We start from the raw sequence: 56,703 nt of genomic DNA, 5'->3' as shown, positions 1-56,703 counted from the left end.
GGAATGTGGCAGATAACCTGCCAGCCGTGCGGCTCCGGCCACAATATAAGGCCCGGAAACGCTTCCCTGCATCAGGTAAGAGGTCCATGAGCCAAAAAAAGACCCTGCCAGCAGATAAAGTGCAATCAGCATCACATATCCGCGCAGAATGCCGAAAATAGCGCCCAGTATGCGGTCTACGCCTCCAAAAAGAGTGCCCCTCACCGCAGCACCTACCCGACCTGCCACTGTCGTCAGCAGGAGAAGAATGACGATAAACAGAACAGCCGCGCTTACGCTTTCGGCCAGCCAGCTTTCATGCAGGTAGGGGGAAATCCACGGTACCAGAGCAGCATGGAAACGATAGGTCAGAACAACAGCAGACGCCCATGCCACCAGCCCTGAGAGTTCCGTGGTGAAACCACGCGTTAGCCCCCAGAGAGCCGACAGGCCGATGATAACCAGAACACCGATGTCCAGCCGGCTCAGATCATCTGGAGAAACATGAGACAGGTCTGGAAACGCAGGCATCACTCAGAACAGTTTATCAGGGCAGTTTGGTAGAACGGTACTGGCCGCCTTTGCGCGGACGGATGCCTTTAGCACGAAGTTCATCTGCAAGGCGGATTCTTTCTCCGATTTCTGCCCAGACCTGCTCGCTGTTCAGGCCGCGCGCCTTCCAGATCTTTTCCAATACGAGAAGAAAGGATGCGCTTTCACGAACAAAACCGTGACGATCATTGATCATGACATGCATGACGCAGTTGGCCGTTGAAGTTCCGAGCCGGTTTGCAAGTTTCGTGACCTTGCGGGTCTTTCGGAACGGGACGAGGTCTTCCTTGAACGGCATCACAGCATGATGAGGGTGATGGCCCACAGACGCAAGGCCATCCCCCAAATCATTTCGGTTATCGGGTTATTCCGAGACCGTTTCTACTTCCTTTTCAGGAACATAAAGCTTGGCGCCATGCTCCTGAAAGACTTCGCTCATCTGTGCCATGCCATCCTGACGTTCCGCTTCGCGACGAATGTCATGGCTGATCTTCATGGAGCAGAATTTCGGGCCGCACATGGAACAGAAATGTGCGGTCTTATGCGCTTCCTTGGGCAAGGTTTCATCATGGAAACTCCGTGCCGTGTCCGGATCAAGTGCCAGATTGAACTGGTCTTCCCACCGGAACTCGAACCGTGCCCGTGACAACGCATCATCCCGCAACTGTGCTGCGGGATGCCCCTTCGCCAGATCGGCAGCGTGCGCCGCAATACGGTACGTAATCACGCCCGTTTTGACATCAGAACGGTCTGGGAGACCCAGATGCTCCTTTGGTGTGACGTAACAGAGCATCGCTGTGCCGAACCAGCCGATCATCGCCGCACCAATACCGGACGTGATGTGATCGTAGCCCGGCGCAATATCGGTTGTTAGCGGACCAAGCGTATAAAACGGCGCTTCTCCACATTCCCGAAGCTGCTTGGTCATGTTGACCTTGATCTTGTGCATCGGCACATGACCCGGCCCTTCGATCATGACCTGACAGCCCTTGGCCCAGGCGATCTTTGTCAGTTCACCCAGCGTTTCCAACTCGGCAAACTGCGCTGCATCATTGGCATCAGCGATTGATCCCGGACGCAGACCATCCCCCAATGAGAAGGTGATGTCATAGCGGCGCATGATGTCGCAGATGTCTTCGAAGTGCTCGTACAGGAAGCTCTCACGATGATGGGCCAGGCACCAGGACGCCATGATGGAGCCACCACGCGAGACAATGCCCGTCGTGCGCTTTGCTGTCAGCGGAATATGCTGAAGGCGGACACCGGCATGGATCGTGAAGTAATCGACGCCCTGTTCAGCCTGCTCGATCAGCGTGTCCCGGAAGATTTCCCAAGTCAGCTTCTCGGGAACGCCATTCACCTTCTCCAGCGCCTGATAAAGCGGCACCGTCCCGATGGGGACTGGGGAGTTCCGCATGATCCAGTCACGGATGTTATGAATATTCCGCCCCGTGGACAGATCCATCACTGTGTCCGCACCCCAGCGGATGGACCAGACCAGCTTCTCGACTTCCTCCGCAGCAGAGGACGTCACGGCAGAGTTGCCGATATTGGCGTTCACCTTCACAAGAAAATTTCGGCCAATAATGACTGGTTCAAGTTCCGGGTGATTGATGTTCGCCGGAATCACGGCCCGTCCGCGTGCGACTTCTTCCCGTACAAATTCTGGCGTGATGAACGCCGGGATTTCCGCACCGAAATCCTCACCATCCGCCCGGCGATCTTCAGCACCGGCCACCATTTCGGCACGGCAGACGTTTTCGCGGTGGGCAATGTAGATCATCTCTTCTGTGACGATCCCGGCCCGTGCGTATTCATACTGTGTGACGTACTGAGCACCATCGCCGGAATAGACGTCATGAGGCGCCGGACACGCTGGAACAGCCTGTGCCTCGCTGGCAAAGCCATTATCTTCCGGCTTGACGGCACGAGCCTCGACTTTCTGGAAGCCACGCTTTGCCAGCCATGCTGCACGCGGCGTCGAAAGACCCTTCTCCACATCAATGCTAACGGACGTGTCCGTATAGGGCCCAGACGTATCATAGACACGCACAGGCTCCTCATTCGCAGACGGATGCAGCGCGATTTCGCGATATGGCACCAGAATGTCCGGACGCCCCGGCGCTTCAGACCACTTCTTACACGAGCCTTGGATCGGACCTGTCGTCACGTGGCCGACAGCCGGCCCTTTATTCAGATTATTTGGAATATCACCCATGGTCGCCCCCTTTTTCGCAGCGGGGGCAACAGCATGGCGTACCGGCAGCGCCGGCTGTGCTGTGTGTCATCACCATTCCCTCCGCCGGTTCTAACCGGATCAGGTTTCCCGAACGCAGGATGCGCCCGGCAGGGTCGTCACACCGCAGACTTCTCAGTCCTTCAGTGACCTCTCAGCTTCTTGTGGCGAAGCTCCCCCTGGTGAGGGCAACACTCATCGCATTGGTGTCATGCTGTCAATGCGTTTCCCCGTGAGGATCACTTTTCGCGATCCGCAGAAGTGTGCCGTTGTGATCTTCAGACACCAGCAGGCTGCCATCTGCCATTTCCGCAACGGAGACCGGAGCCCCTGCAGGGGAGAGTGGAGTACGCCCTTCCCAACCCCAGACCAGCGGTTCGGGCCCACCTACAGGCTCCCCACTCGGGCTGATGTTCAGCGTCATGATCCGATGACCGGTCTTCCGATACCCATGATATGGCAGCACAAGTTGCCCTTGCAGGTCTGAAAGCGCGTCGCCCTGATAAGCCAGCAACCCAAGTGGAGCGGCATGAGCCGGAAGCAGCAAGGCAGGCTTTTCCATGCCTGCACAGGCATAATGCGGGTATTCCGGGCTGGGCTGATTGTCATCAAAGCAATAGGGCCAGCCATAATTCGCCCCCGGACGGATCACGTCATAGGTGTCGTGAGGCAATTCCGTATCAGACAAGGCAGGATCGGCTTTGTTGATGGCGTCCCGTGCGTTAACAGCCGCAACCAGCGTTCCATTCGGCAGCACTGCCAGGCCCATGCTATTGCGCAGACCCGTCGCAACCAGCTTTGTGTCTTTCCAGAGGACCGGATTTGGTCCCGGACGAACGCTCATAATGCTTGCACGCGGCGGATTTTGTGCTGTTTCAGGGTAGGCTTTCCGCGCGTCAGGCGCATCGCCGTCCGGCGTTTCACAATGATCGGTTGCCGATCCGATATTGATGTAAAGCTGCCCGTCTGGTGCAAAGGCCAGCGCTGTCAGAGGATGCCTCCCCTTTTCAGGGAGGCCTGTGACGACATCCCGCATTTGGGGTCTCGCTCCGGACAGGTCCACACGAACAACCTTTCCCGCAACGCCCATATAGAGGGCACCATCCGTCCCAGAGACCAACGCGCTAGGCTCATCGAGCCCTGACAGCAGAACCTCCGGAGGGGCATGGCCGTCCTGCTTTAGTCGCAGCAACCTGCCTTGGCCTTTTCGCCAACCGCCCATATCCAGAACGAACACATCATGGCCGATAGCTGCCACCCCGCGCGCAAACCCCAGATGACTGGCCACCAGCCCCACACAAAGACCGGGCCGCGTCTTCAGAAAGACCTTCGGAAAGCCATCACAACTGTCCTGCGTCTGATAATCCCGCGCAGACGCAGTTCCCAAAGGAACGAGGATAGCAAGAAGGGCGGCAACTCTAAGCACGGACACCATGGGAAAGATCCTTTTCAAAGCTCTGACCGACTGACTTCAGCTTTACGGCACAAAGCTGATATGACGTTTTGAAACCAAGGAGACGGGCTCGTGAAACTGTATGTGTTCTATCTGGGCGGAAGCGCCCCGGGTGCGAATATCGAAGTCCATGACGTTCAGTTCGCCGTCGCTGAAAAACCGGAAGACGCATACCCATCCCTTGGTGAACGCTGGTTTGGCATCCGGAACTCCCTGCATGTCGACGCTTATGGTGAAGTGTCCTGGGCGGACGGCTATGCCGTAACACTCAGCACAACCAAGCCCACCTCAGACAAAACCCTCTATTTCATCAATATGGGCGGTTATGCGCCGGGTGAACTGAAGGAAGAACACGCCTTCACCTTTCTGGTTGCCAGTTCCGAAGCGGAAGCAAAGGCCAAAGCCAAGACCTGCCTTCTGGTTGGATACGACCATCAGCATCGGGACAATTTCATGGAAGTCGATGACTGCCTTCCTCTGGAACAGATCGATGGCCTCTACATCACCCTGACCCCACAGGCAGACGGCCAGCTCGTTACGGCCCTCTGGCAGGGCTACAAGCGCATCTGATCCCTGATGACTGGAAACTTTCTCATGACCGAAGCCGCCTCAGTCCTCCTGTTCTCTTACGGCACACTCCAGCAGGACGATGTCCAACTTTCTTCATTCGGCCGCCTGCTGGACGGAGAAGAGGACGCCATGACTGGCCATACGACTGCCATGGTGGAAATCACGGACCCTGACGTCCTGCGTGCAAGTGGAAAGCGTTTTCACCCTGTCGTCATTCCCAGCAAGAACCCATCGGATGAGGTTGCGGGGAAAGTCTTCCGCATTACGGAAGCAGAACTGCGGGCCGCGGATGCCTATGAAGTGTCAGACTACAAACGGGTCGAAGTCACATTGCGCTCCGGCCGGACAGCCTGGGTTTACGTTCAGGCCTGACCCCATGCACAAAAAAGGCAGCCCGATGTGGCTGCCTTTTTTCTTTTAGGCTGAATCGCCCGCTTACGCAGCGACAGAGCGTTTAAGCTGACGCTCACGCCACAGCGTGGAGACGGCTTCAACCAGCTCATCAATCGCTTCATTGGTATGAAGCGGCGTCGGCGTCAGACGCAGACGCTCCGTTCCGCGCGGTACGGTCGGGAAGTTGATCGGCTGGATGTAGTGACCAAACCGGTTCAGCAACTCGTCTGACAGGTCACGACAAAGTTCGGCCTCGCCCACCATAATCGGCACGATATGGCTCGGATTACCAACATGCGGGATGCCAGCCTTGTCGAGCGCCGCACGCAGATAGGCCACGGCGCGCTGCTGCCCCTCACGCTCGGCACTGCTGCGCTTGAGATACCGCACACTCGCCAGCGCACCAGCCGCAATCATTGGCGGCAGAGCCGTGGAGAAAATGAAGCCTGAGCCGAAGGAACGCACAAAATCGCAGAGTGGCGCGGAGGCAGCAATATAGCCACCCACAACGCCATACCCCTTGCCAAGCGTCCCTTCGATGACCGTCAGACGATGGGACAGGCCCAGCTTTTCAGCCACGCCCGCACCGTGATCGCCATACATGCCCACGGCATGGACCTCATCGAGATAGGTCATGGCGCCATACTTATCGGCCAGATCACAGAAGGCCTCGATCGGAGCAATGTCGCCATCCATGGAATAGACGGACTCGAACGCGATGATCTTCGGAACATCCGCCGGGAGCTCCTTCAGACGACGCTCCAGATCTTCAACATCGTTGTGACGAAAAATCTGCTTTTCAGCGCGGGAATGACGGATGCCTTCAATCATGGATGCATGGTTCAACTCGTCCGACAGAACCACACAGTTCCGCAGACGGCCTGCAATCGTTCCCAGCGTGACCCAGTTGGACAGATAGCCCGAGTTGAACAGCAGCGCGCTTTCCTTGCCGTGCAGGGACGCCAGCTCTTTTTCCAGTTCCACATGATAGTGGTTCGTACCGGAAATATTGCGTGTTCCACCTGCGCCTGCGCCCGTCTCATCAAGGGCATCATGCATCGCTTTGAGAACTTCCGGGTGCTGTCCCATGCCGAGATAATCGTTGGAACACCACACTGTGACATCACGACCGAGCCCATGATGATAGGCTTTCGGAAAATTGCCGGATCGGCGTTCAAGTTCCGCAAAGTAACGGTAGCTGCCATCAGCACGCAGACCGTCCAGGGCGGACTGGAACATCGCATCATAATTCATCGCGTTTTCTCCTGCGCGGCACTGTAATCCTGTGACATCTTTCCGCCAAGTGTCCGCTCCAGATAAGCCAAGAGAACACGCAGTCTGGCTGGCATCTGCAGGCGTGTCGCACCACACCCGACGACCATGAACCAAACCGACAGGACATTGCCCTGCCACCCGGGCAAAACTTCGACCAGTCGGCCTGTTTCAAGATCTTTTCGCAGCATGAAATCTGGCAAAAGTGCCAGTCCTGTGCCGTTTCTCAGTGCCGGAAGCAGCATGTCACCATTATTGACGGTCATCCTGCCGCGCAGTCGAACGGATGCCTGTTTCCCGTCGTGATGAGTCAGTCTCAACAGATCCGGCAGGTCGGTATTCGCGTACAGCAGACCAGATTTGCCAGAGAGATCTTCCGGAGTCTCCAGAGGGCCAAGACTCGCTTTCAAGTCGGGTGAACACACGAACCTCACCATGGATCGACACAGGAGATGCGCCCCACCGCTGGACGCGGGCGGCAATTCACCCGGCGTAATTCGAACTGCTGCTTCAAACCGTCCGCCGAGCAGATCTACGGTCCGGTCATCCAGATCAATTTCCATCGAAATATCCGGATATTTTTCCAGAAAGGCAGGCAGAACCGGCCCCAGAATATCCAGCCCGAACCCCATTGGAACTGCCAGCCGGATTGTTCCACGCGGGCTGACTGATCCCTCCCGCAGTTCGGCCTCCAGCCACTCCCCATCCGAAAGCATTCGCCTTGCCCGCTCCAGACAGGCGATACCTGCTGCCGTCAGGGAGAGATGGCGTGCGCTCCGTTGAAAGAGCGTTGTTTTCAGACGATGCTCCAGCCGGGCAATGACTTTGGAGACTGTTGGGGCCGATAGTCCCAGTGATCGTGCGGCGGACGCAAACGAACCGCTTTCCGCAACTCGCGCAAAAACAGCCCAGCCTTCGAGATCAGGCAGCATCAGAAGCCTTTTTATGACGTTTCTGGAAACTTTACATTTCCATCAGTTCCATTTTCTTTACCTTGTCCGAGCCCCATGTTGGAAGTCAGAACAAACCAACAGGAGCACATCATGCTCGACATCAGACCCTTTTCTTCGCTTGGACATGCCAACCATGGCTGGCTGGATGCCCGACACCACTTCTCATTCGCTGGCTACATGGATCGTCACCGCATGCACTGGGGGCGCCTGCGTGTGTGGAACGACGACCGGATCGAGGGTGGCACCGGCTTTGGTGCCCATCCTCACAAGGACATGGAAATCATCACCTATGTCCGCACGGGCGCTATTTCCCACGAAGACAGCCTGGGAAACAAAGGGCGCACAGAAGCTGGCGACGTTCAGGTCATGTCCGCAGGCAGCGGGATCACCCATGCGGAGTTCAACAAGGAAACCGAGGACACCACGCTGTTCCAGATCTGGATCATTCCCAATGAACCAGGAGGAACGCCAGGCTGGGGAACAAGACCCTTCCCGAAAGACGCACGTAACGGACGGTTCGTCACGCTCGCATCCGGTTTCAAGGACGACGACGCGCTACCGATCCGGGCCGAAGCCCGCGTCCTTGGTGCTACTCTGAAAGCAGGCGAAACAGTGACGTTCGAGACGCGGCGGCAGAATTTTTCTTATCTTGTGCCAGCAACCGGCAGTCTGGAGATTGACGGTCAGACTGTCGCAACACGGGATGGCGCAGCCCTGACCGATGTGGAACGCATTGTTATTACGGCCAAAGACGATGCCGAAATTGTTCTGGTCGAAAGCGGCCCTCTGAACTGACGCAAAAAGGGCGGAAACATCACGCGAAGGTGTTTCCGCCCCGTGCGACTGAACCAGACTTCATGCGTTGTCGGTGCAGGGCCAAGTCCCTCAGGATGCGGCCAGTCCCTCCCTTGTTGAGGAGTACAGGTCATGACCACCACCGTTAAAACCAAAGGCGAAAAAGAAACCTCCCTGTTCGTCCGCTTCGGCGACTGGCTCAGCAATGCCAGTATGGACAGGTCGGGCCTAACGGAAGTCACCATCCGTTTGATGCGTGATGACTGTCATCTGGCAACACGGGTCAGTGAAATCCACAACACTGAAGCCAATCCCCTCACACCGCAGGAAGTTGAAGTCCTGATGGGCGAGAAGCACCTGAAGTACATTGCTGACCAGACTGGACAGTCCCTTGAAGCAATTGAGGATGCCCTGACGGAAGTCCTTCCCATGCTGGGCAATCTCCTGCGCGTCGACCCTGAACGTCTGTTTCAGTATCAGTGCAAAATCTGACGCAAGTGCATTTCGTGTCAGCAGGGTAAGACATTCTGCTGACACTGCCCGTCATAACCCTTCTGCCGTCCGACTCATCCGACGGCGGCGGGTACGCCCTTCTGTTCCGGCAAAACGCTCTGCAATCTGCGCAGTCGTTTCTGCGGGTAGAAGAGCTAGGCCTGAGGCCTCTACACAACCGTTTTTCTGCACGAAATCCAGTTGTGCTGGTGTATCGACGCCTGTGGCGCGAACATGCAGGTCAAGGGTTCTCACTGCGTCCAAGGCAGCGCGGAAAAACGCAACAGCTCCCTCGTCCAGTTCCGGCACATCCCCCTTCACAGACCATGAGAGCGTAGACGCTGACAGAACAGACGTATCAAACTGCACCCCATCCAGAAGACCACTGATGGCCCGGTCTCGCAGGAGTGTCAGGCTGGAGGGGGCAATCCCAAAGCCATTGGTGAAGATCTGCACCCCTCGGTCCCGAAGTGACGCAAGCGTACAGCATACTTCCCGCTCGCTCTGGGCAATACCGCTTTCCTGAAAAACCAGATCCAGACGGGAAACAGGGAAACCCGTCTGGTCCAGAACGTCATTCAACCGCTTGTTGAAAGCAACATCCGGCGCCTGATCGTCTTCAAGAGAGACCATCAGTCGCATGTCGTCGGGCCATGTCGCGGCCTGGGCACAAGCGGTCTGAAGGAGTTCAAGGTCGAACTCCCGCTGCTGCTGATCCAGTGACTTTCGACGACTGCGACGCACTGTCCTTCGGGGAATAGCCAGCCACAACTGGCTCATGTCCACCTGCGCGCCAATCAGCTTTTCCATTCCCCCACGTGCACTGGCAAGTCTGGGAAGCCACCTTAACGGAGGAAGCGCACTTTTTTGACGGGCCCGGCGACTGCGCAAGGTCGTAGCAAACATTCCAGCACTTGGCGGGGGGACAGCCCCTACAGGGCTACCGCTTTGCAGTCCGTTCCTACCGGTTTCTTTTGCCCCTTCCAGAGCACGAGGCGCCGCCGTCCCGTAACTGACCTCCTGTCCCATGTCATCCAATTCGGACATCTCCTGTTCTATCCAGACAGGAAAATGACGTCAGACCCCTAATTTTCCCTTAACAGCCTGCGTTTTCTCCTCACTTTGCCGTGTGATTTCAGTGAATCCTGCTGGAACTGTAGGGGCTCATTCTTCGTTCGCGCAATCAGGACGAATCTGCTACCGATTTATCCCTGCGGATTTTCCGTGCCACTTCCATCAAGCGTGCAGGTTCAATCTGCCTGTCAGGACATTGTTGATGACGGACGCCTCTTCCCGCTCCGCCCCGAACACGTCTTCCCGCAGTTCTCTCAAGGCCCTCCTCCCCTATTGGCAAGTCACGTTCGCCTCTTTTCTGGGATGGTTTCTGGACGCCTTTGACCAGACGTCCCTGATGTTCACACTGCCAGACATCGCCCATGAATTCGGATGCACCATCAGCGCTCTGGGCATGATTCTGACGGCCCAATCCATTGGCCGCGCCATTGGCAATACAAGCTGGGGCTGGCTGGCGGATCGCTACGGGCGCCGTCTGGCGTTCATGCTGGGTGTCGTCTGGTTTGGCGTATTTTCCGCCATGACGGGCCTGTCTCATGGATTGCTAATGCTTGGCATTGTGCAATTCCTGTTTGGGATCGGCTTTGGTGGCGAATGGACAGCCTCCGCAGCCCTTCTGATGGAAAGCGTTCCAGCATGGACGCGACCCATGGCGTCCGCGCTCATGATGTCCGGCTATGAAGTCGGTTATTTTGCTGCTGCCGGAGCGCAGGCATTGATCCTGCCGCATTATGGCTGGCGGATGCTGTTTTTCATCGGATTGGCCCCGGCCCTTCTGGCGATCTTCATTCGGCTCGGCGTGAAAGAAAGTCCGGTCTGGCTTCGCAATCGCGCGGAGCGCGCGGCAGGACAGGCGCGAACGCCAACGCAGCCTGTACCAAGGGTCCGGTTTCGTCTGGATGGCGCGGCCATTCAGGCCATTGCCTTCATGGGCTTTCTGGAGTTCCAGAAAGCGGCCATTTATACATTTTATCCTACCATCCTGCGCGGGTCCCATCATCTGACACCACAGGACGTTTTCATCCCGATCACGCTTTACTGCATCGGGTCTTTCAGCGGAAAAATCCTCTGCGGATGGCTGGCAGAACGCTTCGGTGATCTGAAAGTCATGCTGGGTGCGATTGCCATTGTCGTGCTGACAATCTGGCCGTTCCTGAGTGCTCCGTCGTGGAACATGCTGCTGACGGCTGCCTTTATCATGGGTGCTGCCGCTTCCGGGATTTTTGCGCTCGTGCCGCATTATCTGGCCAAGTGCTTCCCGTCCGAAACACGCAGTTTCGGGATGGGCCTGGGTTATGCTCTTGGCTCCATCGGACAAGGCATTGCCGGATGGATCATTCCGGGCATCGGACGGACGCCAATTACCCTGCCTCTGACGGCTGAAGCATTTGTGGTGGGATCAAGTGCCGTGACAGCGGGTATCGCCCTGCTTCAACCGAAGAACCTTCCAGGCGAAACTATGGAAGGCGATGAAGAGGCAGCGTCTTAAAGAGACGCTGCCAGCCACTCCGCCGTACGGATGCCATCAATCCCGGCGGACAGAATCCCGCCAGCATAACCAGCCCCCTCGCCGGCCGGGAACAGACCACGCAGGGTTGGGCTTTGTCCGTCCCTGTCTCGCTGAAGGCGGATGGGAGACGAAGTACGGGTTTCAACACCCGTCATGACCGCGTCTTCCATTGAGAAGCCCTTCAGCTTGCGCTCGAAACGCGGCAGGGCTTCACGAATGGCCTCGCAGACGAAATCTGGCAGACACAGCGTCAGATCGGTTGGGGTCACGCCCGGCTGATAGGACGGCACCACATCGCCCAGCGTGGTGGAGGGTCGCCCCGCCAGAAAATCTCCAACCCGCTGGGCAGGAGCGCGATAATCGCTGCCACCTGCCACAAACGCTGCCTTTTCCCATTTCCGCTGAAATGCGACGCCGCCCAGAACATCATCCGGGAAGTCCTTTTCAGGCGTGACTTCCACGACAATGCCGCTGTTCGCATTCCGCTCCGCGCGGGAATACTGGCTCATGCCATTGGTCACGACCTGTCCGATTTCAGACGTTGCCGCGACAACCTGCCCACCGGGGCACATGCAGAACGAATAGACCGAGCGCCCGTTGGAGGCATGATGCACCAGCTTGTAATCCGCAGCACCAAGGATCTCATTCCCCGCATCGGAACCAAAGCGGGCGGTATCAATAACGGACTGTGGATGCTCGATCCGAACCCCAATGGAGAAGGGCTTGGCATCCATGGCGACATCGGCCTGACGCAGCATTTCGAACGTATCGCGTGCTGAGTGTCCAACTGCGAGAATGACACGCTCGGCTGGGCGAGTTTCTCCCGTTGAAAGGTGAAGCCCGCGCAGACGACGCTCCGTGCCCTCGCCTTCCATGTCAAAACCCTCGACACGGGTTTCGAAGCGGTATTCCCCGCCCAGACGCTCGATTTCTTCACGAATGAACATGACCATCGAGACGAGACGAAAAGTGCCAATATGGGGCTTGGACACGTAGAGGATCTCTTCTGGCGCTCCAGCCCGAACGAACTCCTCGATAACGCGACGTCCAAGATTCCGTGGATCGGACACACCGGAATAGAGCTTGCCGTCCGAGAACGTTCCTGCCCCACCTTCACCGAACTGCACGTTGCTCTCGGGCGTCAAAACAGATTTGCGCCAAAGGGCGAACGTATCCACCGTCCGGGAACGGACATCCTTGCCGCGTTCGATGATGATTGGCTTGAGACCAGCCTGTGCCAGGGTCAGAGCCGCCATGATTCCGCATGGGCCAGCCCCAACCACAACAGGGCGGGGCATGCCTTCTGGCAAAGTCGCCTTGGGCAGATGATAGGTTGTATCTGGCGTTGGACGGACGTGCTGGTCGCCCTCATGAGCAGCCAGAACAGCCGCTTCATCCGTAATATTACAGTCGATGCTGTATACCAGAACGATATGGCCGCGCTTGCGGGCGTCATAGCCGCGACGGGCGATTTTGAAGTCTTTAAGGGCGTCAGACGGAATGTTCAGACGCGTCAGGACTGCCTCCCGGAGTGCACCTTCCGGGTGCTCCAGCGGCAGGCGCAGTTCTGTCAGGCGGATCATGCGTCGTGCTTTTCTTTATTCTGGGCGGTTTCTGGCTGCGGGTCAGCGTGATGCGTATCCGGCGAGCCTTCCATGATGCGATCCATGACGGCCATCAGAACACCGGACACAACAAAGGCCAGATGAATCCCGACGCTCCATTCCAGAGCACGCGTGGATGTCTCATCCACACGAATGAAATCAGCCAGAACATGGATGGCAGACATGGCGACGATGGACGCCATGAGCTTGATCTTGATGTCCCCGAACGTCACATGCCCGATCCAGGACGGGTAGTCCTCATGCTGGCGGATATCGAGACGGGAGACGAAGTTTTCGTATCCTGAGAACATGACGATCAGCAGCAGATTGGCCAGCAGGACCAGATCGATCAGATCCAGCACCCCAACAAACACGTCATCAAAATCCAGCCCTGTGGCTTTCAGGACCAGCCCAATGAGTTGCTGGAAGAACTTGAACGCCACCAGAAGCAAGCCGATCGTCAGACCGAAATACAACGGTGCCGCAATCCAGCGCGTCGCGAAAAACGCACGCTCCATGACGTGTTCCGTGCGTCTGGAAGACAGAGGTTTGTTGCCGGGCTGCTGGCCCTGCGGAGAAGAAGGAGTCGTCATGCTCCCTCTCTACGATTTTGCGCCCCGGTCCGCCAATGCCTCTTTGCTGCGAGGACTCTTTTTAACAGGAAGGCCAGAAGCTTAATGCTATGGTCCAGACCTTGGCCCCGGCGCCGCTGAGGACGAAGAGATCTGCTCGCGCCGCGCTACAGACCACCACACCGTAAAGGCAGACAGCGCCAGCCCTAAAGCCGAAGACACAAGCATGCCCAATGCAGCCCCCATAGCCCCCAGATCCGGCATCAGCAATCCCAGCCCTGCCATCAACGCAAGCGTTCTGACCACCCGAACCTGAAATGCACGACCCGCATGCCCCGTCGCGATCAGCGCCGGCTCAAAGCTCACACCAATCAGATCCAGAGACGCGGCGATACCCAGCACTAGCAGCATAGGGTAGGCGTCCAGATAGCTCTGCCCGGCCACCAAACGCAGAACCGGCCTGCCCAGCGTTCCGAGCACAAGCGCAATCGCAACGCCTGCCCCCAAGGCCAGCCGCGTCGTCCGGTGCAACAGCATTCGCACATTATCCCGGTCCTGACCGGCATGCGCGCGCGCGAGTTCTGGCAGAACAGCGCGGGAAAACATCTCGGATACCCGGGCCAAGGCCTGACTGAGCTGATAGGCCAGCCGATATTGGCCCGCATCGACTGCACCCGTTGCTATGCCGACCACCAGCACAACCAGATTATTACACCCCGTACCCATGACCGAACCCAGATTCACCATCCATGTAAATCGCCAGATACCAGGGTTTTCAGCAGGTGCACGCCAGCCTTGACGCAGATCAGCAAGAGCCAGGGACCGGGGAGCAACCCGTACGACACAGATCCAGTAAGCCAGCGCCGTCACGATATCCGCCACCGCCCAGGCCAGAAGAAAGCCCGTCACCGTGGCTCCACGAGCCACCACCACCAGTGCCCCTATGAAGCGCACCACAGGTGTCACCGCATCCGCCATTGCTCCCACACCAAAACGATCATGCAGACGCAGAAGGCCAACGGCCGTAGAGCGCACAGACAACAGCAGGACGAAACAGAAGGCGAGCGCCGCATGAGATAATCCGCTTGACCAACCCAGCAGAGGGGCAAGCAGCGTCACACCGCCCCATGCGATCAGACAGCCTGCGATGGCTTCGGTAATGTCGAGGCCGATACAGAAACCCGCCAGTCTGGCCAGCGCTCCTTCATTGCCGGCGGAGACGTGATGTACGCCATAACGGATGACGATCTGCCAGGTCTGAAAACTGACAACAGCGGCGATTGTCTGCGCAGTTCCGAAGACCAGCGTGAACTGACCAAAACCTTCGGCACCGAGGGTTCGGACGGCGAGTCCCAAGTAAATAAGACTAAGCACCGCACCAAGACCCTTGCCCGCCAAAAGCCATGCGACATTCGCTAGCGCGCGCCTCAGTAATCCTTTGTTATGTAACAGAGCAGTCAAGGATGCTGTTTTTCATTACAGAAGAAAATTATAGCTGCTGACATTATGAAAATTGCATTCCTATACATTGCCGAAGCCTACCAGTGCTATCACGGGGCGACAATCGCTTTGGAACTGGCGACCCGTCATGGTATAGATATTACGAATTATTACAACGATCCGGAAACGCCTCACCACCTTGAGCGTGTGCGTCTGGCCGCGGGGGCTCCTGCAGCGCCCTGTCTCCCACTACATCGATCCAAATTCACGACCCTGATGCAGTCGATCCGGTCTTTGGGCATGTTCAAAAATCTGGTCCTGCGTGACAATGTGGCGGAACTTAATCATTATGACGCAATTGTCACGGTCGAGGATACTGTGGCGTCTGCCCGATCGCTGGGAATTACGCACCCCCGCCTGATCTACGGCCCCCATGGCTGCGGTGATCGCGCGCGCGGTTTCACAGACGAAGTGCGGGCTTTCGATTACGTTTTGCTTCCAGGCGAAAAATCCGCACGACGGATGCTGAAAAGCGGCCTGATCCAGCCAGACAATCACACAGTCATCGGGTCTGTGAAGCTCGAAACCTGCGCGATGCTACATCGTGCGGATGGCCCTCTTTTCAGCATTCCTCGACCAACAGTCCTCTACAACGCGCATAAAGCGCGTGGTCTGTCATCATGGGGGCGATTCATTGAACCAATGCTTGAACTGTTTGGAAGACAATCCACATTCAATCTGATCGTGGCGCCGCACACCAAGATGTTCCGTCGCCGCAGTCATGCGGTACGCAAGCGGTGGAATACACGCACCACGCCCGGTATTCTGATTGATACCGGCTCGGATCGCTGCGTTGATATGACTTATACTTCCGCCGCCGACATTTATGTCGGGGACGTCAGCAGTCAGGTCTATGAATTCCTTATCACGCCCCGCCCCTGCGTCTTCTTGAACGCTCACGGAATCGACTGGCGCAACAATCCCGACTTCGCCCACTGGCACCTTGGAGACGTGGTGGATGATCCGAAGGATCTGATGGCCATCATCCACGCCGCCCCCGCACGCCACGCCATCTATCGCGATCGACAGGTGGAGATGGCGAGCCGTTCTCTGGGAAATCGTTCACCAGGCGCTGCACGACGGGGCGCGGATGCGATTCTTGATTTCATCCGGTCATGAAAATCCGCCGCGAGTAACATCTCCCATTCGGGGAGAAAGCAGCCTTTCGCGGCGGACAACCTGGTCGGGTAAAAATCAGATTTCGATCTTCGTGCCCAGAACCTTCAGGAACTGGCCAATCCAAGCCGGGTGCGCTGGCCAAGCAGGGGCTGTCACCAGCTTGCCGTCCGTCACAGCACCATCAATCGCAATCGTCTGATAGTCTGCACCTGCCAGGATCATTTCAGCACGACAGGCCGGATAAGCAGAAACCTTGCGACCGGAAATGACATTGGCCGCGGCGAGAAGCTGCGGGCCGTGACAGACAGCGGCAATTGGCTTGTCAGCCGTCACGAAAGCCCGGATCAGATCCAGCACGCTCTCATCAGTGCCGAGTTGTTCAGGCGCACGACCGCCCGGAATGACCAGCGCATCGTAATCCTCCGCTCTCGTGCCCGCATAGGTGGCGTTGAGCGTAAAGTTGTGACCGCGCTTTTCGGTGTAGGTCTGATGGCCTTCGAAATCGTGGATGGCCGTCGCCACCTGCTCTCCAGCCTTCTTGCCCGGTGACACCACGTCCACCTTGTGTCCAACCATCAGCAGCATTTGAAAGGGCACCATGATTTCGTAATCTTCAACGAAATCGCCTGCGAGCATGAGAATACGTTTACTGGCCATGAGATCATCCTGGCGGTTAGGGTTCAAAAGACAGCGTCCCTCTTACCGTATGCCGAAGGACTATGGGTAATTAGGTAACGACACACAGTCCTGCCACCCACTTGCCGGAGAGGCAAAGCTGCCTCAGAACTGTTAGTGATATTGCCTGTCAGGGACCGCGTTCATCCATGAAGACTGCCGCCGTGATCGAGGTTCGGGACCTCCGCAAGACGTATCAAGTCCGCGATGGCGGAAGCTGGCGTGGAAAGACGCGTGAAATCACGGCGCTGGACGGCATTTCCTTCACGGTTCCGGCTGGCGAAATTGCGGGGTTCATCGGTCCGAACGGCGCGGGGAAATCCACGGCCATCAAGATTCTGTCCGGTATTCTGCGCCCAACATCCGGTACGGTACGCATTGGGGATTTGGTCCCTTGGGAAAACCGCATTGCCCATGTGGCGCGCATCGGCGTTGTGTTCGGCCAGCGGACACAGTTGTGGTGGGATCTGTCCGTTGCGGAAGGGCTGGCACTTCTGCGCGATATTTACAGTGTGGAGCCGGAGCGGTTCAGGCGAAACCGGGACCGTCTGGCGGAGGCACTGGACCTGAATGGAATCATGGATCAGTCCGTCCGGCAGTTGTCACTGGGGCAGCGGATGCGAGCTGAGATCGCTGCGGCTCTGATCCATGATCCGGATGTGGTCATTCTTGACGAACCGACGATTGGGCTGGATGCACCATCCAAACTGGCAGTCCGTGCTTTTGTGCGGGACTTGCGGCGGGAACGGGGCACGACGGTTCTGCTCACCACCCATGACATGCACGACATTGAAGCCTTGGCAGACCGGGTTATCGTCATTGGGCATGGCCGTATTCTGGCAGACAGCCCGTTTGAGGCGCTTCAAGCGACAACACTGTCCGAGCGTATTCTGGAAGCGGATTTCACGGGCCCTCCGCCGGAACTGTTTCTGCCAGACGGCGCAGTGGAAACCGAGCGCGGAACACGCAGCGTGACCATCACGTTTGATCCGCAACGCCTCCCCGCTCCTGCTCTTGTTGCGCACCTCTCCACATTCCCGGATCTGGGAGATCTGCGGATCGGCCGCCCGGCGATTGAGGAGATCATCACACGCTTCTACGCGGATCATGCCTCGTGACGATCCGCCCGTATGTGACGTCTTTCGTCCTGCAATGGAAAATTGGGCTGCGGTATCGCCTCGCCGTTCTGGCGGGGCTGGTTGCGCAGATGTGGTTCGGGGCGATCTCGCTGATGGCCTATGCCGCCGTGTATCACCATGCACCGGACGTGAATGCGCCGATGACGCTGCGTCAGGCCATGACCTACACCTGGATTCAGCAGTCATTTTTCACGCTGCTCCCACTTGGCTGCCTGCCCGCGATTGGCGAAGCTGCAAAGAGTGGAGCGATTGTCTATGATCTGCTGCGCCCGGTGGATCTGTGGAACTGGTGGCTCTCCTCTTCCCTTGCCCGCCTCTTGGGCAATGCGATTCCCCGCGCCGTCCTTCTGGCGGTCGTGGCGGGCCCGCTGGCCGCACTCGTTGGCCTGAACGGGTGGAGCCTCGCACCTCCTGAGTCTTTTGAAGCCGCCCTTCTGGCACTGATATCCTTTGTGCTGGGGGCCTTCATTTCAGCCAGCATCGTGATGTGGTGGAACATCATCGCCGCTCGCACCCTGTCGCCCCTTGGCACCTATGCCGTGGGAACGCCTCTGGCTGTTCTGATGTCCGGCATGTTGCTACCGCTGCCGCTCTATCCGGACTGGGCGCGCGAACTGCTGCTGCTCCAGCCCTTCGCAGGTATTTCGGATATTCCGATCCGGCTTTACATGGGGATGCCCATTCTGGGGGGCGTTGTGGCCGCTCTGGGAATCCAGTGTTTCTGGATCCTGGCACTGACGATGATCGGGCGATTCTGGATGAATCGCACCGTGTCGAGGATGGAGGTTCAGGGCGCATGAATGCCTTTACGCTCTATCGCCGGATGGCTGGTGCCTCGATCAAGGCACAGCTTCGCTATCCCGGAACCTTCGCCCTTCAGCTTGTCGGCAATTTCGTCACGACGCTGCTGAGCTTCTTCGGCATCTGGAGCCTGTTCCACCGTTTTGGCAGTATTGCGGGCTGGGATATTGGGGCGGTCGCCGTTCTTTATGGGCTGGTGAACGTCTCTTTTTCAGTGGCCGAAACGCTTGGTCGTGGCTTTGATGTGTTCGGCAGCGAATACGTCAAGACCGGCTCGTTTGACCGGCTGCTGTTGCGTCCCCGCTCAACGTTGGTTCTTCTGCTCGGGCATGAACTGCGCCTCCGGCCGATCGGTCGTTTTCTGCAAGGTGCGTTCGTTTTGAGGGCAGGTTTCTGGCTCTCGCCTCATGTGTCGTGGAATACAGTCTGGCTTCTGCCCTGGGCCGTGGCAGGCGGAGCTGTGATGTTTCTCGGTATCCTGATCGGGCAGGCCGCGCTGTGTTTCATCACAGTAGAAGGGCTGGAGGTTGTAAACGTGCTGACCTATGGCGGCGTGGAAGCCGGACAGTACCCGATTACCATGTTCGCCCGCTGGCTGCGGCGTTTCCTGACATGGGCCCTTCCGCTCTCTGCCGTTTGCTACTACCCGGCCCTCGCGATGCTGAACCATCCCGATCCGCTGGGGATGCCGCTCTGGTTCGGTCTGCTGTCCCCCGCTATGGGCTTCGTTTTTCTTGCCCTCATGATGCTGTGGTGGCGGCGGGGGGTCGCGGGATATGTGTCCAGCGGGAGTTGAGACTATTTGGCGGGATAGCCCCATTTGTTGATACGCGGATTGGTATCGAAACACATCATGATCAGCAGGGGGATTGTTCCGATGACTGTAAGGTACAGCAGCGTCCACCAGCCTGAACGATTGATGTCATGCAGCCGTCTGACCGACACGCTGAGATCCACGACAAACAGATAAAGCCACGCGAGGGAAATCGCGATCTCCAGCAGGCCGACACTAATCCCGCTGCTGTACCTCAAGTCACCGGAAATCAGAGAAAACAAGCCGGAACAGACAATTCCGAAGATCCTGAAGTACCAATATTCCTTCCTCCGGGAACGCCCCTGAAAATCCGTCACCCGACGGAAGCAGGCCTGAATGGCCTCTTTGAAAGACATATCCGCTGCGGGTGCGAACTGCCCTGCGTGAACATCCAGAAACACGTTATTGGCCATTGTGCCCCAGGGCTCGAAATCAACGCGCTGCCCCTTCTCAGGCGCCAGAGTGTCCCGCCAGTTTATCTTTGAAAATGAGTACCGAACGTCCTGATCATTCAGGATCACACCTTCACCTGTCAGATTATCGAAACCGAGGACGGTACCCTTCATGAACACTCTCCGTGCAAGTCCCCTCTGCGGACATGCAGGGTGTGACAATCCATGTGTTACGGAACGACACATTCGTGTCCAGTCATGATGATCCGAGACAGCCGCCGCCCTGCCCGACAGAAGGTCACTCAACGCCTCTCGCACCGTTGCCAGATCATTGCTTGGGTTGAAGCATGGACATGCAGTATGATCTTCGGATCAGCCACAGACCTGCCCGGACATGACCACAGAATCCCATCACGCCTGTTCGCATGACCATGCAGATCATGCCCACGATCACTCACACGGGCACGAGCACACACATGAGCATAGCCATGACGGACACGACCATGATCATGGATCCTGTGATGGACATAACCACGGCTTCGGGTTCGGGCATCAGCATGTTCATGCCCCCGCAAGCTTCGGCCGGGCATTCGCCATCGGGATCGCCCTGAACACGGTTTATGTCATTGCCGAAGCGCTATGGGGTGTCTGGGCGCATTCCCTGTCTCTGTTAGCAGACGCCGGACACAACCTGTCCGATATTCTGGGTCTGGGAGCAGCCTGGCTCGCGGAAAGTCTGGCCCGACGTGCACCGACGACCCGCTTTACCTATGGCCTCCGCCGATCAACCATTCTAGCCGCCTTGGCAAACGCAACGATCCTGCTTCTGGTGACAGGCGGGATCATCTGGGAATCTGTTGTCAGGCTTTTTGTTCACGGGCCGGTTGAAGGCATGACCGTCAGTTGGGTGGCGCTTGTAGGAATTGCGGTCAATGCCGTTACGGCGCTTCTTTTCATGAAGGGCGCCTCCAATGATCTCAATATCCGCGGGGCCTTCCTCCATATGGCTTCGGATGCCATGATGTCCTTCGCCGTGGTTATTGCGGGGCTGCTGATTGTCTGGACGGGCTTCCAGATCATTGACCCGATCGTCAGTTTGGTCGTTTCCGCGTCCATCATCATGGCAACGTGGTCTCTGCTCAAAGGCGCAGTCTCCCTGTCTCTGGATGGTGTGCCAGCAGGCATTACGCCCGAAGAGGTTCAAAATGCCCTGCTTGCTATCCCGGGTGTCTGCGGGCTGCACCATCTGCACATCTGGCCCATGAGCACCACGGAGACGGCCCTGACCGTGCATCTTCTGCGTGAAGAGGCTGCGTCCCAGACGTCTGAACAGATCATCACACAGGCAAGCGTGATTTTGCGGGAGAAGTTTGGTATCTCCCATCCCACGTTCCAGATCGAGAGCCCTCCAGTGTCCTGCGATCTTCAACAGGCCTGCTGTTAAGGACCTTCATGCCTTCGACCCGTATCAAGATTGCCCGCGCTTCCATCGGGGTGAGCGTGGTGGTTCTGGCCATCAAATACGCAGCATTCTGGGTTTCCGGTTCCGAGGCCCTGCTGTCAGATGCCATTGAAACGATCCTGAACGTCATTGCTGCTGCAGGAACACTCTGGGCTCTGTCCATCGCGGCACTCCCCGCAGACGACAATCATCCCTATGGCCACGGCAAGGCAGAATATCTGTCTGCTGTCATTGAGGGTGTTCTGGTTGTTCTGACCGCACTTGGCATCCTGGTAATTGCCGTACACGACTGGATGCACCCCACGCCGGTTCATGCGCTATTTCAGGGTGTTGCGCTGAACGCATTGGCCGGAATCGTCAATCTGGTCTGGGCCCGCATTCTCATCGGTTTTGGCCGAAAAAATTCCTCGCAGGCCCTCCTGGCGGCGGGTGAGCATGTCCAGTCCGATGTTTGGGCAACGGTCGCTCTTGTTATTGGTGTGTCGCTGATTCCGCTGGTGAAATGGGACCGTCTGGATGCTGTACTGTCAGCGCTGGTGGCTCTGAACGTGCTTCGTGCCGGTTTCTCGATGATGAGCATTTCAATGTCCGGCCTGATGGATGAAACGCCGGGCGCTGACACGGTCGAGACCGTCAAAAGCATTATCTCCGTCAGCGGAACAGGAGCGTTGGAAGCGCATGACCTGCGCATGCGCAAGGTTGGCGTCCTGCATTTCGTGGAATTTCACCTCGTGGTCCCCAGCGAAATGAGTGTTCATGACGCCCATGAAATCTGCGACAGCATTGAAGCGGCCCTGCGTGAAGAACTCGGACGCGCTTCCATTCACATTCACGTCGAACCCGCAGACAAAGCCAAACATTCCGGCGTTCTGGTGCTGTCCTGAGCGTCGGAGCTTTCTGATATGATCAGCCTTTTTGACCTGTTCCGTATCGGGCTCGGCCCGTCCTCGTCCCATACGGTTGGTCCCATGCGAGCCGGGCTGGCCTTTGTGCAGAACCTGCTCGCAGATACGCCCGTGTCCCGCATTCAGGTCACACTGTATGGCTCCCTCGCCTGGACAGGTGCTGGTCATGCAACAGATACCGCCGTACTTCTGGGTCTCGAAGGCTGGTTGCCAGACGACATTGCACCGGATCACGCACGCCACGTCATTGAAACGATCCAGTCCACCAAGCGCCTGACCGTGAATGGACACACAATCCCTTTCGACCCGGCATCAGATGTCGTGTTCGATTATGAAACCGTTCCCCCGGTTCATCCGAACACTCTGCAATTCGAAGCTTTCGATGATACGGACACCGTTATCTCCTGCGAGCGATATTGCTCCATCGGTGGTGGCTTTATTGTGCCGGAAGATACCTCTCCGGCTACGAAAGTTATTCCTCCCGTCAGCGTCCCCTATGATGTGACCTCCGGGCGCAAACTGCTGGAAGACTGTCGAGGGACGGGGCTGGGCATTGCCGGTCTTATCCGGGCCAATGAAGCAACGTTGCGGGCCGATCAGGACGTCACAGCCTATATTGATCGTATTCTCGATACGATGATGGACTGCATTGACCGCGGGCTGAAGGAAGATGGCGTCCTTCCCGGCAAACTCCATGTCAAACGTCGCGCTCCGGCCCTTTTCCGAAAGCTGGAAAATGGTGTTCGCTGGAACCAGCGTGCACCGCACGAGATCATGGATTGGGTCAGTCTCTTCGCCATTGCCGTGAATGAAGAAAATGCTGCAGGCGGTCGCGTCGTGACAGCTCCGACCAATGGTGCCTCCGGCGTCATCCCTGCGGTTCTGCGCTATTATCGAGATTTCTGCCCCGGAGCCTCTCGCGAGGGAATGCGGGAGTTTCTTCTCACGGCCACTGCCATCGGTGCCCTGTTCAAGCGCAATGCCTCCATTTCCGGTGCGGAAGTCGGATGTCAGGGCGAAGTGGGCGTTGCATGTTCCATGGCGGCGGCTGGACTTGCAGCGGCATTAGGCGCCACTCCGGACCAAGTAGAAAATGCAGCAGAGATCGGCATGGAACATCATCTGGGCATGACCTGTGATCCCGTCGGTGGTTTGGTGCAGATTCCTTGTATCGAACGAAATGCTTTTGGCGCGATCAAGGCCATCAACGCAGCATCTCTCGCGATGCGGGGGGATGGGGTACACCATGTTTCTCTGGATCAGGTCATCCGGACGATGCGGGAGACCGGTGCGGACATGAACCACCGTTACAAGGAAACATCTCTGGGTGGTCTGGCTGTCAGTTTTCCCGAATGTTGAGCCCGGTTTTTCAGTTATTTCACTGATTTTACACTTGATCGGTTCAGACTGCTTGACCCGACGCGAAGAAGACTGGCAGGACCGGGACTGTAACGCGCGGGTCTGAACCGGGCGTATCTTCCCTTGCCCGACACTCCTTCCCGGACGTCTTCCATTGGCCGATACTTCGCCCCAAATTCCCGACTCCGCACCTAAGCAAATACCCGCCGGGCATTTGTCCTCAAAGCACGCCCTCCGCCGCAAAGACCGCATCCATCATCTGCGCCGGTCTGCGCGCGCCACTACGACACAGTGGCGCCGCACAGCCATCTACTGGATCGGTGCGGTTCTCGTCGGCGTCATTGCTGTTCTGTTTGCGCATATGGGTGATGCCGCAGCCGATCTGCGATCCAGAATTATCGCCTGGCACCCATGGGCCATGCTGCTCATTGCTCCTGCTGGTCTGGCCTTCATCACGTGGATGACCCGTACGATCTTCAAAGGTGCACAAGGGTCAGGCATTCCGCAAACAATTGCGACCCTCCACATCGACAATTACACGGTTGTGGACCGTGTTCTGTCTCTCAAGATTTCAGTCGGCAAAATCCTGCTCACCTGCCTGGGTCTGATCTGCGGGGCGTCGATTGGCCGTGAAGGCCCAAGCGTGCAGGTTGGGGCGTCCGTCATGCACGGTTTCTCCCGTCTGCTCGGACAGTCCAATATCGCGGCCAAACGCAGTATGATCCTTGCGGGAGGCGCGGCCGGTATGGCCGCAGCGTTCAATACGCCTCTGGCCGGGATCGTCTTCGCGATTGAAGAACTCTCTCACTCTTTTGAACAACGCACCTCCGGCCGTACGCTGACGGTCGTGGTCGTCTCCGGTGTCACGGCCATCGCCCTGCTGGGGAATTACACCTATTTCGGCCATGCGGATGTGGATATTCCCGTTGGCACGGCCTGGATTGCCGTACTGACCTGCGGCATCCTTGGCGGTCTGGCCGGCGGCACCTTTGCGGCGCTTGTTATTAAAGCCTCCCGCGGCCTCCCCGGCCCGGTCGGACGCTTTGCCGGACAACGCCCGATTGCGTTCGCCGCCGCCTGCGGGCTGGTTCTTGCCATCATCGGCCTGATTTCCAAAGGCACGACTTACGGTACCGGCTACGCACAGGCCCGCGCCATTTTCGCGGGAACAGAGCATTATCCAGCATCGTTCTTCCTGCTGAAATATCTGGCGATGCTGGTGTCTTACTGCTCCGGCATTCCGGGCGGAATGTTTGCGCCTTCGCTGGCCATTGGTGCCGCCATCGGGGGCTGGATCGAGCAGTTCCTGCCTCACACAACACCGGGCGCTGTCGTGCTTCTTGGCACGGTCGCCTATTTCTGTGGGGTGGCGCAGTCCCCGCTGACGGCAACAATTATTGTCATGGAAATGTGTGACAACCAGCAGGTGACGCTGGCGCTTCTAGCCACATCATTCCTGGCCTTTGGCGTCTCGCGAATGGTGTGCCCCCGCCCACTTTATACCGCGCTGGCGGATCGCTTTATGGAAGCCAATGAGCGCGCCAGTCGTCCACCGCCTCAATCTGATATTCAGTCCACCCCTGTTCAGGACGCTAAAAAAGCGCCCTGAATCAAGCCTGTTTCAGCGTTCCGACAAAATGGAATGAGCGGCAGCCTCAACTTCAATGGCGCACTCGGCTGCATCGGGAGCAGGCGTTGTTCCCTTCATGGCTCTTAGCTCTTTCCGCGCCGCAATAAGATCATCCTGAAGTTCCGGTGCATCAAGCAGCGTATCCATCTCGGACGAGGCATTCAGGAAACCGGCCTGCACGTCAGATTTCCAGTGAGCCCCGCAGACAATCCGGCTTTCTCCAAAAACGCGTCCGCGTTGCAGGATCATAGTGGCATGTTCCGGCAGCAGGTGCGCCAGCAGAAGCGCCATGCCATATCCAGCCGTTGTATGACCGGACGGATAGGAGGAATGAAGTCCCAACCCTTCCGGAGATGTACAGATCGGCAGGTTGGTTCCAACGAATGGTCGTGTGCGATGCCAGTAATGCTTGGCCTCGGAGGTCCGATGCACAATCGGGTTTTCCATCTGCTTTAGGACTGCGGCAAGATGAGGCGCCTTGGACAGATCCAGCGTATATCCAACCGCACAGGAGAAATCCTTTACAAGATGCGGCACTTCCAGATCCGCATCCCGCTGGGCCAGCGCCCATCTCGGCGTATCTTTCAGACTGCGTGTTTCATGAAAGACCCGATCATCATCTGCTTGTGCTGCGCTGCCTGAAACAGGAGGCGCAGGAAGAACCAACCGCGCATCAGGAATAGCTGTTTCCGGGATCGGCTGATGCGAAGGCGCCGTGCAGGCTGCGAGAAGCGTCGTACACATCAGAACTGTAACTGGCAGGCGAGCAGCGATATTCATGCGGTTCAGGACCTCACAAGGTTGAAAAGACAGTTCGTCTTCATAATGTTCTCTGTGGACGGTCGGAAAGTGTTTCTTTGTGACCGTCGCATGACGTGTCTGCTCAAGACTGTGGCGAAGTCTGTCATTGTGTCATGATAAACTGACATTATGCCTTTCAGGAAAGCCTTATGTCCTCTACAGCGCCACGCGTTTCAATCCGCTACTGCACGCAGTGCAACTGGCTCCTACGATCCGGGTGGATGGCACAGGAACTGCTGTCTACATTTGGGCAGGCTCTCGGAGAAGTGGCGCTTCTTCCCGATACGGGGGGACGCTTCGAAATTCACGTCGATGATGTGCTGATCTGGGAGCGCAAGCGTGATGGCGGATTTCCGGGGCCGAAAGAACTTAAGCAGCGCGTACGGGACGTGATCGCTCCAGAGCATGATCTGGGTCACACGGATCGCTGATCATACGCCCCTGTCATAATGATTCCGTAGAAATACCGTCAGATCATTAGCTGGCCAGCTATAGGGAATCTGCTTCAGCATGTCGCCGATGAAGCCCCGGTGATAGCTCGCATGATTGATGACGTGGAGAATGATTTCCTCCCGGGTCATTATCCCGGTCTGCCCGTCAATAAACGCAAAAGCAATCTGCTCCTTCAGATCCTCCACGCTCCAGTCAGCACATTCTTTCATATACCACTGATGGAGTGCCTGTGTCGCATGCCACCACTCTTCAAGATCCAGTATCTGGTCGGCCTGCCGTGAACGATAACCATGTTCCGTCCCCTGAAGATGGTGATGAAACATGTCGTCCACGACATACACATGCCCCAACGTCTGCAAGATCGTATCGAACGTTGTCTGGCGAGGCTTCACAATTTCCTCATGGGGAAGCTGAAGAAGGGCCTCATATGTCAGCCTGTCGGCCCACGCCCGATACTGAAGAAGCATGCCAGTTGTTCGCAGATGATCCGGAAAAGGCCGCCCAGACATGAAGTTACCTTATGACATTTCTAACCTGACTATGAGATAATTTCGGATAGGGAACAACACTCTACCTCCTCCCGGGAAGGCAAAACACTTCCCGATGCATATCCTATCTAAATATCAGAACACATTGAGCGTCTTTATGATATATCCGAGAACGCTCTATTCATGAAATGATCCTGCAGGTCCTTCTTCAAGCCTGCGGAGATCCCGTTATGACCGCAACCTGCGCCAGCCTCCCCTCGGCCTCCGTCGATCTGCCGCGGAACTGTACGTTCGAGCCCGCAGACTGGCAGATCCTTGCCAGATCCTGGTATCCGGTTGCGCTGTCCCGCGATCTGGGGGACAGTCCGATGGGCGTGACTTTGCTGGATGCACCGCTGGTCGTCTATCGCGCGGATGGGGATATCGTGATCGCGGATGATCTCTGCCCGCATCGTGGTGTTCCCCTCAGCATGGGCAATGGAAACGGCAAGACGATTGCGTGTGCCTATCACGGCTTCCGGTTTGGGCAGGATGGAAGATGTGTGCGTGTTCCGGCCCATCCCGACAGCAAAATTCCGCCGAAACTGCACCTGCGAACCTATCCGGTCGTCGAACGCTTCGGTCTGATCTGGACGTGTCTGCGCCCGACCGGGGAAACCAACCTGCCGCCCATGCCGCACTGGGATGATCCGGCGTTCCAGCAGATCACATGCCCCTGGATCGACATCAAGGGCTTTGCAGGTCGCCAGGTCGAGGGTTTCATTGACGTTGCGCATTTCGCCTTCGTCCATACCGAGACGTTTGCCGACCCCGAGAACCCGGTCGTTCCGTCCTATTCGCCGAGGCTGACTGAAACGGGTTTCGAGGCCGAATACCGCAGCAACGTCTCCAATTTCCCACATGGGCTTCTGGGCGTTGAAGAGTTTGCAGACTTCGAATGGCTGCGGCATTTCCGGGTTTTCCTGCCCTTTACCGCAACGCTGGAAATCCATTTTCCGAACGACGGCAGGCTCGTCATCATGAATGCTGCCTCTCCGGCTTCTGCCCGCGTGACGCGGATGTTCGCACCGATCTGCCGGAACTTCGATACGACCGGATCGGTAGAGGATGTTTACGAGTTCAACCGACGCGTCTTTGAAGAAGATCGCCAGATTGTCGAAGCGCAGAAGCCGGAAAACCTGCCGCTCGATCCCAATCTTGAAGCTCATGTCATGGCGGATCGGAGTTCCATTGCCTACCGTCGCGGTCTGCGCGGCATGGGCCTTAGCCACTTCTTCACGGCCTGAATAAAAAGAGGCGTCCCGGTTCAGGGACGCCTCTTTTTATGGTTCTGCATAACGAACGGACTGATCAGCTATTTTGCGGACAGGTCTACAACGCCAACTGTTCCCTCTTCCGTACCGAAAATGATTGCACCACCCTGCGGGGTGAAACTGATGCCCGTCACTTTTCCACGGGCACTTTTCTGCCCTGAGCAAAGAGGAAGGACGCGCTGATCCCCGCCGCCAATTTCGGCAAGCAGGACGGTGCCATCTTCATAGCCACCGGCAATGATGTCTTCCTTGGGGTTCGGGCAGACCGCACTGACGAACAGGCCCGGCAAGCGCGCCAGTTCAGACGGTGCCTTCCCCATCGGGCCGCCACCAAAGAACGGCCATAGCACAATGGCATCTGCACCAGCCGTCGCCAGCCAGCGCCCATTGCGCGTAAACGCCATGGACCGCACCTGCTTCGGATAACCGCTCATGCGCATGTTGTGCCCATCGGCCAGACGCCAGCCGTGCAGATCGTTTTCCTGCATGGACGTCACAAGCGCCTCACCGCCCGGATGGATGGCAATTCCGATATGACTGCCCTTCCATTCGAAGGGGCGCACTGTGTCGATCTTCGCCTGCACGAACCAGACCGATGCACCGTTGTAGTGCGAGGCTGCAACCCGCTTTCCCTTGGCGTCGAACACGATACCCGTCACGGATGACGGGTGATCTAGCGTTTTGAGCGTCGTCTTGCCTTCAGCCGCACGGACTTCCAGTTCACGCCCAGTCGAGAACGCAAGATGCGTGGTAGATGTGGCGATACAATCGACCCAACGTCGCCCTTCCCGCAGAACCTCAGTCCGGCCGTCAGCGTATGTCCGGACCAGTTTGCCGTCTTCACCACCCGTCAGAAACGCATCCGGCAGACAGTCCTGCGACAGGCAGAGTGCACCGTCATGAACCTGTAGAACGGTCCATGATCCAAGCGTATTCATCTGGTCGCGCGGAATGAGAATGATCTCGCCATCCGCTGTCGCTGCCGCGAATGTTTTGCCGTCACGCGACGACGCGACACCAACGATCGGGCTTTCGAAACGGCGCTCGGCGCCGCGATCTTCAATGATTTCCCGTGTCATTCCGCGATGCAGCTTTCAAAGCCGCGACGAAGCTGCGGACGGTTCAGGTTGCGGCCGATGAAGACCAGGCGGGAAGCCTGGCTTTCGCCGTCACGGAACGGGCCGATGAAGTCTCCATCCGCCATCATGTGCACGGCCTGAAAGGCAAAGCGCTGCTCTTCACCCTTGAAGTTCAGGATGCCCTTGGAGCGCAGAATATCGCCGCCCTGTTCCTGAAGAAGCGCACCAATCCAGGCCTGGAAACGACGCTGGTCAATCTGCTCCTTCACGGAAAGGGAGATGCTGACAATGCCCTCTTCGTGGGAATGATGATCGTTCTCCAGAAAGTCCGGCATTGTGGAAAGCGCACGCTGAAGATCAAAGCCACCACGATCCAGAATATCCGTCAGCTTAACGCCACCGTGCTGGGCTTCATGGATCTCGGCAACGGCATTGATCTGGCGGATGCGGCCAACAATTTCCTTGCGGCGCTCTTCATCAGCAAGATCGATCTTGTTCAGAACAATCACATCCGCAAACGCGATCTGGCTGACAGCCTCGGGGCTTTCGTCCAGCGTCTGCATGACGTTGAAGGCATCCACAACCGTGACGACGGCATCCAAACGGGCCTTTTCGCGGATGTTCTCATCCACGAAAAAAGTCTGGGCCACCGGTGCAGGATCGGCCAGACCGGTCGTCTCGACAATGATCCCGTCAAAGCGCCCGCGACGACGCAGCAGACCACCCAGAATGCGGATCAGATCGCCACGCACGGTGCAGCAGATGCAGCCGTTGTTCATTTCGAACACTTCCTCGTCGGCATCCACCACGAGGTCATTGTCCACGCCAAGCTCGCCAAATTCATTGACGACCACAGCGTATTTGCGGCCGTGTTCGGCAGTCAGGATATGGTTGAGCAGGGTGGTTTTTCCGGCTCCGAGAAAGCCTGTCAGAACGGTAACGGGAACGGTTCCGGTGCGTGCCGGGTCACTGGTGCTGGACATGAAGGGCCTCCGTAATCTGAGTTACGATATAGGCTTCTGCGAGCGGTCTTGAAAGCCATCGCGGAACGCCAGTCCAAGCCCCAGCAACAGAAACCCCCACCCACCCAAAGGCAGGTTCAGGAAATCAGACGCTGAAGCAATGGGCCATTCCTGAATGAATACGGCTGCGAACAGACCAATGGAAATTGCTGAACCCTGCCGCCCCGGCCAAAGGGCCTTGAGCCAGCAGGCAATCATAATAATGAACAGAATCAGGCCGGGAATGCCCGCATTCACCAGAGCCTGAAGGTAATGATTGTGCGGATGCTGGACGCAGAGTTCCGTCCAGCCGCCCGGCGGGTGCTCCACGGAAAGCCACGGCACGCCATGGAAGGTAGATGGGTCTGCACAATGATGACGATAGGCGTCGTAACCCTGTCCGAGCAGCGGATGCTCCTGTGCCATGACAACAGCATGGGTGTAGATTTCGCCGTAGGGCGACTGGCTGAAATGCGTCAGTTGCTGCCGGGCTAGCACAACAAGATGCGAAAAGCTGCCCGGTGAGACAACGCTGGCGGCAAAGACCAGAAGCGGCATCAGCGCAGCGGCTACGAGTGCGGCTGGACGCATCGGACGATAAAGCAGCGCGCAGATCCCGATCCCGAACAGGGACAGCGCGAAAGGCATCCGCTGCCCTGCCAGTACCATGATCACCACGGCCAGAACCGTTGCAGCACACAGGCCCAGCGTGCGCGACAGACGTGTCTTCCAGCCTTCGATCAGTGTGCAGCCCAGCATCAGCATGGGGAGGATCAGACGTGAAAGCGGAGCAGCAGCCCGCGGATGCGTATAAGGACCAGTCAGGGTTCCGTCATGGAAGCGGGGAACGCCGAACAGATTATAGCCGATCGTCGCCTGCAACAGCATCTGGACGGCAATATAGAGCCCGCATCCGCAGGTGACCCAGAGTGTTCGTTGACGCCAGACAGCGTCACGCAGAACCCAGCATCCCAAAGCAGCCGCGGCTACTGGAAAGCGGATCGCCGCGAGAGACTGCCCCAGAGCACCATGCCCGGGCGAGACCCAGAGCGTGCAGAGCACCTGCCAAGCCCACCAGCAGAATGTGGCGACAATCCACGGTTCCCGCGCCCATCCCCACTGCCTGTTTCGGGCGGAATAAATCAGCAGAAGAACCGCCAGACAGTCCATATCCGCTTCCGCCAGCCCCCGAAGATGCGTGAGGGTCAGGGGCAGGATGACGGCAAGCCACTGGCCGAGGCGTGTAAGGGTCAAGGAAGACTGGCGCATAGACAATCTGGATGGCGGGTTTCGACTTTCCATGCAACCACCCTGGCGGGTATGCGCTTTTTTGAAACAGTCCATTTCCTACGGAGACAGACATGTCCACCGACACCATTCTCATTCCAGGCATTGATACGCCAATCTCTCGCGTTGCCCTTGGCACCTGGGCCATCGGCGGCTGGATGTGGGGCGGCCCTGACGATGAAAACGGCGTCCGCACCATTCACGCTGCTCTCGATGACGGTATCAACCTGATTGATACTGCTCCGGTTTACGGCTTCGGACATTCCGAAGAAGTTGTAGGCCGCGCGCTGGCGGAGAAACCACACAAAGCATTCGTCGCCACAAAGCTTGGCCTGAACTGGACGGACGACAAGCCGGAAGACCGGAAGGTCTTCCGTGACTCCCGCCCGGCCCGGATCCGACAGGAAGTCGAGGACTCTCTGCGCCGCCTGCGCGTTGAGACGATCGACCTTGAGCAGATCCACTGGCCGGATGCCAAGACGCCGGTTGATGAAAGCGCACGCGAGCTTCAGAAGCTGCATCAGGAAGGCAAGATCCGCGCTCTTGGCGTCAGCAATTTCTCGCCTGAACAGATGGATATTTTCCGCGAAGTCGCACCGCTTGCCACGATCCAGCCGCCGCTGAACCTGTTTGAGCGGACCTGTGAAAAGGACATTCTGCCGTACGCCAAGAAGAACAATGCCGTTGTTCTGGCATATGGCGCACTCTGTCGCGGGCTTTTGTCCGGTAAAATGAACAAGGACACGACGTTCCCGAAGGATGATCTGCGTTCGGGCGATCCGAAGTTCCAGAAGCCGAAGTTCGAGAGCTATCTGGCCGCCGTCGAGGACTTCAGGAAGCTGGCTGCCAAGCGGGACAAGTCCGTTCTTGCCTTTGCAGTTCGGTGGGTGCTGGATCAGGGACCGGTCATTGCCCTCTGGGGCGCTCGCAAGCCGGAGCAGGTCTCAGGCGTGCGAGATGTGTTTGGCTGGTCTCTGACGGATGAAGAAAAGAAGGCCGTAGATGAAATTCTGGCGCATCATGTGCCGGAGGCCATCGACCCGACCTTTATGGGGCCACCGAACCGCGATTAAACCCAAGGGCCTGCTGGCGCAGCTCCAGAAGCTGCGCCCTTGCCTGTTCCAGACCGAACATAGCCGCTCTTTCGCGACCTTTCTGACCCAGTTCGGATCGGAGGGCCGCCTGATCCATCAGGCGGCAGAGAGCATCCTCCAGCGTACCCGCCTCATCAGGAGGCGCCAGAAGCGCAGCATCTCCTACAACATCAGGCAACGCACCGACGGGTGAGGCAATGACAGCCGCCCCGCAAGCCATGGCCTCCAGAGCAGTCATGCCAAATGGCTCCGGCCACCGACTAGGCACGACCACAATCGAAGCCTCAGCCATGGCCTGCAAAATACAGTCATGAGGCTGATAGCCCGCCATGCGCACTCCGGCCTGTTCAGCCTTGGGGCGCAGATGGGTCAGAAAAGGTGTTTCCGGGGAATCCGGGCCAAATCTGTCTGCTCCCATGAGGGTTGCAGTCCATTCGGGATACCGGGAACTGATCGTTGTCCAGGCTCTGACAAATGCATCCACGCCTTTGTCAGCCACGACACGCCCGACGAAAAGAACCGTCTTCTGGCGTGGACGCGCCTCAGGAACCTCTGCAAGATCCATGCAGTTTGGCTGGATGGCAACGGACAGGGGACCACACCCTTCCAAGAAGCGCTCTGCCACCCAGCGTGACACTCCACAAACCAGCATTCTGCCTGCAAGATGTCGTCGCTGGGCCGGGGTTTTCGCCCCCCGCATTGAGCATGGATCATTATGCAAAATCAGCCGAACACGCGCGAATCGGGACAGAAAAAGTGCGAGATCCGGGCGGTTATGGACCTCAATCAGGTCTGGTTTGAACCCTCGCGCCACAGACAGGCAGGCAATGCCATATTTCAGGCGCCGGGAAAGCGGCCAGCCAGATAGTCCAAGGGGAACAAAATGTCCGCCAGACAAAGCCTGTCCGCTGATCGCCTTCCCGGTAATCCGATCTTCCGGTTGGGCCATCCGGCTGACAAGCAATGCAATCGCACCAGCATGCCCCTCCGCATAAGATTCGCGCGGTGGGAGAACCGTCAATACACGCAATGACACTGCTTCTTGCCTTTCCCAACCCATCTTCCGGCGCTTAGCGCGGAGACGGGACAGGCTTAACAGGCCTCACAAGGGAAGCAAAAGTCTACCGGTCAAGAAGAATGCTGAAGTCTCTGCTCTTCTTCGATGCGCTGACGACGGACAACTTTGCGGGTCTCGCGGAGAATGCGATATTTCTCCAGCGCGGACATATCCTTCCGACCGGACTTTCGGCAGTCGGACGGTCGCCCGGCGGCCGTGCCCGAAGCAGATTTCCCGGCGTTCACAAAAGCGGTCATTGTCTTTCCCTACGGCTTAGAAAGAGAATCCAGACATATTAAGTAACACAAGCAAGACCACTGCTATCGGAATAAGTCCGACCAGACAACCGCTAAACGTACGATACGGACAGGGGGTTCCTTCTCCTCACGCTGCGGGTCTTGAGTTCCAGGTCTCTATCGCGCACATGCCATAAATACTTTCGACATTGCCCCGCGCCCCGCATGCCGGCGCATTTCTCAGGAGCACTCCATGAAGATCAACGGTACGGCCTATCGCAGTCTCTGGCGCCCTTCTGACGACGCCAGAAGCATTCGCATTTTCGATCAGACGCGCTTTCCGTGGGAAGTGGAAATTCTTGAACTGCGCGATATGGGCGCAGTCGCCCACGCCATCCGCAGCATGCAGGTCCGGGGAGCGCCCCTGATTGGCGCGGTTGCAGCCTATGGTCTCGTGTTCGCGCTGCAGGATGACGCTTCTGATGCGGCTCTGCAGAAGGCGGCGGCTGACCTGATCGAAACGCGTCCAACAGCCATCAATCTCCGCTGGGCCATTGAGCGCATGGTGACGCATCTCCGCGCTCTGCCAGCAGAACGCCGCGTTGATGCCGGGTATGTGGAAGCGGATGCGATCTGCGATGAAGACGTTCAGGTCAATGAGGCTATCGGCCGTCACGGGCTGGAACTCATCCGGGAGATCTGGGAGCGCAAGGGCCATCAGGGCCGGGTGAACCTGCTGACGCATTGCAATGCCGGCTGGATTGCAACCGTGGACTGGGGCACCGCACTTGCCCCGATCTACATGGCGCATGATGAGGGCATCCCGGTGCATGTCTGGGTGGATGAGACCCGCCCCCGCAATCAGGGCAGCCTGCTGACGGCCTGGGAACTCGGCAGCCATGGCGTGGCGCATACGGTCATCGCAGACAATGCTGGCGGCCATTACATGCAGGCCGACGATGTTGATATGGTCATTGTCGGCACGGACCGCGTGACGGCGCAGGGTGACGTCGCCAACAAGATTGGCACCTATCTCAAGGCGCTGGCCGCCAAAGACAACAATGTTCCGTTCTGGGTGGCGCTGCCATCCTCGACAATCGACTGGCGCGTGCGCGATGGCGTGAAGGAAATCCCGATCGAAGAGCGGAGCCAGAACGAGGTTCTGTTCATGACGGGCCTGACGGAAAGCGGTGATCCGGGCCGTGTCCGTATCGCACCGGAAAACAGCCCGGCGGCCAATCCGGCTTTTGACGTAACACCAGCCCGTCTGGTGACTGGACTCATCACCGAGCGTGGCCGGTGTGATGCTTCCGAAGAAGGGCTGAAAAGTCTGTTCCCTGAAAGCTGAGGACGATGAGCTGTAGCCATTCCAGTTCTTCGGGACGAGTGGCTACAGTTTTCTCAGGCGTACACCCCTCAGACCCATTTGTTAGATCCGGCAATCTGGGCCTTAACTGGCCTTAGTAATAAGAACTGCCTTTGCGCGGGGGGCTCAACAGCATGTTTGCCGGTCTTCCACCCTGCACGTCCGGATGATTTTCTGGCATCTGATGTGCATCATACCGCCCAAACTGCTCGCTTGTGAAAGTCTGGCGCCCTGTCAGCCCTGCCAAAAGACATACCATCAACAAGCCAGACGCGATTTTATAAATCATCTGAACCTCATTCTTTACTGTATGCCGCACAAAAAACCGAAGTCTGTTATTTCGGACACTTTCAAGAAAACTGAAGCACTACTGGAACATCATCGCAAGTCGTTGGTTCTCCCCCGCATCTGCACCGCCCAGAACACAGTGAAGTTCTCAGCGCCGCAAACCTGTCCCTCTGCTCGAAGAGCGTTGCCCTTGACGCTCCATCGCACTTGCCGTTCAAGATGAGGCTTCATCGAGCCCGCATGAGGATGATTGTGTCAGACTCGCATATCTTCTGGCGAACAGCCGCTACGGCCGCACTGTTCGCACTGACTGGCTGCGCCAGCCAGACCAGTGTCCGCCCGTATCCGGCCCAGACGCCCAACGCTCAGTATGCGAACGGCACAACCGGAACTCTTGGCTACAACAGCCATGTTCCAGATTTCGCCAGTCGGAATTTCGAGCCATTCAACCGTCAGGACGTCGCAGCCATTGCCCTGCGAGAATGGCGGATGTTCGGCTCTCCGGTTTCGGATGATGATCCGGAAGATCGTCCGGAACCGACCGATCCAGCCCTCAAGCCAGAGCGTATTCCCGGTCTGTGGCAACGTATTGGCGAATACTGGTGGATCGGCCAGGACCCTTATGAAACGGAAGTCGCCTGGACGGGCAAGACCGATGCCAACGGCACGCGCTTCGAGGCGGCTCATGATGGCCATTATGCTTGGTCAGCCGCCTTCATTTCCTACGTCATGCGGGTTGCGGGAGCCAATGATCGCTTCCCGTATTCTCCCAATCACGCCACTTACATCAACGCGGCGGCCAGCGGGCAGTCCAGCGGTGTCAGCGCACATGATCCGGGGAGCTATACCCCCAAACTGGGCGATCTGATCTGCGTCGGGCGTGGGCGGAGCAAATCCGTGACGTTCTCAATGCTGCCAACGTCCTACGGCTTCCCGGCGCATTGCGGCATTGTCACCGCCGTCAACCAGACTGCCCAGCCGTTCGGACATGAGCTGAGCATCGTGGGCGGCAACGTGGATGATACGGTGTCCCTCACCCACGTTCCGACCGATACGAACGGCCGGATCGCGGATGGATCAGGCCACAGTTACGATAGCCGCTATCCCTGGTGTGCGGTTCTTGAAGTCCACTACGATGCGGATCAGGAACCTGACAGCGGTCTGTGAGTGAACGGTAGTCCCCCGGCCCGCCAGCCTGTGCCGGGGCCATGCTTGTCCTCAAAGCCATCAACAATGTTTGTCACATCCGCATAACCGGCATGTTCTGCCAGAAGCGCCGCATTATGCGAGCGCATCCCTGAACGACACAGGAACAGCACGCGACTGTTCTGATCCGGGACTGCTTCCAGCAGACCTTCCAGAAAAATCTGCTCCAGACCGGGCTGCCAGGTCAGGCACACAACAGGCCGTGGCAGAGCTGCAGAATCGGGCAGACCGATTTCCGCCCATTCCACTGGCGTTCGGACATCCACGAGGACGCTGCCGGCCTCATTTGCAAGCACGTCCCATGCCTGCTTTGCTGTCAGTACCTTCATGGCCTTCCTCATCCTTATAAAACGCGGTCTAATTCCGTCAGCACAGGAGAAAACGTATGACTGACATCACCGACGCACACCAGTCCGTTTCAAAAGGCTGGCAGGCTCCGTCTGCTGGCATGACGGCCGCCATCGGTGGCACGCCGCTGATCCGCCTGAAACGTGCCTCGGAAGAAACCGGCTGCGAGATTTATGGCAAGGCCGAGTTCATGAATCCGGGCGGCTCTGTGAAAGATCGCGCGGCCCTTGCCATTATCGAAGATGCGTTCCGCACAGGTGCGCTCAAGCCAGGAGGCACGGTTGTTGAAGGCACGGCCGGAAATACCGGCATTGGCCTGACACTGGTGGCACAGGCCATGGGCTGCAAGGCCATTATCGTCGTGCCGGAAACGCAGAGCCGCGAGAAGCTCGATTTCCTGCGTATGATTGGTGCCGACCTGCGCCTCGTTCCAGCCAAGCCGTTCCGCGATCCGGGCAACTATGTCCATGTTTCGCGGCGACTTGCTGAAGAAACCGGTGGCTTCTGGGCTAACCAGTTTGACAATACCGCCAACCGCGAAGGCCATCGCACAACAACGGCCGTGGAAATCTGGAATCAGACGGGCGGGAAGATTGACGCCTTCACCTGTGCTTGCGGGACCGGCGGCACACTGGCTGGTATCGGAATTGGTCTGCGCGAACAGGCTGCAGCAGCCGGAAAAACGGCTCCGAAAATCATTCTGGCTGATCCGGAAGGATCTGCGCTGTATGGCTGGGTGAAATCCAACGATCTGACGATCAGCGGTGGTTCCATCACAGAAGGAATCGGTCAGGGCCGCGTGACTGCGAATCTTGAGGGCTGCGCGCCGGACGATGCTGAACGCATTCCAGACCCGGAAGCTCTGGAGCAGATCTTTGCTCTCACGGCTGAAGAAGGGCTCTCCGTAGGCGGCTCTTCAGGCATCAATGTTGCAGCGGCCATTCGCACTGCAAGGAAGCTTGGCCCCGGACATACGATTGTTACAATTCTGTGCGACGGTGGCGCCAGGTACCAGTCAAAACTGTTCAACCCTGAATTCCTTCGCGCCAAGAACCTGCCTGTTCCATTCTGGCTGGCCTGAGCACGAAAGTGGCGCGGGGGACCTGAACCGCGCCACAAGCCTACGGAAGGTAATACGATCATGGGTACGGAAACCCTGCCCCATCTTCTGGTTGTAGATGACGACCGCGAAATCCGGGAACTGCTGAGCAAGTTCCTTGAACGCAACCATTTCCGCGTTACTGCGGCACGCGACGGCCGTGAAGCCCGCAAGGCATGGGCCAATGGCCATTACCAGCTCGTCGTGCTGGATCTGATGCTGCCGGGCGAGAGCGGCCTTGAAGTTGCGCGCTGGCTGCGGTCTCAGGACAATATTCCCATCATCATGCTGACGGCCATGAGCGATGAAACGGACCGTATCATCGGGCTGGAATTCGGCGCAGATGATTATGTCGCCAAACCATTCAACCCGAGGGAATTGCTCGCTCGCATCCGTGCAGTTCTGCGCCGTACGGTTGACGCTTCCGAAAAACGGCAAGCCACGGATACCCGCAAGATCATATTCGCCGGATGGTGCCTCGACCCGGTCAGACGCCGCCTGCTCAACCCGGATGGTGCAGAAATTTCCCTAACGGGAGGCGAGTATGATTTGCTGATGGCCCTTCTGGACCGTGCAAACAGGGTTCTGACCCGCGACATGCTGCTTGAACTGCTCCGTGGCCGTCAGGCTGGTCCTTTTGACCGCGCCATCGACGTCGCCATCAGCCGCCTGCGTCGCAAGCTTGAAGACGATGGTCGCAATGCTCAGGTCATCAAAACCGTCCGTGGCGGCGGTTATGTTCTGGCCGCAGAAGTCGAACGCATCTGACCATGAAGTTCCTGCCAGGCTCTCTTGTTGCCCGAACCAGCCTTGTCCTGATCGTAGGACTTGCCGTTATTGAGCTGGCAGGATTGGGTATCCATGCGCTTGACCGCCTCGATATGGCCGAGCGCAGTGAGATGCATGATTACCAGATGCAGGCCTTCTCCATTTACCGCACCATTGCAGAAGCAAAGCCTGAAGATCGTCAGGCTGTCATTGACGATCTGCATATTCCCTCAAACACAACGGTCCTGTTGCGCTCCGGCCCAGATCAGGAAATTCACAGTCACAAGATCCCGCTCCCTTTTTTCCCTCCTCCAAAACCGGCTTTTTCAGACCATTTCCAACCCGGCCCTCACGATGTCTCCCCTCATGCAGGTCCTTTTGAGCCGCCTAACCCGATGCAGGAAGGGCCAGACGGCCACTCACCGGCAGACATGGAGCCTTTTCCAGATCCGGGACATCCGCCATTTACCCACCCTGACGGTCCAGACGGATGGCACTTGCCCAATGCGGAAGAACACCGCCATTTCCAGAATACTTCCCCGGGTGGGCGCTGGCCGTTCCTTCCTGTTTCCCTTTACCCCCGGGAAATCTGGAGCGGACAGGAACTGCGAACACATTCAACGTCCCTGCTATTACCAGATACACAGTCCTGGGTCGTGGTGCGCTATGCCATGCCATTGCCCAACCCATTCGAAGCGCCCACATTCATCATAGCCTTTCTGGTGATGTCTCTTTGCGGTGGCGCCCTGATCGTCTGGGCTACACGACGACTGATCTTACCCGTTACAACCCTTGCGGACGCTGCCGAGGCCCTGGGTCGTGACGTCAACAGTTCGACCGTTCTGCCGGAAAACGGACCTTCCGAAATTCGCCGGGCAGCCATTGCCTTCAATACCATGTCCATGCGGATCAGACGCTTCGTCTCTGACCGCACCCTGATGCTGACAGCCATCGGACATGATCTGCGGACACCCATCACACGCTTGAAACTGCGAGCAGAATTCATTGACGATGATGAGCTTCGCACCAAGATGCTCGCGGATCTTGATGAGATGGAATCCATGGTGGCGGCAACTCTGGCATTCGGCCGTGACAGCGCATCAAACGAACAGGTTGTTTCCCTCGACCTCCGCGCCCTTCTTCAGACGATCATGGACGAAGCAGCAGAAGCCTACCCGGATCATGCCGATGCTCTGGTGTATGAATCGCCCAGTGTCCCCGTCCGGGTCATGGCGCGATCTGTGGCGCTGAAACGTGCATTGAACAATCTGATTCTCAATGCCGTGAAATATGGCAACAGCGCCCACGTCACTCTGCTCCCGCCTCCTCAGAAGAAAGAAAAGGACAGGTACGCGCGCATAATCGTGGAAGACAACGGCCCCGGCCTGCCCGACGAAGAGCTGGATCGTGTCTTCGAGCCTTTCGTCAGGATCGAAACCAGCCGCAATCGGGAAACAGGTGGAACGGGACTGGGCCTGTCCATTGCCCGGACAATCCTTCGGGCTCAGGGCGGCGATGTGCGTCTTATGAACCGTCCCGAAGGGGGACTGCGCGCCATCATCACACTGGAAGCCTGATTACACAGCCCATCACAAATCCGAAAACTGGTCTTTTTTAACCAGCCTGCCGGTTACAATCTGCGTCAGTTATCTTTCTATGTCAGAGACAGTCTCGGAATAAGGATAATCGATCATGAGCGAACAAGGCTTCCGGAGCATTCTTACAGGTTCGTTTTCCACCCCCTGCGCCGACAATCCTACCGTGGCGATGGTGGAAGCAGGCTACCACCATGCCGGTCTTGATGCCCGATACATCAACTGTGACGTCAAAGCCTCCGGTCTTGCGGATGCCGTCAAAGGCGCCAAGGCCATGGAGTGGGTGGGTTTCAACTGCTCCCTGCCCCACAAGGTCGCCGTTCTCGATCATCTGGATGATATTGCGGAGTCCGCCCGGCTCATCGGCGCGGTCAACTGCGTGGCCATTCGGGAAGGAAAGCTGATTGGCCATAACACTGATGGCAAAGGCTTTCTGGCATCCCTGAAAACGGTAACCTCTCCTGCCGGCAAAAGGGTTGTGATCCTTGGAGCGGGCGGAGCAGCCCGCGCAATTGCGGTAGAACTTGCTCTGGCAGGGGCGGCGCATATCACGATCGTCAACCGGGATGCCTCAAAAGCAGAAACCATCGCAGCACTGATCAACGACAAAACTGAAGCGACCGGCGAAGCTCAGGCATGGTCCGGGAAGTTTTCCCTTCCCACTGGGACGGACATTCTCATCAACGCAACGTCTATCGGTCTGGGTGACCCCAATGCGGCCCCTCCCGTTGAAATGGGCAGTTTGACAAAAGAGACCGTCGTTGCGGACGTCATTCCCAACCCGCCTCAGACCCGCTTCCTGAAAGATGCTAAAGCCCTCGGCTGTACGACGCTGGATGGACTAGGAATGCTCGTCAATCAGGGTGTCATCGGTGTAGAAATCTGGCTGGGCCGCACACTCGACAGCGCTGTCATGGCTCAGACGCTGGAAAATATCTTTGGAACAGAAAACAAGTAAGCTGTTTCGCCCCTGCCCGACCGATGGGCAGGGGCATATCGTGTAACTGAGACGATTTTTGCGCGCCAACGCAACCAGACCGTCAAGGCAGGACAGGTCGGTCCAATGCCCCCCATCATAGATCCTAAGCAGAAAACAGTTCCGTAAAACTGAGGCACGTCATGCTGCTGAACGGACGTATGGTCGATGACCCGTACTTGCCTCAGACTGATCCCCGCAAGGAAGAAAATCAGTTCGAAGCCAGATTGACAATCTTACCTTTGAGTCGTTCCACCATGCCTGTGATGTCCAACGCAGCCGCTCGTTTCTTGAAGAGCATTGCCAAACAGCATTATGGGTTGCCCATACTTTCCTTATGGGATAGCTCAACCATCCCCGATCAGGGCCGCATCCATCAAAGTCTCTTCGAGAGCCTCAATCTGCCGTATTGCTTCGGAAAACGATCCTTTTTCCTGCGCCCTACACAGAAACACCGCATCATGAATACAAAGCGATTTAATGGTACAGCTTTAATGCTTACACAGACCTAGAACAACGCCCTATCAGGAATTGTATTTCCTTCAGGAGAAATCATTTCTATTGTTCGTTCATAATGATCATTATCAGCATATTTTTCTGAAGATTTACTTACAGAACACCCTCCCAAAGAAAGAGAAAATCCCATCATCACAAAGGAAAGGAGAATATATTCTTTCCGGATCTTCATCGTTTTTTTTCCTTATTCTTATTTCTCCAAACGATAGTCCTTAAAAAAATTATTAAAATTAGAAATTTTGGAATAGTCACAAAACTTTCATAAAAATAATTTATGAAGACCCCGCTCTCCAGCACCGGAAGATTCTGAATGACCGGAGGGTATTTTTACCTACGGGCCGGCCATGCGTTTCCTCATCCTCAGCCGTCAATGATGACGCCGAACTTTGAAAAAACAACGATACAGAGCTAGGCTGAGCATCCGCTGCAATGGGAAAGACATGCTGTGTCAGACAGTGGAGTCTGAGCACGTCTTTCGACAATCCGAATCAAAAAACCCCGCCTGAGCAGTCAGGCGGGGTTTGGCATCAAACCTTGATCAGGCGGGCCGCGAAAAACCCGTCCATCCCGCCTCGGTCCCACCAGAGACCTGGATGTGTACGGAAGAAACCTTCAGGAGTGCGAGCGATGGACATTTCTGCCAACTCCACGTCCGTAAAAGGCTCGTGCCTCCAGCCGCCACGTTCCAGAGCTGCGCGAATGCGCTCCGGGCCTTCCTCATCCTGAAGAGAACAGACAGCATACATCAGCATGCCACCTGGCTTCAGCATCTCACGCGCGGAATCAATGAAGGCATCCTGCCCTTGCGCCAGTGCTGTGACATCGCGGGGGCGTTTGATCCACAACACATCTGGATGACGGCGAAATGTCCCGGTGGCTGAGCACGGTGCGTCAAGCAAAACGGCATCCACGGGAGCTTTCGGACGCCAGATCAGGCCGTCTGCCACGATTGTTTCAGCCTCTACACGCATTCGCGCAATATTCTCGCGCAACCGCACAGCGCGTGCTTCTTCCTTCTCGATGGCAATCACCTGAGCCCCAGCCGTTGCCAACTGCGCCGTCTTGCCACCGGGTGCCGCACACAGATCAATGATGGTCTTGCCAGAGACACTCCCCATCAGCTTCACAGGCATTGCGGCGGCAACGTCCTGTGCCCAGAACTGGCCTTCCTCGAAACCTTCCATTGTAGCGATGCGCGTTCCAGCCGGATAACGCACTGTCCCCGTTGGAAGCACATCCCCGCCCTCCGGGGCCGTTGCGCCGGGTCGCAGGCTCAGATCCAGCGGGGCCTCACGATGAAGGCCACGGGAAATGGAACGCGCGCGTTGTCCCCATGCTCCCCACATCCAGGGCTGGACGTCCAGACGAGCCTCATCCAGCCCTTCCATCAGATCCCGTCCTTCACGAGCCACGCGACGCAGGACCGCATTGGCCAGCCCCGCGAACGGCGCCAATCCACGACGACGCAGAAGATCCACAATCGTACCAACAGCCGCATGGGGCGGCGTTTCCAGATGCAGAAGCTGTGCGACCCCTAAGAGAAGTGCACAACGCACAGGCTCAGGCGGCTCCCGGCGCAGCATCGGCTGTAGAATTTCGGTCATACTGCCAAGGTAGCGGAGCGTCGTAGCTGCCAGACGATGCGCGGAAGCACGATCCCGCAGATCCATCGGTCCCGTGCGATCCAACGTCGTTTCCAGCATCCGGCGATGCTCGACCACACCGCAGACGATATCAAAGGCCAGGTCGCGTGTCGGGTCAGGCGCAGGGCGGCGCTCCTGTCCCTGTTTCGGACGGCGTCCTCCCTGACGGGAAGCGGACGGGTTCTTCGGACGGCCGGAGCCGCGGGGGGGCGTATTCTGTGTCATTTTCAGGCGTCGATCTCTCGCATGCTGCCGAAATCGCATCTTGCGGCTTCTGACGCAATGGAGTCTTCTGCCGCCATGTCCGATCAGATTGCAGAAAATCTCTCCCTTATCCGCAGTCGCATCCTTCATGCGTGTGAAAATTCGGGGCGTTCAGCCTCGGATGTTGGCCTCGTCGCCGTCAGTAAGTTTCATCCGAAAGAGGCCGTTGAAGCAGCCCTAAACGCCGGTCAGCGTGTTTTCGGGGAGAACCGTGTTCAGGAAGCCGCATCAAAATTTCCAGATCTTCGTACGACATGGCCAGACCTGCGCCTTCACATTATCGGTGGCCTCCAGACAAACAAGGCCGTTGACGCCTGCCGCATTGCCGATGTGATCGAGACTCTGGATCGGCCGGCTCTGGCTGACGCTCTTGAAAAAGCTGCAGACAAGCTTGGTCGGCTGCCGGAGCTTCTCGTTCAGGTCAACACCGGCAATGAACCTCAGAAGTCAGGCGTCCCGCGTGACGAAGCCGATGCCTTTATCAAAACCTGCATGACAAGGTTCGGCGCCAAGGTGCGGGGCCTGATGTGCATTCCTCCGGAAGACAAGGACCCAGCACCTCATTTCCGTTTTCTGACGGGTCTGGCCAAGCGCCACGGACTACCGGTTATTTCCATGGGCATGTCTGCCGATTTCGAAACGGCCATCGCCGAAGGAGCCACGCTTGTCCGGGTTGGAAGTGCCATTTTCGGCTCCCGTCCCATGACAGGATCCTAACGCACAGCTTGCATCCCTGTAAGAAATCCTGTCTTGAGGGAAAAGACCGTGCTCCGACACGTCCGTGTGAGGTGTTGGGAGTGCTGGTTTCCTGCGATGCCCGTAAATGGAACCACCGATGCCAGAACACGACGGCGATAACGCTCCCCCTCCTCGTCCCGTTGTCGGGGTACCAGTGGAGAGCGGCGAAGTCCTGCAAACCATCGATCAGGCCCGCAAGGATGGAAACACCGCCGAACTTGGGGATTCTGAAGGCAGCAGCCACAAGAAGCCGGTAGGCTTTGGTGCACTTCTTGCCGTTCTGGGTGTCGTGTATGGCGATATCGGAACAAGCCCGCTCTATGCGCTTCAGTCTTCGGTCAATATCGTCGGCTCCGCCAAACATCCGGCCGCCGCATGGGAGATTATGGGGCTGGCCAGCCTGACGTTCTGGGCGCTCATGCTGATCGTGACATTCAAATATGTCCTGCTCATCATGCGCGCCGATCATGATGGCGAGGGCGGTATCATTGCCCTGATGTCCCTGGCCCAGCGCGTCTGCAAATCACAGAGATTCCGATGGCTATTCGGCCTCGTCGGCATCGCGGGCACCTGCCTGTTCTTTGGTGACAGCATCATTACGCCTGCCGTGTCCGTTCTTTCTGCCGTCGAGGGCATTGAAATCGCGGTTCCATCTGCCAGCCATGTCATCATCCCGATCGCCATGATTGTTCTTGTGGCGCTGTTTGCGGCACAAGCCATGGGAACGGGGAAGATCGGCAAGGCCTTTGGTCCGATCATGGTTGTCTGGTTTGCGGTTCTGGCCATTCTCGGCGTACGGGGCATTATTCTGTATCCCCATATCCTGCTGGCCCTCTCCCCGACCTTCGCGCTCGAATTCATCGTTCTGCACGGCTATCTGTCCTTCATCGCACTCGGTTCGGTCGTTCTGTCCGTAACGGGTGCGGAGGCACTTTATGCGGATATGGGGCATTTCGGCCGCGCGCCAATCCGCAAGGCGTGGCTGTTTTTCGTACTGCCGTCCCTGACATTGAACTACTTTGGTCAGGCCGCCCTGCTGATCCACGATCCAGCCACACTGGCCAATCCTTTCTATCATCTTGGGCCACACTGGGCGCAGATCCCGCTTCTGATTCTTGCCACCTTTGCGACCGTCATTGCGTCTCAGGCAGGGATCTCGGGCAGCTTCTCGCTTTGCCGCCAACTCATCCAGCTTGGTTATCTGCCCCGTACCCGCATTGTGCATACAAATGCGGATGAGGAAGCGCAGATCTACCTGCCGTCCCTGAACTGGATTCTGGCCTTCGGGGCGCTGGTTCTAGTGCTATCCTTCCGCTCATCCGCCGCACTGGCTGCGGCTTACGGCATTGCTGTGACCGGCACCTTCCTGTGCACCTGCGTTCTGGCGATGGTGGTCTTCCGCCGCACCTTCAAATGGAGCGCTGTGGCCGTTGGAGCCGTGTTCGGTCTGTTCTTCGTCGTGGATGCAGTCTTCTTCTCCGCCAACGTGCTAAAGATCCCGGATGGTGGCTGGGTCCCGCTCGCCATCGGCATCATCAGCACCATCGTCATGACAACCTGGAAGCGCGGCCGTGGCCTGATTGCCGCCAAGCAGCAGGCAGATTCTATGCCGATGGCCTCGTTTCTGGCTCGCCTGCCACAGTCCCGCACCATCCGCGTTCCGGGCCTCGCTGTCTTCCTGACGGCCAACCCGGACGTCGTGCCGAACTCGCTGCTGCATAACCTGAAGCACAACAAGGTTCTGCATGAGCACGTCATGTTCGTAACCGTGCAGAACCTTGATCAGCCGGAAGCCGAGCGCGGACACCGCACGATCGTTCAGGAACTGGCGCCGAACATCAATCGCGTGATCGTCCGCTACGGCTTCATGGAAATGCCAAACCTGCCGCGTGCCCTGATGGAACTGAAGGCGCTTGGTGTCGCGTTCGATGCCATTCAGGCCTCCTATTTTACATCCCATGAGCTTGTGGTTCGCTCCCGCGTTCCCAAGATGCAGCTCTGGCGGATGTGGCTGTTTCTGCTCCTCCTGCGTAATGCTGCCTCGACCACGGAATTCTTCCGCATCCCGCCTGATCGCGTGGTGGAGTTCGGCGTCCGGATTGCAATTTGACCGAACCTCTTTCCCTCTACATTCACTGGCCGTTCTGTCTGGCGAAGTGCCCTTACTGCGACTTCAACTCCCATGTCCGGGATGAAATCCCACAGAAGCGCTTCGCCGCAGCCCTGCGTCGGGAACTGGCACATGACGCGGCCCGTCTGGGCCGTCGGCCCCTCCGCTCGATCTTCTTCGGCGGTGGCACACCGTCCCTGATGGCTCCGGAAACAGTCGCAGCCCTCATCGAAGACGCACATACGCTCTTCGACGCCGAGCCTGATCTGGAAATCACGCTGGAAGCCAATCCGACCAGCGTGGAAGCGGGAAAATTCTCTGCCTTCCGTCAGGCCGGCGTAAACCGTGTGTCTCTCGGGGTGCAAAGCCTGCGGGACGACGCACTCAAAATGCTGGGTCGGGAACATTCGGCGGGACAGGCCATTCAGGCCCTTGAAACCGCCCGTTCCCTGTTTCCGCGCATCTCCTTCGATCTGATTTATGCCCGACCGGGCCAAAGTGATGCGGACTGGGAGAACGAACTGTCCACGGCGCTGGATCTGGTGGCCGATCATCTGTCGCTCTATCAACTCACAATCGAACCCGGTACGAAGTTTGAAGCCCTGCACCGCAGGGGCGAACTGACGCTTCCGGATGCCGATGACGCAGCACGCCTCTATGACCTCACCAGCGAGACGGCGGCCCGACATGGCCTCCTGCCCTATGAAGTCTCCAACTACGCCCGACCGGGTGCGGAAAGCCGCCATAATCTGACCTACTGGCGTTACGCAGATTACATTGGCATTGGCCCCGGAGCGCATGGGCGCCTCACACTGGACGACGAATTATATGCCACCCGACGCCATCGTGCGCCCGAACCATGGGCAGAGCGCGTTGAGAAAACAGGATCTGGCAGCACGGACGAAACGGCCCTGTCTCCTGAAGAAAAAGGACGGGAAGCTCTCCTGATGGGGTTACGCCTCTCCGAAGGGATCGACGAAGCCCGCTTTGCCTATCGTACGGGCCGGACACTGGAAGACTGCGTAGATCCGTTCATGCTCGAAGCCTGCCTGGAAGAGAATTATCTCATTCGGGAGGGGGGTATCCTGAAAGCGACCGACGAAGGCAGACTTCGTCTTGAAGCATTGCTGGCAAGATTGGTCACTTAAGGGCATGATCGCGCGCTAATTAACAGGACGAGACCATGCGCCGATCCATTCTCTCTGCCCTCCTTGCTGCCTGCGCCCTGACCGGCATTGCTTCCGCTGCCCCTGCGGCTCCGGGATACTACATTCAGGATAACGACTATCTCGGCCCAGGCGGGTCAGACATTCAGTCCGTCATTCCGCTACTGAACCGCGAGAACGTTAATCTTCTAGCCTTGACCGTCACGATCGGCGACGACTGGGAAAACGCTGAATCGGCCCATCTGCGTCGTTTCCTCGAAATCGCCAAACAGACACAGATCCCTGTCGCCGACGGCGCAACGCTGCCGCTCGTCAACACGGTGGCTGCAACGCGACTGCGTGAAAAGCAGTACGGTACCATCCCCTGGAAGGGCGCCTGGGGCGGCCTCGGCTCTATCGACAAGACGCCCGCGACCCAGCCTGCTCTCGGCAAAATGCCGGACGGGACGCCGCACATGGCCGTCGATCCGCTTCCTGCCGCCATGGTTCTGATCAAGGCCGTTCACGACCATCCCCATCAGGTAACGATCATTGCCGCAGGTCCGCTGACAAACCTCGCACTTGCCATCCGTCTGGACCCGACCTTCGCCGCAACTGCCAAGCAGCTTGTGTTCATGGGGGGACTGCTGGATTCCAGCATGATGTCCGTCACGGGCAATGCTGACTTCGCTTCTGACTTCAACATGATCGCCGACCCTGAAGCCGCACACATCACACTGACGGCTCCGTGGGCCTCCATCACCTGTGTCGGGAATGTCTCGAACGACATCATGATGACGCATGACCTGATGAACCGCATCGCAGAGAAGAAGACGCCGGTTACGGAATATCTTCAGAAGTTCTATGCGCCCCTGCCGCTGTGGGATGAGCTGACATCCGCTATCGCCGTCGAGCCAGATCTGGTGACGAAGTCCGTCGATGCCTATATGGACATCAACACGGCTCCGGGCATGGACTACGGCCACGCCCATGTCTGGCCTGAAGCGACAGCACCTAAGGGTATGGGCCTGCAGAAGGTGAAGCTCGTTCAGTCCGTGGACACGAAGCGCTTTATCAATGAGTTCGTCGACCAGGCACAGAACGCCATGGGGACCCACTAAGACCTGAAGAAAGGCAACCGACATGCTGAACATCATCAAGCTGGCTGTCGGTTGCCCGACCATTGAGGTTCTTCGGGAACGCATGAAGCATCCGCGTGTGAATGGTCATGGCGCCGTCCCGACCCGGACTATGCCCAAACGGGCCGCCGAGGTTCTGGATGGTGGCTCCCTTTATCGCGTCATGGACGGCATGATCCTCTGCCGGCAGCCTATCATCGGGCTGGAAGCCTGCCGCCGCCCGGATGGCACAGAAGGCACGCTCATCGTCGTGTCAGACGACATCATACCCGTGCAACCACGTACGATGCGCCCCTTTCAGGGTTGGCGCTATCTGGACCCGAAGGATGCGCCTCCGGATCTCGGACAATCTGCTGGTGGCGACGGCATCGCTGATCTTCCCCCACACCTGCGTCGGGAACTGGCAGAGCTGGCTCTGATCTGATCCAGCCCTTTAAAAGGGCCGATCTGGAACAAGATAACGGAACGTGCGTTGAATGCTCACGTCATGCCTGCTCCGCAGGCGCCCTCCTGTCCTGCAAGGAGACATCCGTTGTCGTTGTTTCATAGGCATACACGTAAATCCCGGCGATCCATCGCCCTCCTTCTCGGGACGGGCCTATCCCTTGCCGTCGCGCCCCAGCTTCACGCGGCAGACGTATCGGCACCTGCGCCCAATGTCCCCGCAAAAGAGCAAATTCTCCCCGGCAAGATCGTTTACGCTCAACTGACCACGCCGGACCTCGACAAGGCCAAAGCCTTCTACGGCTCCCTGCTGGGTTGGACGTTCAAGGACGTCACAGTTTCGAAAGGCCGATATACACAGGCGATCGTCAACGGACGCCCTGTTGCCGGGCTGGTCGAACGCCCGAATATGGTCGCGCATGGTGATCCGCTCTGGCTACCATTCATCTCTGTGCAGGATGTCCGAGCCGCAGCAAATGCCGCAAAGGTCTGGGGCGGTCACGTCCTGTTCAAACCACAGAACGTGATAGGCCGCGGCGATGAGAGCGTTATTTCAGACCCCCAGGGCGGTCTGTTTGCAGCCCTGCGTTCCGCCACAGGCGATACCCCCGATGACACGACGCCCCCGCAACAGGGCAAATGGGTCTGGAACGCGCTGCTGACCAGCAAACCTTATGAAGCCGCTGGTTTTTACCAGAAACTGTTCGCCTATCAGGTTGAAGCCGCGCCGGATGCAAAACGGGGAAGCGCCTATCTTCTTGAATCCCAATCCATTACACGCGCCACCATTAACCCGCTGCCACCCCGCTTGCCAGATGGCGCCCATGCACGCTGGATGAACTTCATTCAGGTCGACAGTGTCGGGGCCACAGCTCAGAAGGCGGCTGAACTCGGCGGGAAGATTCTGGTTCAGCCTCATCCTGATCGGCAGGACACCATCATTGCCATTCTTGCAGACCCTTCCGGGGCAGCATTTGGCGTAATGGAATGGCATGACACCACGGTCCCAGGAGATGCGAAATGATCTCTCGTCTGTCACGCACTCTGGCACTGGTCGGTGCTTTCTCCCTCATTCCCTTCCTTTCAGGGTGTGTCGGGTATGACGGATATGGAGGCGGCGGTTACGGCGGCAGCTACTACAACACGGGCTGGGGCGGCGGAGGCTGGGGCGGCTGGGGCCCGGGCTACGCTGTCGGACCTTATCCGGGCCGAGGAGGCCGTTGGCAAGGAGGCCGCATAGATCGTGGCGGTCATATGGGCGGGCACCCTGGAGGGGGACCTGGGGGTGGGTTCTCAGGGGGCGGTCGTCCGGGCAGAGGCCCAGGTGGAGGCTCTCACGGCGGTCCCGGTCACGGTGGCGGCAGTCACGGGCCTGGTGGCGGAGGTGGCCGTGGTGGCGGCCCAGGCGGTGGACGTTAAGCCACTCGCCGAACACCAAGGCCCTATGGCTTCGGAAGCGTTTCTGAGAGAGCGGGCGCTGTCCGATCCACTCTCTCAAGGGCAGCGATCTCCGATCTGATTTTTCCGCTTTCGAGTTCCTCTGCAATGTCGGCAAGCGGCTCTCCGGCGGAAAGAGCCTCTGCCTTAGCCTGCCAGAACATCGCAGTCTCAGGATCAGGCACGCACAGACCTGCCGCCATATCAAAGCGCAGAAGCGTTACCTCACCGCTCAGGCGCCGCAACGACCGCAAAAGCTTGTGCGTGTGTTCGCTTTCCTGCCCGACGCTCGATAAACCACCCAAAATTGGTAAAGAACCACGCGCAAACTCAGCGCGTGTCGTGTCCACCCCGGCCTGCCGTTGGGTTCTGTCCGTGGTGAGAGTGTCATCACCGTTCAGGACAGCAGCAAGATAGCGCAGATTGCCAACAATGGCAGAACGAAGCAGGCCATTCATATCCTGTGTGACACCCTGCGGACAAACCGCAAAAGCACAGCCGAGGCCGATCAGGCTGCCCACCGTATTATCGAGAATACGTAACCACGCAATGCCATGAGACGGCATCGTCATTTCCGTCACAATAATAAAATGCGCACTCAGAAACATGACGAGCAGCGTGTAATTCACGGCTCGCATCGCAATCGCGCCAATCACGAACACCGCGAGCGCCACGGCCATTTCCGGCAGGCCCGGCAGAAATGGCGAAACCGCCAGAACGAGAACGCCCCCGCCAATTGTGCCCAGAACACGTTCCAGAGCCCTTACGAGCGTGGTCTGACCGGAAGGCTGGATCACCAGCAGAAACGCAACAAGTGCCCAGAACCCGTAGCTGAGACTTAGCCATTGCGTCGCCAGATATGTTCCCAGAAGCCCGACAACCATCCGCAATGCATGGCGCCAGATCACGGGCGTCAAACGGGCCACATGCCGTGGAGCTTCGGCATCAAACGGCATCCGGGCTTTTTCTGCCAGCCCGTCCGCAAGATTACCCAATGTGCGTGCGCTGGTTGCAACAAGCTCGCTGATCGTACCGGAACGAACGCGAATACTGCCAGCAAGCGCCAGCGCCTCCTGAGACAACGCTTCAAGATCGGGAACAGGCGCGAGGGCAGCCTCACTCGCATGCTGGCAGAGAGCAGAAAACGCAGCCAGCGTTCCCCGTGCCTCAAAGTCCAATCCGCGCGTTTCCACAAGATGTTCGACAGCCAACATGGCCGTAAACAGACGTTCCGCACCAGCCAGAGACGCAATCAGTCGGGCACGCATACTGTAGCTGGCATGGCCCGCGTCAATCTGGAGCGCGACACCCCTCGCCCGTTCAATCGCTGTTCGGATTGTCTGCCGGTGTACGGTTTCCTGCAATCGCCCTGCAGCCAGTTCCCCAGCCATTACCGAGAGCAGCCTGTAACACCCTCCCACAGCACGACGTGCAGGAGCGTAGGGATGTTGTGGCCAGAGAATCAGGCATAGGAAAATGGCCCATACGCCTCCACCACCAAAGGCGTAGCTGATGGTCAGCGCATCCGGTAGCGTACGGGCCGGAAAGCCAATACCAGCCAGCATGACGCAGCCCAGAAGGGCACAGAGCAACGCCATGCTCGGGACAAGCGCCCGCGCCAGCCCCACGAACAGTCCTGTCACGATCAGCCAGGGCAGAACGCCCCAGAAAGGCGATGTGGCAATCAGGGAGGCAACACCACCCAGCACGGCACCCGCAACAGTGAAAATACCCAGAATACGGAACTGCTCGCGCGCCGTACCACCGGGTTCAATCAGGCAGCACCAGAACGCTGCAAACGCAGCCCAGGCAAAAACGGCCTGATGGAAATAAAGAGCAGGAAGAAGGGCAACAACGGTTGCAAGGGCCGCCCGGACACCCTCAGCCGGAGCAAGCTGCTCAGGGCTGAGAGGAACCGAATGACGGGCCAAAAACTGGGACAGGAAAGTCAGGTGACGGGTGCGGTTCAATGAAGCCTGTCGCGTCAGTGGATCACGCACCGTCATCTTATCGTCCTGTTAAAATACGCTCCACGAGCTGGCCCACTGTAGGAACAAATCCGTTTGCATAAAAGGGATCGGTTCCGAAACGCCACGCGTTCGTGCCACCAAACATCAGATTGTGGTCAACCACATCATCCGCATGTTCATCATTCGGAGCATGGGCAATGGTCTGAAGCGTTTTCTGGATGCAGAAGGAACGGGGGTCAGCTTTCTGTCCATTGGTATACGGCTCGCGCTGCATCCAGTTGGAGAACTTACATGCGGACAGACAGCCCATGCAGTTCGTCTGATCCGCAAGGATCTCCCGGGCACTATCAGGCGTGACGAAAACCAGCGTATCATCCGGTGTGCGAAGCGCTTCCGTGAATCCCTGCGCTTCCCAGCCAGCGATATGCTGGCGGTCTGTCGAAGAGACAAACACTTCACGCTTGCGCGCACCCACGCCGTAAGACGCATCCAGCTCTGCTGTCGCTTCGGGGCTATAAGCGACCTGTCGCTCAGAGCGGCCACGAAGATCCTGCATGAAGCTGTTGTTCACGGCAGAAGAATAGAAGCCCGTCGGGGAGAAGCGGTTGAGATACACATCTCCCTTCTTCAGCGTCAGAAGACGGCGCTTCCACGCATCGGGGATCGGGCTTTCCTTCGTAAGCAGTGGCCGGGTACCGAACTGAAACGCGATCGGTCCGAGATCCGGGTTCCCGATCCAGTCCTGCCAGTCTTCAAGTGCCCAGACACCACCCGCCATGATGATTGGGGTCTCATCCAGACCATACTGACGCATGACCCGACGCAGTTCGAGGACGCGCGGGAACGGGTCTTCCGGGTTCAGCGGATTTTCCGTGTTGGACAGGCCGTTATGACCACCAGCCCGCCACGGATCTTCGTAGACCACTCCCCCCAGCAGTTCCGGAGCCTTGCTGTACGCCCGACGCCAGAGCGCATTGAACGCACGCCCCGAAGACACGATGGGATAATACGGAATGCTGTGCTTGACCGCGATTTCCGACAGGCGATACGGCATGCCCGCACCGCAAGTCAGACCGTTGATCAGACCCGGGGCACCCCCGAGGATACCCTCGATGATCTCTTCTGCGCCGCCCATTTCCCAAAGGATATTGGCGTGGAGACGACCTTTGCCGCCAGCAATCTCATGAGCGATCTTCGCCTGCGCGATACCACCATCAATCGCATAGCGGATCAGTTCGCGCTGCCGCTCACGGCGAGTGCGACCATGATAGATCTGGGGAACAGGACGCCCCTGTTCGTCATAGCTGTCAGCGTTGACGGCGGAAATAGTTCCAATTCCGCCGGCAGCAGCCCAATGACCTGCCGAGGTACCGGTGGAGACAGAAACACCTTTGCCTCCCTCAACCAGCGGCAAAACATCCTGACCACCAAAACGAAGGGTGTCGATCAACTTCATGGGGACTCGATGTCTCCGATACTCACATAAAAAAGGCGGGGCCTTGCGAGCCCCGCCCGAGGACTCACTCGGCGTCGCGACGGGGCGGACGGCCAGGCTTGGCCCCCACGCTCTCCGTAATATCGGCACCGGTTTCCTGATCGACAACCCGCATAGACAGCTTGACCTTGCCGCGATCGTCGAAGCCGATGACCTTGACCTTCACGGCATCGCCCTGCTGGACGACGTCGGACGTCTTGGCAACACGGCCCTGGGTCAGTTCAGAGATGTGAACCAGACCATCACGCGGCCCCAGGAAGTTCACGAACGCACCGAAGTCCGCCGTCTTCACAACCTTACCGTCGTAGATGCGACCGATTTCCGGCTCTGCGACGATGCCTTCAATACGGGCAATTGCCTTCTGGGCCTGCTCGTCATTGGAGGCAGCGATCGTGATCGTACCGTCATCACCAATGTCCACCTTGGCGCCGGAATACTCGACGATCTCGCGGATAACCTTACCTCCGGAACCGATCACATCGCGGATCTTTTCCTTCGGCACGGAGATCGTGGTGATCTTCGGGGCATTGCCGGATACGCCTTCACGGCCTTCCGTCAGAGCCTTCGACATTTCGCCAAGAATGTGGATACGGCCGCCACGAGCCTGCTCCAACGCGATCTGCATGATTTCCGGCGTGATGGACGTGATCTTGATGTCCATCTGAAGGGCCGTGATGCCCTGCTCCGTACCGGCGACCTTGAAGTCCATGTCACCCAGATGATCTTCATCACCCAGGATGTCGGACAGAACCGCAAAACCACGATCTTCCTTGATCAGGCCCATGGCGATGCCAGCGACCGGACGCGGCAGCGGCACACCGGCATCCATCAGCGCCAGAGACGAACCGCAGACGGTTGCCATGGAAGAGGAACCGTTGCTTTCCGTAATCTCGGAAACCACGCGCATCGTGTACGGGAACTGCTCCTTGGACGGCAGCAGCGGATGCAGAGCGCGCCATGCCAGTTTGCCGTGACCGATTTCACGACGACCCGGGGAGCCCATACGACCGCATTCACCGACCGAGTATGGGGGGAAGTTGTAGTGCAGCAGGAAGTTGGAGCGGTATTCGCCTTCAAGCGCGTCAATGACCTGCTCGTCCTGGCCCGTGCCAAGCGTCGCGACAACCAGAGCCTGCGTTTCACCACGGGTGAAGAGCGAGGAACCATGCGCACGCGGCAGGATACCGACTTCTGCAAGGATCGGGCGAACCGTCTTCAGATCGCGACCGTCAATACGGATGCCCGTCTTGAGGATAGAGCCGCGAACGACCTGTGCCTCAAGCTCCTTGAGCATCGGCTTGGCCAGTTCAACGTCAAAGCCTTCTTCCGCCAGAATCTCGTTGATCCGGTCTTTGGCCTCGCCAACCTTCTTGTAGCGGGCCTGCTTGACGCGCTCCTTGTAGGCTTCAGCCATCAGCTTGTTGCCGACCTTCTCGACGCGCTTACGAAGGGCGATTTCTTCCTTCGACAGCGTCGGCAGATCCCACGGAGCCTTGGCGGCATGTTCAGCCAGAGCAATGATGGCTTCGATCACAGGCTGGAAAGACGAGTGACCCAGCGTCACGGCTTCCAGCATGGTCTCTTCCGAAAGCTCGCTGGCTTCAGATTCAACCATCAGCACGCCTTCGGACGTACCAGCGACAACGAGATCCAGTGTGCTGTCCTTGACTTCGGACAGCGTCGGATTCACGACGAGCTTGCCATTAATGCGACCGATACGGGCAGCACCGACCGGGCCAAAGAATGGGATGCCGGACAGCGTCAAGGCAGCGGAGCAACCGATAAGGGAGACGATCGCCGGATCGTTTTCCATGTCGTGGCTCAGAACAGTTGCCGTGACCTGAACTTCGTTACGGAAGTTCTCCGGGAACAGCGGACGGAGCGGACGGTCGATCAGACGTGCATTCAGCACTTCTGCTTCAGACGGACGGCCTTCGCGCTTAAAGAACCCACCCGGGATCTTACCAGCGGCATAAGCCTTTTCCTGATAATTGACCGTCATCGGGAAGAAGTCCTGTCCCGGCTTAACGCTCTTGGCGCCAACAGCCGTACACAGAACAACCGTGTCACCATAAGTGACCATGACAGCGCCGTCA

At 57.8% G+C, this 56,703-nt stretch carries 55 protein-coding genes (2 of these 55 running past the window's edge); 30 read left to right on the top strand and 25 right to left on the bottom strand.

What is annotated here, in order from left to right; translation table 11 throughout:
• From J4P41_RS00820 to J4P41_RS00805, 4 genes are all read right to left on the bottom strand, one after another.
• Positions 1-510 carry the 5' portion of a CvpA family protein gene (locus J4P41_RS00820; RefSeq protein WP_426065780.1) on the bottom strand. Its footprint begins 54 nt before the window's first position, so only the first 510 of its 564 coding nucleotides appear in the window; the start codon lies at positions 508-510; its stop codon lies off the left edge, out of view.
• 16 nt (positions 511-526) lie between these two features.
• Positions 527-856, bottom strand: coding sequence for a hypothetical protein (locus J4P41_RS00815; RefSeq protein WP_023944861.1), 330 nt, complete (start codon positions 854-856; stop codon positions 527-529).
• Between the two features lie 39 nt (positions 857-895).
• Positions 896-2,749 carry a phosphomethylpyrimidine synthase ThiC gene (gene thiC / locus J4P41_RS00810; protein ID WP_426065779.1) on the bottom strand — a complete coding sequence of 618 codons (1,854 nt, stop codon included), beginning with the start codon at positions 2,747-2,749 and terminating at the stop codon, positions 896-898.
• A 235-nt stretch (positions 2,750-2,984) separates the two neighbouring features.
• Positions 2,985-4,202: a PQQ-dependent sugar dehydrogenase gene (locus J4P41_RS00805; protein WP_426065778.1), complete on the bottom strand. Its 1,218-nt coding sequence runs from the start codon at positions 4,200-4,202 to the stop codon at positions 2,985-2,987.
• A 90-nt stretch (positions 4,203-4,292) separates the two neighbouring features.
• Here J4P41_RS00805 and J4P41_RS00800 point away from each other — a divergent pair, with 90 nt between their 5' ends.
• A complete protein-coding gene (locus tag J4P41_RS00800) occupies positions 4,293-4,790 on the top strand; it encodes a DUF1543 domain-containing protein (protein WP_426065777.1) in 498 nt (165 codons plus the stop codon).
• 24 nt (positions 4,791-4,814) lie between these two features.
• Positions 4,815-5,162, top strand: a complete 348-nt coding sequence (locus J4P41_RS00795) for a gamma-glutamylcyclotransferase family protein (RefSeq protein WP_426065776.1) — start codon at positions 4,815-4,817, stop codon at positions 5,160-5,162.
• Positions 5,163-5,225: 63 nt separating this feature from the next.
• On the opposite strand, the gene hemA is transcribed toward J4P41_RS00795, so the two are convergent.
• Both hemA and J4P41_RS00785 read right to left on the bottom strand, forming a co-directional pair.
• A complete protein-coding gene (gene hemA / locus J4P41_RS00790; protein WP_010500986.1) occupies positions 5,226-6,437 on the bottom strand; it encodes a 5-aminolevulinate synthase in 1,212 nt (403 codons plus the stop codon).
• Complete coding sequence (locus J4P41_RS00785) at positions 6,434-7,387, bottom strand: LysR substrate-binding domain-containing protein (protein WP_426065775.1); 954 nt, start codon at positions 7,385-7,387, stop codon at positions 6,434-6,436. Before J4P41_RS00785 ends, hemA begins: the two co-directional genes overlap by 4 nt.
• A gap of 111 nt (positions 7,388-7,498) precedes the next feature.
• Here J4P41_RS00785 and J4P41_RS00780 point away from each other — a divergent pair, with 111 nt between their 5' ends.
• Entirely contained in the window at positions 7,499-8,203 is a 705-nt protein-coding gene (locus J4P41_RS00780) for a pirin family protein (protein WP_426065774.1), read from the top strand.
• 132 nt (positions 8,204-8,335) lie between these two features.
• Entirely contained in the window at positions 8,336-8,695 is a 360-nt protein-coding gene (locus J4P41_RS00775) for a YidB family protein (RefSeq protein ID WP_010500982.1), read from the top strand.
• 51 nt (positions 8,696-8,746) lie between these two features.
• Here J4P41_RS00775 and J4P41_RS00770 read toward each other — a convergent pair whose 3' ends face one another.
• Positions 8,747-9,742: an EAL domain-containing protein gene (locus J4P41_RS00770; protein ID WP_426065773.1), complete on the bottom strand. Its 996-nt coding sequence runs from the start codon at positions 9,740-9,742 to the stop codon at positions 8,747-8,749.
• A 229-nt stretch (positions 9,743-9,971) separates the two neighbouring features.
• Between J4P41_RS00770 and J4P41_RS00765 the strand changes: the two genes are divergently transcribed.
• Positions 9,972-11,258 (top strand): MFS transporter, encoded by a 1,287-nt coding sequence (locus J4P41_RS00765; protein WP_023944853.1) that lies wholly within the window; start codon positions 9,972-9,974, stop codon positions 11,256-11,258.
• Here J4P41_RS00765 and J4P41_RS00760 read toward each other — a convergent pair.
• From J4P41_RS00760 to J4P41_RS00750, 3 genes are all read right to left on the bottom strand, one after another.
• Positions 11,255-12,862: an NAD(P)/FAD-dependent oxidoreductase gene (locus tag J4P41_RS00760; protein ID WP_426065772.1), complete on the bottom strand. Its 1,608-nt coding sequence runs from the start codon at positions 12,860-12,862 to the stop codon at positions 11,255-11,257. The genes J4P41_RS00765 and J4P41_RS00760 overlap by 4 nt on opposite strands.
• Entirely contained in the window at positions 12,859-13,476 is a 618-nt protein-coding gene (locus J4P41_RS00755; protein WP_062017526.1) for a TIGR00645 family protein, read from the bottom strand. Before J4P41_RS00755 ends, J4P41_RS00760 begins: the two co-directional genes overlap by 4 nt.
• A gap of 87 nt (positions 13,477-13,563) precedes the next feature.
• Positions 13,564-14,916 (bottom strand): lipopolysaccharide biosynthesis protein, encoded by a 1,353-nt coding sequence (locus J4P41_RS00750; RefSeq protein WP_426065771.1) that lies wholly within the window; start codon positions 14,914-14,916, stop codon positions 13,564-13,566.
• A gap of 45 nt (positions 14,917-14,961) precedes the next feature.
• On the opposite strand from J4P41_RS00750, the gene J4P41_RS00745 reads away from it, so the two are divergent.
• The gene (locus J4P41_RS00745) at positions 14,962-16,074 is read left to right on the top strand and encodes a hypothetical protein (RefSeq protein WP_426065770.1); all 1,113 of its coding nucleotides are present in this window, start codon (positions 14,962-14,964) and stop codon (positions 16,072-16,074) included.
• 75 nt (positions 16,075-16,149) lie between these two features.
• On the opposite strand, the gene J4P41_RS00740 is transcribed toward J4P41_RS00745, so the two are convergent.
• On the bottom strand, positions 16,150-16,731 hold the full coding sequence (locus J4P41_RS00740) for a DJ-1/PfpI family protein (protein WP_426065769.1): 582 nt from the start codon (positions 16,729-16,731) through the stop codon (positions 16,150-16,152).
• 167 nt (positions 16,732-16,898) lie between these two features.
• Here J4P41_RS00740 and J4P41_RS00735 point away from each other — a divergent pair, with 167 nt between their 5' ends.
• The 3 genes from J4P41_RS00735 to J4P41_RS00725 are packed head-to-tail and all read left to right on the top strand — an operon-like array spanning position 16,899 to position 19,485.
• On the top strand, positions 16,899-17,867 hold the full coding sequence (locus J4P41_RS00735) for an ABC transporter ATP-binding protein (RefSeq protein ID WP_426065768.1): 969 nt from the start codon (positions 16,899-16,901) through the stop codon (positions 17,865-17,867).
• Entirely contained in the window at positions 17,864-18,688 is an 825-nt protein-coding gene (locus J4P41_RS00730) for an ABC transporter permease (RefSeq protein ID WP_426065767.1), read from the top strand. Before J4P41_RS00735 ends, J4P41_RS00730 begins: the two co-directional genes overlap by 4 nt.
• A complete protein-coding gene (locus J4P41_RS00725; protein WP_426065766.1) occupies positions 18,685-19,485 on the top strand; it encodes an ABC transporter permease in 801 nt (266 codons plus the stop codon). Before J4P41_RS00730 ends, J4P41_RS00725 begins: the two co-directional genes overlap by 4 nt.
• 2 nt (positions 19,486-19,487) lie before the next feature.
• Here J4P41_RS00725 and J4P41_RS00720 read toward each other — a convergent pair whose 3' ends face one another.
• On the bottom strand, positions 19,488-20,069 hold the full coding sequence (locus tag J4P41_RS00720) for a DUF805 domain-containing protein (RefSeq protein ID WP_426065765.1): 582 nt from the start codon (positions 20,067-20,069) through the stop codon (positions 19,488-19,490).
• Positions 20,070-20,289: 220 nt separating this feature from the next.
• Between J4P41_RS00720 and J4P41_RS00715 the strand changes: the two genes are divergently transcribed.
• The 4 genes from J4P41_RS00715 (at position 20,290) to J4P41_RS00700 (ending at position 25,230) form a co-directional block, all read left to right on the top strand.
• Positions 20,290-21,339 carry a cation diffusion facilitator family transporter gene (locus J4P41_RS00715; RefSeq protein WP_426065764.1) on the top strand — a complete coding sequence of 350 codons (1,050 nt, stop codon included), beginning with the start codon at positions 20,290-20,292 and terminating at the stop codon, positions 21,337-21,339.
• An 8-nt stretch (positions 21,340-21,347) separates the two neighbouring features.
• Complete coding sequence (locus J4P41_RS00710) at positions 21,348-22,241, top strand: cation diffusion facilitator family transporter (RefSeq protein ID WP_426065763.1); 894 nt, start codon at positions 21,348-21,350, stop codon at positions 22,239-22,241.
• 18 nt (positions 22,242-22,259) lie between these two features.
• Positions 22,260-23,621: an L-serine ammonia-lyase gene (locus tag J4P41_RS00705; RefSeq protein WP_426065762.1), complete on the top strand. Its 1,362-nt coding sequence runs from the start codon at positions 22,260-22,262 to the stop codon at positions 23,619-23,621.
• Between the two features lie 154 nt (positions 23,622-23,775).
• Positions 23,776-25,230, top strand: coding sequence for a chloride channel protein (locus J4P41_RS00700; RefSeq protein WP_194257368.1), 1,455 nt, complete (start codon positions 23,776-23,778; stop codon positions 25,228-25,230).
• A 12-nt stretch (positions 25,231-25,242) separates the two neighbouring features.
• Here the strand turns inward: J4P41_RS00700 and J4P41_RS00695 are convergent, their stop codons facing one another.
• The gene (locus J4P41_RS00695; RefSeq protein ID WP_062024510.1) at positions 25,243-26,031 is read right to left on the bottom strand and encodes an acid phosphatase; all 789 of its coding nucleotides are present in this window, start codon (positions 26,029-26,031) and stop codon (positions 25,243-25,245) included.
• Between the two features lie 170 nt (positions 26,032-26,201).
• Here J4P41_RS00695 and J4P41_RS00690 point away from each other — a divergent pair, with 170 nt between their 5' ends.
• The gene (locus J4P41_RS00690) at positions 26,202-26,483 is read left to right on the top strand and encodes a SelT/SelW/SelH family protein (protein ID WP_023944839.1); all 282 of its coding nucleotides are present in this window, start codon (positions 26,202-26,204) and stop codon (positions 26,481-26,483) included.
• Here the strand turns inward: J4P41_RS00690 and J4P41_RS00685 are convergent, their stop codons facing one another.
• Entirely contained in the window at positions 26,484-27,014 is a 531-nt protein-coding gene (locus J4P41_RS00685; protein WP_426065761.1) for a DinB family protein, read from the bottom strand. It abuts the gene before it with no gap.
• 209 nt (positions 27,015-27,223) lie between these two features.
• Here J4P41_RS00685 and J4P41_RS00680 point away from each other — a divergent pair, with 209 nt between their 5' ends.
• Complete coding sequence (locus tag J4P41_RS00680; protein ID WP_426065760.1) at positions 27,224-28,279, top strand: Rieske 2Fe-2S domain-containing protein; 1,056 nt, start codon at positions 27,224-27,226, stop codon at positions 28,277-28,279.
• 68 nt (positions 28,280-28,347) lie between these two features.
• Here the strand turns inward: J4P41_RS00680 and J4P41_RS00675 are convergent, their stop codons facing one another.
• From J4P41_RS00675 to J4P41_RS00665, 3 genes are read right to left on the bottom strand one after another with little or no spacing between them, the layout of a single operon-like run.
• The gene (locus J4P41_RS00675; RefSeq protein WP_426065759.1) at positions 28,348-29,385 is read right to left on the bottom strand and encodes a WD40 repeat domain-containing protein; all 1,038 of its coding nucleotides are present in this window, start codon (positions 29,383-29,385) and stop codon (positions 28,348-28,350) included.
• Positions 29,382-30,368: a CobW family GTP-binding protein gene (locus tag J4P41_RS00670; RefSeq protein WP_426065758.1), complete on the bottom strand. Its 987-nt coding sequence runs from the start codon at positions 30,366-30,368 to the stop codon at positions 29,382-29,384. Before J4P41_RS00670 ends, J4P41_RS00675 begins: the two co-directional genes overlap by 4 nt.
• Positions 30,369-30,389: 21 nt before the next feature.
• Complete coding sequence (locus J4P41_RS00665; RefSeq protein ID WP_426065757.1) at positions 30,390-31,655, bottom strand: O-antigen ligase family protein; 1,266 nt, start codon at positions 31,653-31,655, stop codon at positions 30,390-30,392.
• A 92-nt stretch (positions 31,656-31,747) separates the two neighbouring features.
• Between J4P41_RS00665 and J4P41_RS00660 the strand changes: the two genes are divergently transcribed.
• Positions 31,748-32,746 carry an aldo/keto reductase gene (locus J4P41_RS00660; RefSeq protein ID WP_426065756.1) on the top strand — a complete coding sequence of 333 codons (999 nt, stop codon included), beginning with the start codon at positions 31,748-31,750 and terminating at the stop codon, positions 32,744-32,746.
• Here the strand turns inward: J4P41_RS00660 and J4P41_RS00655 are convergent.
• Together J4P41_RS00655 and J4P41_RS00650 are read right to left on the bottom strand one after the other, a co-directional pair.
• Positions 32,721-33,827: a glycosyltransferase family 4 protein gene (locus tag J4P41_RS00655; RefSeq protein WP_426065755.1), complete on the bottom strand. Its 1,107-nt coding sequence runs from the start codon at positions 33,825-33,827 to the stop codon at positions 32,721-32,723. The two genes, J4P41_RS00660 and J4P41_RS00655, sit on opposite strands and share 26 nt — an antisense overlap.
• A gap of 68 nt (positions 33,828-33,895) precedes the next feature.
• Positions 33,896-34,081, bottom strand: a complete 186-nt coding sequence (locus J4P41_RS00650; protein ID WP_023944831.1) for a hypothetical protein — start codon at positions 34,079-34,081, stop codon at positions 33,896-33,898.
• 232 nt (positions 34,082-34,313) lie between these two features.
• Here J4P41_RS00650 and mtnA point away from each other — a divergent pair, with 232 nt between their 5' ends.
• A complete protein-coding gene (gene mtnA, locus J4P41_RS00645) occupies positions 34,314-35,408 on the top strand; it encodes an S-methyl-5-thioribose-1-phosphate isomerase (protein WP_426065754.1) in 1,095 nt (364 codons plus the stop codon).
• Between the two features lie 552 nt (positions 35,409-35,960).
• Positions 35,961-36,881, top strand: a complete 921-nt coding sequence (locus tag J4P41_RS00640; protein WP_426065753.1) for a DUF2272 domain-containing protein — start codon at positions 35,961-35,963, stop codon at positions 36,879-36,881.
• On the opposite strand, the gene J4P41_RS00635 is transcribed toward J4P41_RS00640, so the two are convergent.
• Entirely contained in the window at positions 36,857-37,249 is a 393-nt protein-coding gene (locus tag J4P41_RS00635) for a rhodanese-like domain-containing protein (RefSeq protein WP_211567611.1), read from the bottom strand. The genes J4P41_RS00640 and J4P41_RS00635 overlap by 25 nt on opposite strands.
• A 56-nt stretch (positions 37,250-37,305) precedes the next feature.
• Here J4P41_RS00635 and J4P41_RS00630 point away from each other — a divergent pair, with 56 nt between their 5' ends.
• From J4P41_RS00630 to J4P41_RS00610, 5 genes are all read left to right on the top strand, one after another.
• Positions 37,306-38,349 carry a cysteine synthase A gene (locus tag J4P41_RS00630; protein ID WP_211567613.1) on the top strand — a complete coding sequence of 348 codons (1,044 nt, stop codon included), beginning with the start codon at positions 37,306-37,308 and terminating at the stop codon, positions 38,347-38,349.
• A gap of 60 nt (positions 38,350-38,409) precedes the next feature.
• Positions 38,410-39,135 (top strand): response regulator, encoded by a 726-nt coding sequence (locus tag J4P41_RS00625; RefSeq protein WP_426065752.1) that lies wholly within the window; start codon positions 38,410-38,412, stop codon positions 39,133-39,135.
• A gap of 2 nt (positions 39,136-39,137) precedes the next feature.
• Positions 39,138-40,712, top strand: coding sequence for an ATP-binding protein (locus J4P41_RS00620; RefSeq protein WP_211567615.1), 1,575 nt, complete (start codon positions 39,138-39,140; stop codon positions 40,710-40,712).
• A gap of 115 nt (positions 40,713-40,827) precedes the next feature.
• Positions 40,828-41,688: a shikimate dehydrogenase gene (gene aroE, locus J4P41_RS00615; protein WP_023944822.1), complete on the top strand. Its 861-nt coding sequence runs from the start codon at positions 40,828-40,830 to the stop codon at positions 41,686-41,688.
• 161 nt (positions 41,689-41,849) lie between these two features.
• A complete protein-coding gene (locus tag J4P41_RS00610; RefSeq protein WP_426065751.1) occupies positions 41,850-42,218 on the top strand; it encodes a hypothetical protein in 369 nt (122 codons plus the stop codon).
• Here the strand turns inward: J4P41_RS00610 and J4P41_RS00605 are convergent.
• Entirely contained in the window at positions 42,215-42,394 is a 180-nt protein-coding gene (locus tag J4P41_RS00605) for a hypothetical protein (protein WP_034881031.1), read from the bottom strand. The two genes, J4P41_RS00610 and J4P41_RS00605, sit on opposite strands and share 4 nt — an antisense overlap.
• 355 nt (positions 42,395-42,749) lie before the next feature.
• A complete protein-coding gene (locus tag J4P41_RS00600) occupies positions 42,750-44,090 on the bottom strand; it encodes an RsmB/NOP family class I SAM-dependent RNA methyltransferase (RefSeq protein ID WP_426065750.1) in 1,341 nt (446 codons plus the stop codon).
• A 21-nt stretch (positions 44,091-44,111) separates the two neighbouring features.
• Here J4P41_RS00600 and J4P41_RS00595 point away from each other — a divergent pair, with 21 nt between their 5' ends.
• The 7 genes from J4P41_RS00595 (at position 44,112) to J4P41_RS00565 (ending at position 51,124) form a co-directional block, all read left to right on the top strand.
• On the top strand, positions 44,112-44,846 hold the full coding sequence (locus J4P41_RS00595) for a YggS family pyridoxal phosphate-dependent enzyme (protein WP_426065749.1): 735 nt from the start codon (positions 44,112-44,114) through the stop codon (positions 44,844-44,846).
• A gap of 106 nt (positions 44,847-44,952) precedes the next feature.
• Positions 44,953-46,977, top strand: coding sequence for a potassium transporter Kup (locus tag J4P41_RS00590; RefSeq protein WP_426065748.1), 2,025 nt, complete (start codon positions 44,953-44,955; stop codon positions 46,975-46,977).
• Entirely contained in the window at positions 46,974-48,125 is a 1,152-nt protein-coding gene (gene hemW / locus J4P41_RS00585; protein WP_426065747.1) for a radical SAM family heme chaperone HemW, read from the top strand. The genes J4P41_RS00590 and hemW overlap by 4 nt, the downstream gene beginning before the upstream one ends.
• Before the next feature lie 35 nt (positions 48,126-48,160).
• A complete protein-coding gene (locus tag J4P41_RS00580; protein ID WP_426065746.1) occupies positions 48,161-49,243 on the top strand; it encodes a nucleoside hydrolase in 1,083 nt (360 codons plus the stop codon).
• Positions 49,244-49,265: 22 nt separating this feature from the next.
• On the top strand, positions 49,266-49,685 hold the full coding sequence (locus J4P41_RS00575) for a DUF1489 family protein (RefSeq protein WP_010500908.1): 420 nt from the start codon (positions 49,266-49,268) through the stop codon (positions 49,683-49,685).
• Positions 49,686-49,793: 108 nt separating this feature from the next.
• The gene (locus J4P41_RS00570; protein WP_426065745.1) at positions 49,794-50,729 is read left to right on the top strand and encodes a VOC family protein; all 936 of its coding nucleotides are present in this window, start codon (positions 49,794-49,796) and stop codon (positions 50,727-50,729) included.
• Positions 50,726-51,124, top strand: coding sequence for a hypothetical protein (locus J4P41_RS00565; protein WP_426065744.1), 399 nt, complete (start codon positions 50,726-50,728; stop codon positions 51,122-51,124). The genes J4P41_RS00570 and J4P41_RS00565 overlap by 4 nt, the downstream gene beginning before the upstream one ends.
• Positions 51,125-51,147: 23 nt before the next feature.
• Here J4P41_RS00565 and J4P41_RS00560 read toward each other — a convergent pair whose 3' ends face one another.
• The 3 genes from J4P41_RS00560 to pnp all read right to left on the bottom strand — a co-directional run.
• On the bottom strand, positions 51,148-53,148 hold the full coding sequence (locus J4P41_RS00560) for an FUSC family protein (RefSeq protein WP_211567627.1): 2,001 nt from the start codon (positions 53,146-53,148) through the stop codon (positions 51,148-51,150).
• 1 nt (position 53,149) lies between these two features.
• Positions 53,150-54,568 (bottom strand): NAD(P)H-dependent flavin oxidoreductase, encoded by a 1,419-nt coding sequence (locus J4P41_RS00555; protein WP_426065743.1) that lies wholly within the window; start codon positions 54,566-54,568, stop codon positions 53,150-53,152.
• 64 nt (positions 54,569-54,632) lie between these two features.
• A protein-coding gene (gene pnp, locus J4P41_RS00550) for a polyribonucleotide nucleotidyltransferase (protein ID WP_426065742.1) crosses the window boundary here: on the bottom strand, positions 54,633-56,703 show its 3' portion. The gene runs 80 nt beyond the window's last position; the window shows 2,071 of its 2,151 coding nt (coding positions 81-2,151); the start codon falls outside the window, past its right edge; it ends in the stop codon at positions 54,633-54,635.

Origin of the sequence: Gluconobacter sp. NFX36, assembly GCF_049887835.1 — a bacterium.
Classification (GTDB): Bacteria; Pseudomonadota; Alphaproteobacteria; order Acetobacterales; family Acetobacteraceae; genus Gluconobacter; species Gluconobacter japonicus_A.
The sequence above is the reverse complement of the archived record's forward strand: the minus strand, read 5'-3'. Positions and strand labels throughout refer to the sequence as shown.

Bases quoted from the DNA above. Each gene is read 5' to 3' on its own strand.
- thiC (WP_426065779.1), bottom strand. From the start codon at position 2,749: ATGGGTGATATTCCAAATAATCTGAATAAAGGGCCGGCTGTCGGCCAC.
- J4P41_RS00805 (WP_426065778.1), bottom strand. From the start codon at position 4,202: ATGGTGTCCGTGCTTAGAGTTGCCGCCCTTCTTGCTATCCTCGTTCCT.
- J4P41_RS00795 (WP_426065776.1), top strand. From the start codon at position 4,815: ATGACCGAAGCCGCCTCAGTCCTCCTGTTCTCTTACGGCACACTCCAG.
- hemA (WP_010500986.1), bottom strand. From the start codon at position 6,437: ATGAATTATGATGCGATGTTCCAGTCCGCCCTGGACGGTCTGCGTGCT.
- J4P41_RS00785 (WP_426065775.1), bottom strand. From the start codon at position 7,387: ATGCTGCCTGATCTCGAAGGCTGGGCTGTTTTTGCGCGAGTTGCGGAA.
- J4P41_RS00780 (WP_426065774.1), top strand. From the start codon at position 7,499: ATGCTCGACATCAGACCCTTTTCTTCGCTTGGACATGCCAACCATGGC.
- J4P41_RS00775 (WP_010500982.1), top strand. From the start codon at position 8,336: ATGACCACCACCGTTAAAACCAAAGGCGAAAAAGAAACCTCCCTGTTC.
- J4P41_RS00770 (WP_426065773.1), bottom strand. From the start codon at position 9,742: ATGTCCGAATTGGATGACATGGGACAGGAGGTCAGTTACGGGACGGCG.
- J4P41_RS00765 (WP_023944853.1), top strand. From the start codon at position 9,972: ATGACGGACGCCTCTTCCCGCTCCGCCCCGAACACGTCTTCCCGCAGT.
- J4P41_RS00760 (WP_426065772.1), bottom strand. From the start codon at position 12,862: ATGATCCGCCTGACAGAACTGCGCCTGCCGCTGGAGCACCCGGAAGGT.
- J4P41_RS00755 (WP_062017526.1), bottom strand. From the start codon at position 13,476: ATGACGACTCCTTCTTCTCCGCAGGGCCAGCAGCCCGGCAACAAACCT.
- J4P41_RS00745 (WP_426065770.1), top strand. From the start codon at position 14,962: ATGAAAATTGCATTCCTATACATTGCCGAAGCCTACCAGTGCTATCAC.
- J4P41_RS00740 (WP_426065769.1), bottom strand. From the start codon at position 16,731: ATGGCCAGTAAACGTATTCTCATGCTCGCAGGCGATTTCGTTGAAGAT.
- J4P41_RS00735 (WP_426065768.1), top strand. From the start codon at position 16,899: ATGAAGACTGCCGCCGTGATCGAGGTTCGGGACCTCCGCAAGACGTAT.
- J4P41_RS00725 (WP_426065766.1), top strand. From the start codon at position 18,685: ATGAATGCCTTTACGCTCTATCGCCGGATGGCTGGTGCCTCGATCAAG.
- J4P41_RS00720 (WP_426065765.1), bottom strand. From the start codon at position 20,069: ATGAAGGGTACCGTCCTCGGTTTCGATAATCTGACAGGTGAAGGTGTG.
- J4P41_RS00715 (WP_426065764.1), top strand. From the start codon at position 20,290: ATGACCACAGAATCCCATCACGCCTGTTCGCATGACCATGCAGATCAT.
- J4P41_RS00710 (WP_426065763.1), top strand. From the start codon at position 21,348: ATGCCTTCGACCCGTATCAAGATTGCCCGCGCTTCCATCGGGGTGAGC.
- J4P41_RS00705 (WP_426065762.1), top strand. From the start codon at position 22,260: ATGATCAGCCTTTTTGACCTGTTCCGTATCGGGCTCGGCCCGTCCTCG.
- J4P41_RS00695 (WP_062024510.1), bottom strand. From the start codon at position 26,031: ATGAATATCGCTGCTCGCCTGCCAGTTACAGTTCTGATGTGTACGACG.
- J4P41_RS00690 (WP_023944839.1), top strand. From the start codon at position 26,202: ATGTCCTCTACAGCGCCACGCGTTTCAATCCGCTACTGCACGCAGTGC.
- J4P41_RS00685 (WP_426065761.1), bottom strand. From the start codon at position 27,014: ATGTCTGGGCGGCCTTTTCCGGATCATCTGCGAACAACTGGCATGCTT.
- J4P41_RS00680 (WP_426065760.1), top strand. From the start codon at position 27,224: ATGACCGCAACCTGCGCCAGCCTCCCCTCGGCCTCCGTCGATCTGCCG.
- J4P41_RS00675 (WP_426065759.1), bottom strand. From the start codon at position 29,385: ATGACACGGGAAATCATTGAAGATCGCGGCGCCGAGCGCCGTTTCGAA.
- J4P41_RS00670 (WP_426065758.1), bottom strand. From the start codon at position 30,368: ATGTCCAGCACCAGTGACCCGGCACGCACCGGAACCGTTCCCGTTACC.
- J4P41_RS00665 (WP_426065757.1), bottom strand. From the start codon at position 31,655: ATGCGCCAGTCTTCCTTGACCCTTACACGCCTCGGCCAGTGGCTTGCC.
- J4P41_RS00660 (WP_426065756.1), top strand. From the start codon at position 31,748: ATGTCCACCGACACCATTCTCATTCCAGGCATTGATACGCCAATCTCT.
- J4P41_RS00655 (WP_426065755.1), bottom strand. From the start codon at position 33,827: ATGGGTTGGGAAAGGCAAGAAGCAGTGTCATTGCGTGTATTGACGGTT.
- J4P41_RS00650 (WP_023944831.1), bottom strand. From the start codon at position 34,081: ATGACCGCTTTTGTGAACGCCGGGAAATCTGCTTCGGGCACGGCCGCC.
- mtnA (WP_426065754.1), top strand. From the start codon at position 34,314: ATGAAGATCAACGGTACGGCCTATCGCAGTCTCTGGCGCCCTTCTGAC.
- J4P41_RS00640 (WP_426065753.1), top strand. From the start codon at position 35,961: ATGATTGTGTCAGACTCGCATATCTTCTGGCGAACAGCCGCTACGGCC.
- J4P41_RS00635 (WP_211567611.1), bottom strand. From the start codon at position 37,249: ATGAAGGTACTGACAGCAAAGCAGGCATGGGACGTGCTTGCAAATGAG.
- J4P41_RS00630 (WP_211567613.1), top strand. From the start codon at position 37,306: ATGACTGACATCACCGACGCACACCAGTCCGTTTCAAAAGGCTGGCAG.
- J4P41_RS00625 (WP_426065752.1), top strand. From the start codon at position 38,410: ATGGGTACGGAAACCCTGCCCCATCTTCTGGTTGTAGATGACGACCGC.
- J4P41_RS00620 (WP_211567615.1), top strand. From the start codon at position 39,138: ATGAAGTTCCTGCCAGGCTCTCTTGTTGCCCGAACCAGCCTTGTCCTG.
- aroE (WP_023944822.1), top strand. From the start codon at position 40,828: ATGAGCGAACAAGGCTTCCGGAGCATTCTTACAGGTTCGTTTTCCACC.
- J4P41_RS00610 (WP_426065751.1), top strand. From the start codon at position 41,850: ATGCTGCTGAACGGACGTATGGTCGATGACCCGTACTTGCCTCAGACT.
- J4P41_RS00605 (WP_034881031.1), bottom strand. From the start codon at position 42,394: ATGAAGATCCGGAAAGAATATATTCTCCTTTCCTTTGTGATGATGGGA.
- J4P41_RS00600 (WP_426065750.1), bottom strand. From the start codon at position 44,090: ATGACACAGAATACGCCCCCCCGCGGCTCCGGCCGTCCGAAGAACCCG.
- J4P41_RS00595 (WP_426065749.1), top strand. From the start codon at position 44,112: ATGCTGCCGAAATCGCATCTTGCGGCTTCTGACGCAATGGAGTCTTCT.
- J4P41_RS00590 (WP_426065748.1), top strand. From the start codon at position 44,953: ATGGAACCACCGATGCCAGAACACGACGGCGATAACGCTCCCCCTCCT.
- J4P41_RS00580 (WP_426065746.1), top strand. From the start codon at position 48,161: ATGCGCCGATCCATTCTCTCTGCCCTCCTTGCTGCCTGCGCCCTGACC.
- J4P41_RS00575 (WP_010500908.1), top strand. From the start codon at position 49,266: ATGCTGAACATCATCAAGCTGGCTGTCGGTTGCCCGACCATTGAGGTT.
- J4P41_RS00565 (WP_426065744.1), top strand. From the start codon at position 50,726: ATGATCTCTCGTCTGTCACGCACTCTGGCACTGGTCGGTGCTTTCTCC.
- J4P41_RS00560 (WP_211567627.1), bottom strand. From the start codon at position 53,148: ATGACGGTGCGTGATCCACTGACGCGACAGGCTTCATTGAACCGCACC.
- J4P41_RS00555 (WP_426065743.1), bottom strand. From the start codon at position 54,568: ATGAAGTTGATCGACACCCTTCGTTTTGGTGGTCAGGATGTTTTGCCG.